This window comes from Flavobacterium aquicola (assembly GCF_003385115.1).
GTDB classification, from domain to species: Bacteria; Bacteroidota; Bacteroidia; order Flavobacteriales; family Flavobacteriaceae; genus Flavobacterium; species Flavobacterium aquicola.
Genome location: NZ_QUNI01000004.1, coordinates 252,130 through 309,800, shown reverse-complemented (window position 1 = coordinate 309,800; position 57,671 = coordinate 252,130). Strand labels below are relative to the sequence as shown.

The following is a 57,671-nucleotide window of genomic DNA, read 5'->3' as shown; positions in this document are numbered from 1 at the left end:
TTTTAAAGTGTCTGCCGGAATTTCGTCACCCACAAACTGTTTGATCGCTTCAAAAGCAATTTCCTCGTGTGATAAATTTTCGATATTCTCAAAAAAACTTGGTGCCAACGGCGTTAAGGTTTCCGGAAAATACAATCCTTTGTCGGTTGCCAATCCCTGAATTACCGCTTCCTGAAAAGAAACGTTTGGTGCATTATGGTTTAAGCTGTAATATTTCATTTTTTTATTTGCTTTAGGCTTTAGGCAGTAAGCTTTACGCTTTTTGCCTTTGTCAATAGTTTTTTGCTTTATGCTTTAGGCAATAAGCTTTACGCTTTTTTACCTTTGTCAATATTTTTTTGCTTTAGGCGATAGGCTTTACGCTTTTTAGTTAGCTTATTGCTTAAAGCTTACTGCCTACAGCGTCCTTAAAGGACACTAATTCCTTTGTCATTCACTTTAGAAACGTGAATTTCGTAAGGCAGATTCATTTCTTCGTATACGGCGCTCATGGCTTTGGCGATTTTATCGGCGTTTTCTTTTCCTTTGCTTAAAGCGAAAATAGAAGGACCAGAACCTGAAATTCCAGAACCCAAGGCTCCATTTTCATACGCTGTCTGCTTGATTAAATCGAATCCTGGAATTAGCATAGAGCGGATAGGTTCGATGATTTCGTCGTGTAGTGAACGTCCGATTAATTCGTAATCCTGAGTGTAAAGACCCGCAACCAATCCGCCTACATTTCCCCATTGGGTAATGGCGCTTTTTAGCGAAACGGTTTGTTTCAATACCGAACGAGCATCGGATGTTTTCAACTCGATTTGAGGATGAACAACCGTTGCATACAATTCAGAAGGGCTTTCGATTTTGATGATATCCAAAGGATTTGAACTTCTTACCAATGTAAAACCTCCCAAAAGGGCAGGGGCAACGTTATCGGCATGAGCGTTTCCGCTGGCTAATTTTTCTCCCTGCATTGCAAATTTTACCAATTCTTTTCGGGTGAAAGGTCTTCCCAATAATTCATTGATGCCAAAAACCGCACCGGCAGAACTGGCAGCACTGCTTCCGATGCCGCTTCCCGCTTTGATGTGTTTGTAGATTTCGATTTCGAAACCAAATTCGGTTTCGACTTCTTCAAGCATCGCCAAAGCTGCAACTCCGGAAACGTTGTTTTCGGTTTCCATTGGTAAATCAGCACCTACGATTTTGGTAATACGAACCCCCTTCACATCTGATTTACGGACAATCATTTCATCGCCTTGTGTAGCCAGACAAAGTCCGAGTACATCAAAACCGCACGAAAGATTCGCGATAGTAGCTGGGCAGAATATTTTTATTTCGTTCATTTTCTTTTAAGTTGCTAAGTTTCTAAGTCGCAAAGTTTCAAAGTTTCTAAAACGACTTAGCGACTTAGAAGCTTTGCAACTTTGAAACTCTTTTTACACATTTCCTATTCTAATCACATCGGCAAAAATTCCTGATGCTGTGACTGCTGCACCGGCACCGGCACCTTTTATCAATAATGGCTGATCCACGTAACGATCCGTGTAGAATAAAACGATATTGTCTTTTCCTTCCAGATTGTAAAACGGATGATCTTTTGGGATGAACTGTAAACCTACGCTTGCCTTTCCGTTTTCGAATTGAGCGACAAATTTCAGTCGGCTTTCTTTTGAATTCGCTTCTGCTAAAATCGATTCGAAGTGTCTTGCGTGTTCTTTTAACGAAGCGAAAAACGCGTCATTATTAGTTGTTCCCATGCATTCTTTTGGAAGGAAGGCTTTGTTTTCAATGTCTTCGATTTCCATTTGGTAACCGCTTTCGCGAATCAAAATCAGAATCTTTCTGGCAACGTCGATTCCGCTTAAATCAATCTTTGGGTCTGGTTCTGTAAATCCTTGAACACCAGCTTCTTTTACAACGTCATGAAAAGTGTTATTTTCATCAAAATTATTGAAAATGAAATTCAGACTTCCTGACAAAACGGCTTGAATTTTGTGTACTTTATCGCCAGAAGCGATTAGGTTTTTTACCGTATCGATGATTGGCAATCCAGCTCCAACATTCGTTTCAAAAAGGAAAGGCGCATTGAATTGGCGTGATAGACCTTTTAGTTTTTTGTAATTATCATAAGCCGATGAACAGGCAATTTTGTTGCAGGTTACAACAGCGACATTTTGTTTTAAATACTGCTCGTAAGTTTTAGAAACTTCTTCGTTAGCTGTAATATCTACAAAAATACTGTTACGCAAATTCAGTGCTTTTACTTTCGAAATAAATTCTTCTTTGTTGGCTGTTTCTCCTTTTTCTAAAAGTGACTGCCATTCTTTCAAAGAAATTCCGTCTTCGTCAAAATGCATTTTTCTGGAGTTGGAAACGGCAATAACTCTTAGGTTTATTTTTAAATTTTCTTTTAAGAATTTCTTCTGTTGGTGGATTTGTTCGATGAATTTTTCACCTACATTTCCAACACCCATTACGAACAAGTTTAACTGCTTAGTATTTTCTTCAAAGAAGTTTTCGTGTAGAGTATTCAGTGCTTTTTTAACATCTCTTTCATTGATAACTACTGATATGTTTCTTTCCGAAGCACCTTGAGCAATCGCACGGATATTTACATTGTTTTTTCCTAAAGTACTGAACATTCTACCGCTTAAACCTTGGTGATTTTTCATGTTTTCGCCAACCAAAGCAATGATGCAAAGGTTTTGTTCTACGATACAAGGATCAATTTTGTTTTGTGCGATTTCAATTTGGAATGCTTTATTGATTGCATTTTCAGCTGTTTCGGCATCCGAATTTGAAATACCAATACATATAGAATGCTCCGATGAAGCCTGAGTAATAAAAATTACGTTGATACCTTCATGTGATAAAACCTCGAACAATCTTTTAGAAGAACCGGCAACACCAATCATTCCGGAACCTTCCAGAGTAATCAAAGTGATATTGTCGATATGTGTAATTCCTTTTACCGGATTGCTGTGGTCAGTAACGTTGTTTGAAATCAAAGTTCCTTCGGCTTGCGGCTCGAAAGTATTTTTGATATAAATTGGAATATTTTTTCTTAAAACGGGCTGAATTGTTGGCGGATATAATACTTTGGCACCAAAATGAGACAATTCCATTGCTTCCTGGTATGAAATAGTTGCAATTGGCTGTGCCTGTTTTACAATTTTTGGATTGGCAGTAAACATTCCGTTTACATCTGTCCAGATTTCCAGATCACTTGCATTTAATGCTCCTGCAATAATTGCTGCAGTATAATCAGAACCGCCGCGTCCTAAAGTAGTATGTATTCCGTCTTCGGAAGTTGCAATAAAACCAGGCATTACAACAACCTGATTTTCGTTTGAAGCAAAAAAATCAGCTATTAGTTTGTTTGTAACTTCAAAATTCACGGCAGCTTTACCAAACTGATTATTTGTTTTAATCAATTCACGGCTGTCTTTGTAACTGCTGTTTTTTAGTTTTTGCTTTAAAGCTTCAGCAATTATGTATGATGATAATAATTCGCCGAAACTTAAGATGGTATCCAAAGTTCTCGGGGATAATTCACCCAAAAGAAAACAGCCGTCAAGCAGTGTTTCCAGATGGTTGATGATTCTTTTTATATGGCTTAATAAACCGCTTTGCTCGCTAACAGGAGTCAATTGTTTAAGCGCTTCTAAATGTTTTTTCTCGATTTCGGCAGCAATTTCTTTAAAGCTTTCATCGTTTGCAGCGGCTTTGGAAGCGGCTAACTGCAATAAATCGGTTACTTTGCTTAGAGCGGATACAACAACAACAAGCTTTTCATCTTGTGCTTTATTAAGAACTATGTCTAAAACTAATTTTATGTTTTCTGCATTGGCTACCGAAGTACCGCCAAATTTTAATACTCTCATAAGAAGTTTATTTGTTTTATGTAATTTTAAACCGCTGTTTTAATTGTTACTATTTGAAAATCAGCAATTTTGTGTTTTTATTTTTGATTGTAAAATGATTTCTATACACCCATGACTTTCTTTCTTTAAAGAAAAAAGTACAATAGCTGGATTATATGTAAAATGTATACCCCTAAGGGGTAGTAATTGTAGTAGATGTAGTTGTAACAGCAAGAGCAACCCAGATTTGAGTTGTTATCGAAGGATGATATGTGCTGTTAAATTTCTTCATTTTGATTTTCCAAAAGTACTGTTTTTTATGAAAAAAGAAAGCTATATTGTTCGTTTTTGCGAATAGTTTAATAATTAAAATTCAATGTTGGTACAAATTTAATATTGCGCAATTTATTCATTTGTTTATTGAGATTATCTTTGTTTTCTGCTGAAGTTTTTTGTGGTTTTGTACCGGATTTAATGATCGAACATTAGCAGTTTTACTTTAAAAACGATAATCTGGTCTTTGAAAATTTTTAAAATAATAAAAATTTATATGACTACCTGTAATTAACACCAAGCAGATAAATTAGCCACAGATTAAAAAGATTTACGCAGATTTTAAAAAAAAGTGTAATAAAATCTGTGAGAATCTTTGTAATCAGTGGCAAAACAAAACACACATGATACTCTTTGTGGACAGTCATAAAAAAAATTAAGTAGTAATCAGCATCTGTGGCGGTTTCTAGACTTTATTTCGTCTCAACTTTAAATTATTGTTATAAAACATTGTTTTTTAATAAGGTTTTGTGGAATTTTGAACACTTAAAATCAAATAAAATGGAGAATACACATTATATAAGTACCGAATTGCTTTCTTTTGAAACACTGCAGGAGATTATTTCCCATCATAAATCCATTGTGCTTTCCGAAAATGCCAAAACGAATATTCTAAAGTGCAGAAAATACCTTGATGCAAAAATGGCTTCGCATTCGGAACCTATTTACGGAATTAATACTGGTTTTGGTTCGCTTTGTAATGTGAAAATTTCAAATGAGAATTTGTCAAAACTCCAGGAAAACCTTGTGAAATCACACTCCTGCGGAACTGGTGAAGAAGTGCCGAATGAGATTGTAAAAATAATGTTACTGCTTAAAATACAATCGCTGAGTTATGGACATTCGGGCATACAATTGGAAACAGTACAGCGATTGGTTGATTTTTATAATAATGATATTTTGCCGGTAATTTACACGCAGGGATCTTTGGGCGCATCAGGGGATTTGGCTCCTTTGGCACATTTGTCACTGCCTTTATTAGGGGAAGGAGAAGTTTGGTTTGAAGGTAAAAAAGTAAATTCCGCAGAAGTTTTGAAACGTTTTGAGTGGAAACCAATTGTTTTAAAATCCAAAGAAGGTTTAGCATTGTTAAACGGAACGCAGTTTATGAGTGCTTATGGCGCTTATATTGTAATTAAAGCGAATAAGTTTTCGTTTTTGGCAGATTTAATCGGAACAATTTCATTGGAAGGTTTTGACGGGAGAATAGAGCCTTTTAATGAACTGATTCATTATATAAGACCGCATAACGGACAGATTGCTACTGCCAAAAGAGTAAAAGAGTTTCTAGATGGCAGTGAAATCATCGAACAGCCGAAAACTCATGTTCAGGATCCGTATTCGTTCCGCTGTATTCCGCAGGTTCATGGTGCTTCCAAAGATGCTTTTGATTATGTAAAGAAAGTATTTAAGACAGAAATCAATTCGGTAACCGATAATCCTAATATATTTATAGAAAGTGATCAGATTATTTCCGGCGGGAATTTTCACGGACAGCCATTAGCTTTGGCTTTGGATTTCATGGCAATAGCATTGGCAGAATTAGGAAGTATTTCGGAGCGCAGAACCTATCAGCTGATTTCGGGACTGCGAAATCTTCCTGCTTTCTTGGTAGATAATCCCGGTTTAAATTCCGGATTTATGATTCCGCAATATACAGCTGCAAGCATCGCAAGCCAGAATAAGCAGCTGGCAACTCCTTCCAGTGTTGATAGCATTGTGTCGAGCAACGGACAGGAAGATCATGTAAGTATGGGAGCGAATGGCTCGACAAAATGCTTAAAGGTTATGGAGAATCTGGAACGTATTTTGGCTATTGAACTGATGAATGCTTCTCAGGCAATTGAATACAGAAGACCTTTAAAATCAAGTGATTTTATAGAAATGTTTTTAAAATCTTACAGAAATGAAGTGCCTTTGGTTAAGGAAGACAGAATTTTACATTATGACATCGAGCAAACAGTGGGCTTCCTAAACAGTTTTCAAATTGAAGATGATTTGTTAACATTGGCTTAACATTAGCTTTAAATAATGAAGTAATTTTGCACTAATAAAAAATAAACAAATGTCATTAAATAGTATTTTTCAATTTCTGGTTCCAAAGGACAAAAAATTCTTCCCTCTTTTTGAAGAAGCATCAAGTAATTTAATTGAATTAGCTTCAAATCTGCACGAAGCTGTAAATCTTCCTTTAAAAGAAAGAGAAGCTTTATTTCATAAAATAGATGAATTAGAGCAAAAAGGTGAAGATATTACCCGTCAGACCAACTTAGAATTGAGCAGAAACTTTATCACTCCTTTTGATAGAGAAGATATTCACTCTTTAGTAACTTCTATTGATTATGTTGCGGATTACCTTCACGGAGCTGCTTCAAGAATGCGTTTGTATCAAGTGGATAAAATCACAAAATCAATCCGAAAAATGACAGAAATCAATCTTGAGGCTTGTCAGAATATCGATGTTGCTGTAAAAGAACTAAAAAACTTAAGCAACATGAAAACGATTACCAACGCTTGTGCTAAAATTAACAAGCTGGAGAATAAATCGGATATGGTTTACAATAAAGCAGTTTTTGAAATTTTTGAAAACGAAACTGATGCTAAAAATATCATTAAATATAAAGAAGTATTGTCGGTTTTAGAATCAGCAACTGATAAATGCAAGAGTGTTGCCAGTGTGTTAGAATCTATTACAGTAAAACATTCTTAATTTAATCTATTCATTCTGAAGATATTGATATGACTTTACTATTAATTATTATAGTTCTAGCATTAATTTTTGATTACATCAATGGTTTCCATGATGCTGCCAATGCTATTGCTACTGTTGTTGCAACCAAGGTTTTATCTCCTTTTCAGGCGGTGCTTTGGGCGGCTTTTTTTAACTTTTTAGCTTATTGGGTTTTTGGTTTAGGTGTTGCTAATACTGTTGCAAAAACTGCAAACACAAGCGAAATTGATTTGACAGTAATTCTTGCAGGTGTTGTTGCAGCTATTATTTGGAATTTAATTACTTGGTGGCAGGGAATTCCTTCCAGTTCCTCACATACTTTAATTGGTGGTTTTGCTGGAGCAGCGATTGCTCATGCAATTACAATACACGGATTTTCTGATTATACTGTTCTTGAAGATGGTGTACAGCATACTAAACACTGGTATGATATTGTAAGCTGGTACAAAGCTGGTAAAGACGGCGGTATGCCTTCCGGAGTTGTAATTATTATTGCATTTATTGTTCTTGCGCCTTTATTGGGAGCATTAATTTCGTATATAATCTCTATTTGGCTACTGAATGCTTCAAGAAAAAGTATTCTTCCAAAACTGTTTACTATTGGGTTAATGATAGTGTCAATTTGGTTTGTTTATGGCCAGATGGTTCCATTTGAAAAAATAGAAAAACCACGTTTTGAATCTCATTTTTGGAGTATTGTATTTGAATCGCATAATATTAAGTGGTTTTTGGTCGCTTTTATAATACTGTCAATTTCGACATTTGCTTTAATATTCAGTAGTTTAAATCTTCACAAGGCTGATGCGGTTTTGAAAAAAATGCAGTTGCTTTCTTCTGCGGCATTTAGTTTAGGTCACGGAGGAAATGATTCTCAAAAAGTAATGGGAATTATTGCTGCGGCAGTAGCAGTTTATATTAAAACCAGCGGTGTCGATATTATGAATCTTCCAGAATGGCTGCAGGTAGTTCTTCCAGATGATGATAAAGGTATAAAAGGTGCAATGCCAGAATGGATTCCATTGGCTTGTTATACTGCAATCGCTGTAGGAACATTGAGCGGAGGATGGAAAATTGTAAAAACAATGGGTTCCAAAATTACCAAAGTAACTTCTTTTGAAGGTGTTGCTGCGGAAACAGCAGGGGCTTTGACACTTTATTTCACAGAGCATTTTAAAGTACCAGTAAGTACAACTCACACTATTACAGGATCGATTATTGGAGTAGGTTTAACAAAACGTGTTTCGGCAGTACGCTGGGGAGTAACTGTAAGTCTGCTTTGGGCCTGGGTACTTACAATTCCGGTTTCTGCATTACTGGCTTCATTAGTATATTGGATTCTAAAAGTATTTTTGTAAAATCTATACTTAATAAATAACGAAAAAACCATTCAATTCGAATGGTTTTTTTATGCTGTAAAATGAATTATATTATTTTTAGGAGCAGAAGTTTTCGGTTAGAATCAGCAGTTGTCCCGCTCTTCGTTGCAATCTTGTGAGCCGAACCCCGGCTCACAAGGATTTTCACTTCGATCGGGGCTAGATTAGAAGTTTAGTATTTTATTTCAACTTCCTTAAAATGAATTCATTTAAATAATTTTAAAAAAAATGTGTAGTTCTTGGGTATAGTCCCAATGTCATTAAGTTAAGCTTTAATTCACTCTCGCAAAGGCGCTAAGACGCAAAGTTATGATCGGATTTCTTTGCGTCTTAGCGCCTTTGCGAGAACTATATTTAAATAAACACTAGTGAGAAATCTTTAACTTAATGACATTGAGTAGGGGGCTAATTGCCTCGAACTAGATTTTTATGATTTTTTCTTCGTTTGTAATGGGTTTGTTTTAAAGTCTGGTCACCAGTAATGATACTTATGTTTCCGTCAATTTCTAGCATGGCGAGTTTTACATCTTTAAAGTGCTGTACGCCGTGCTCTCTCATCGCTTCTTTCAGTTCATCCGAAGTAATGCCTAATTTGCTTAAGTTTTTAAAATCCAGAGTTCCGTTATGAATTAAAATCTCTGGTTTTTCGAGAAATAAATCACTGAATTTTTTATAACGGTATATTAATTTCTTCAATATAAAATTAATTACAAACAGAATTGTAGCTGCTGCCAAACCGCCCCAAAGCGTTGTGTTGTTGCCTACCATTGCATTTTGAACCGAATTGCTTATCAGGAGAATCAAAATCACATCAGAGGTGTTAAGCTGTGATAATTCTTTTTTGCCAAAAAGACGCAGTGCAACAACCATAAATAAATATACGGCTGCACTGCGGATGATGATATCTAAATACTGATTCATTTTTTTGATGGCATTAAGCTATAGGCAATATGCTATAAGCTGCTATTGTGTAAAGCCTATAGCTACTTAATCTTAAAGTTTTTTTCAATTGCTTTAATCATTTCTCCGGCAATATCTTTGTTGGTAGCACCTTCGATTCCTTCTAGCCCCGGAGACGAATTTACTTCCAGTAATAACGGTCCTTTTGAGGAACGAATAATGTCTACGCCGGCAACTTTTAAATCCATTGCTTTAGCAGCCTTTATGGCAATCTTTTTTTCTTCGGCGGTTACTTTTATTACAGATGCAGTTCCTCCTAAGTGAATATTAGCTCTAAATTCGCCTGGCATCGCTTCTCTTTGAATTGCAGCAACTACTTTGCCATCAATCACAAAACAGCGAATGTCTTTACCGTTTGCTTCTTTAATGAACTCCTGAACCAAGATGTTTGCATTAAGGCTTTTGAATGCATTGATTACACTTTCGGCTGCTTTTTTAGTTTCTGCCAATACGACACCTTTTCCCTGAGTTCCTTCCAGTAATTTTACAATAAGTGGTGGTCCGCCAACCATTTTGATTAAATTGTCTGTATCCAAAGGCGAATTAGCAAATCCTGTCGTTGGAATATCAACACCGTGATTCAGTAATAACTGCAGCGAAAACAGTTTGTCTCTCGATTGTGTGATGGCAGTTGATGAGTTTAGACAAAACACTTTTAAAGCTTCAAATTGTCTTGTTAAAGCACAGCCATAAAAGGTAATACTTGGACGGATTCTAGGGATAATAGCATCAAATTGATTTAATATTTTTCCGCCACGGTAATGTATTTCGGGAGTTTTGGCGTCCAGTTTCATGTAGCATTCTTTGATGTTTAAGAAATGCATTTCATGGCCTCTCATTTCACCGGCTTCCATTATTCTTTTGTTGCTGTATAGTTCAGGATTACTAGCCAAAAGCCCAATTCTAAGGCCAGAACTGGCTTTCTCTGAGTTTATATACAGTTCTTTCAGACTTTCAGCAGTTGGCTGTCCTAGTAGGTATTTTTGTTCAGGATCAACGAGGATTCTGCCACTCATAGCTTCTCTTCCTAAAAGCATTCGAAATCCCATTGAATCTCGATTGGTCAATGTCATTTCGATTGGCCATCTTGTTTCACCAATAGAAATGCTGGTTTGAATTACATAGCGATGTTCTCTAAAACCGCTGGAGCTTTTTACAATACGTTTCCCAACCAGCGGGGCTTCGCAATGAATAACCGTTTTGTTATTATTTTGAATTGGATTAATGTCAAACTTAACCCAATTGGCATCGTTTTTTATAAATGGTGCAATATTTATAGCATGCAAAGCAGATGTTTTGGCGCCAGAATCGACACGGGCTTTTATTGTAGGAATTCCTAATTCTGGAAATGAGCACCATTCTTCGCTGCCCAGTATGACTTTATTTTGTACCATAAATTAATTTTGGTTGATCTTTTATATGTGATATCAAATGTAAATATTTGTTTTTAAAAAATACGACATTATCCTATAAAGAATAAACCCGTTATGTTATTAAAACGTAACGGGTTTATTATGGATGTATTATTTTAAATTATTGATTTGTAGGTTCTTCTGCTTTGTGAACTTTTATAGTTAACTCTTGAGAACCATCCTCAATGTCCATGAATATTTCGTCACCGGAAGTGATTTTTGAAGTGATAATTTCTTCAGCTAGAGCATCTTCAACATACTTTTGAATTGCTCTTTTTAAAGGTCTCGCTCCAAATTGTTTGTCAAATCCTTTATCGGCAATAAATGCTTTTGCTTTTTCAGACAATTTCAATAGATATCCTAATTCATTAACTCGGCTGTATAGTTTTTTCAGCTCGATTTCGATAATAAGATTGATATCTTCTTTTTCCAAAGAATTGAATACAATTACATCATCAATTCTGTTCAAAAATTCAGGAGCAAAAGTTTTCTTCAAAGCATTTTCAATAATACTTTTAGAGTTATCGTCTGCCTGAGCAATTTTGGCAGCAGTGCCAAATCCGACACCTTGTCCAAAATCTTTCAACTGACGTGCTCCAACATTCGAAGTCATGATAATTATCGTATTCTTGAAATCAATTTTGCGTCCTAAACTATCAGTCAAATAACCGTCATCCAATACTTGAAGCATCATGTTGAAAACATCTGGGTGTGCTTTCTCAATTTCGTCAAGTAATACAACACAATACGGTTTTCTTCTTACTTTTTCAGTTAATTGCCCGCCTTCTTCGTATCCTACGTATCCTGGAGGCGCTCCAACCAATCTTGAAATTGCAAATTTCTCCATGTATTCGCTCATGTCAATTCGAACCAAAGCATCTTCAGAATCAAATAATTCTTTGGCAAGAACTTTGGCTAATTGTGTTTTACCAACACCAGTCTGACCTAAGAAAATAAACGAACCAATTGGTTTGTTAGGATCTTTTAATCCAGCACGGTTTCTTTGAATAGAACGCGCAATTTTTAAAACAGCGTCGTTTTGTCCAATTACTTTGTCCTGAATCAGCTCAGGCAATTTAGCCAGTTTGTTGCTTTCAGTCTGTGCAATTCTGTTTACAGGAATGCCAGTCATCATAGAGACTACATCAGCTACATTGTCTTCGGTAACAACAATTCTGTTGCTTTTAGAGTCTTCTTCCCATTGCTCTTGTGCTATGGCTAAGTCTTTCTCTATTTTTTTCTCATCGTCACGAAGTTTAGCCGCCTCCTCATATTTTTGTTTTTTAACAACCAGATTTTTCAATTCGCGAACTTCTTCCAATTGTCGTTCTAAGTCTAATATCTGCTTAGGAACATCAATATTGGTGATGTGAACTCGAGATCCGGCTTCATCCAGTGCATCGATAGCTTTGTCCGGTAAGAAACGTTCAGACATATATCTGTTTGTTAATTTGACACAGGCTTCGATAGCTTCAGGAGTGTAAATCACATTATGATGATCTTCATATTTGTTTTTGATGTTGTTCAAAATCGCAATAGTTTCCTCAACAGATGTTGGTTCTACGATTACTTTTTGGAAACGTCTTTCAAGTGCGCCGTCTTTCTCGATGTATTGTCTGTATTCATCTAGAGTAGTAGCTCCAATACATTGAATTTCTCCTCTTGATAAAGCAGGTTTGAACATATTTGAAGCATCAAGCGAACCAGTAGCACCGCCAGCACCAACAATAGTATGAATCTCGTCTATGAAAAGAATGATATCGTCATTTTTTTCTAATTCATTCATAACTGCTTTCATGCGTTCTTCAAACTGTCCTCTATATTTAGTGCCGGCAACTAAGCTGGCTAAATCTAGAGTTACCACTCGTTTGTTGAATAAAATACGCGAAACTTTCTTTTGAATAATTCGCAAAGCCAATCCTTCAGCAATTGCTGATTTACCCACACCAGGTTCACCTATTAGTAATGGGTTGTTTTTTTTGCGTCGGCTCAAAATCTGAGAAACACGTTCTATTTCTTTTTCACGTCCAACAACAGGATCTAGTTTTCCTTCCTCGGCCATTTCTGTTAAATCTCTTCCAAAATTATCAAGAACCGGAGTTTTTGATTTTTTATTTGATTTATTGGCGGGATTATTAAAACTGCCTTCTTTGAGACTGTCATCTTGTCCTGAATCATCATTATATGATTCGTTTTTTGGCAAGTTTTCTAAAAATTCTTCTTCGTTTGGAGTCATATTAATGTATTGTTCTTTTGCTACGTCATAATCTATTTTTAGTTTATTCAGCAGCTTGGTTGTAGGATCGTTTTCATTTCTTAAGATACACAACAGCAGATGTGCTGTGCTAATGGAGGAGCTCTGGAAAACTTTTGCTTCCAAAAAAGTTGTCTTCAAAGCTCGTTCAGCTTGACGCGTCAGATGTAAATTTTTCTTTTCTACACTGACATCAATGCTAGGGCTGGCGGGGCTTAGTATCTCAACCTTTCGTCTTAAATGATCAAGATCAATAGCGAGGTTGTTCAGGATGTGAATAGCTTTACCATTACCATCCCTCAGAATGCCAAGCATCAAATGTTCAGTACCTATAAAGTCATGTCCAAGACGTAAAGCCTCTTCCTTGCTATAAGTAATAACGTCTTTTACTCTAGGTGAAAAATTATCATCCATAATATTGATTGTTGTTTATGTAAATTTAGTAAACATGAAGTTTAAAAGCAAAAATCATACCTGATAAATCTATTAATGCTAATTGACAAAAAAAATGAAGAATAAACAGTTAAAAGGAACTTAATTTATCAACTAAAAGGCAATAATAATTTGTTAATAAATCAGATAAATTTATACATATTTTATGACCGAAAAAATATTGAGAAAGCTTATATTAGCGGGATTTTTTAATACAAAATAATTAATTTAAGAATATATTTATGTCTGAAGGAGAAAAGTTAATTCCTATTAACATTGAAGATGAAATGAAATCAGCTTACATCGATTATTCGATGTCAGTAATTGTCTCAAGAGCACTTCCTGATGTAAGAGATGGTTTGAAACCAGTACATCGAAGAGTACTTTACGGAATGTATGATTTAGGAGTAACTTCAAGATCTGCCCACAAAAAATCTGCAAGAATAGTCGGGGAAGTTTTAGGAAAGTATCACCCTCACGGAGATACCTCAGTTTATGATGCAATGGTACGTATGGCTCAAGAATGGAGTATGCGTTATTTATTAGTTGACGGACAAGGTAACTTTGGATCTGTAGATGGTGATAGTCCAGCAGCAATGCGTTATACTGAGGCTAGAATGAAAAAGATTTCGGAAGAAATCATGGCCGATATCGAAAAAGAAACAGTTGATTTTCAATTGAACTTTGATGATACTTTATATGAGCCAAAAGTAATGCCGACACGTGTTCCTACATTATTAATTAATGGTGCTACAGGAATCGCAGTAGGTATGGCAACAAATATGCCTCCTCATAATTTAACTGAAGTTATCAATGGTACATTGGCGTATCTTGATAATAATGATATTGAAGTTGATGAATTGATGAATTACATCAAAGCTCCTGATTTTCCAACTGGAGGTGTGATATATGGTTATGAAGGCGTTCGTGAAGCTTTTAAAACCGGTAGAGGACGTATTGTTATGCGTGCCAAAGTTGGTTTTGAAGAAGTGGACGGAAGAGAATCAATCATTGTTACCGAAATTCCGTATCAAGTCAATAAAGCTGATATGATTAAGCGTACAGCTGATTTGGTTAACGAAAAGAAAATAGAAGGAATTGCTAATATTCGTGACGAATCGGATAGAAACGGTATGCGTATCGTTTATATATTGAAACGCGATGCAACGCCAAACGTTGTTTTGAATACCTTATATAAATACACGCAATTACAATCTTCTTTCAGTGTAAATAATATTGCATTAGTAAACGGACGTCCGCAAATGCTGAATCTGAAAGATATGATTCATTATTTTATTGAGCACCGTCATGATGTAGTTGTCCGCAGAACACAATTTGAATTACGCAAAGCGGAAGAAAGAGCACATATTTTAGAAGGTTTAATTATTGCGTCAGATAATATTGATGAAGTTATTGCGTTAATAAGAGGGTCGAAAAACACTGAAGAAGCCCGCGATAAATTAATCGAGCGATTTAATCTGTCAGATATTCAGGCTAGAGCGATTGTAGAGATGCGTCTGCGTCAGCTGACTGGTCTGGAGCAGGATAAATTAAGAGCAGAATTCGAAGAATTGATGAAATTAATTGAGCATTTGAAGGCTTTATTAGCAGATATTAATTTAAGAACAGCATTAATTAAAGAAGAACTTGAAGAGATTCGTGAGAAATATGGTGATGAGCGCCGTTCGCAGATAGAATATTCTGGAGGAGATGTAAGTATTGAAGATTTAATTGCTGATGAAAATGTGGTTATTACTATTTCTCATGCAGGTTATATCAAACGTACAAACCTTACTGAATATAAAACACAGAATAGAGGAGGAGTAGGTCAGAAAAGTGCAGGAACAAGAGATCAGGATTTCTTGGAGCACATGTACGTGGCAACAAATCACCAGTATATGATGTTCTTTACTCAAAAAGGAAAATGTTTCTGGATGCGTGTTTATGAAATTCCTGAAGGAAGTAAAACTGCAAAAGGAAGAGCAATTCAGAATTTAGTAAATATTGAAAGTGACGATAAAGTGAAAGCTTTCATCTGTACGCAGGATCTAAAAGATAAAGATTACATCAATAGTCATAATCTTGTGATGGTAACTAAGCAAGGCCAAGTTAAGAAAACATCTCTTGAGAAGTATTCTAAACCAAGGGTAAATGGTGTTGCTGCTATTACTATTAAGGAAGGTGATGAACTTTTAGGAGCTCAGTTGACCAATGGCGAAAGTCAGATTATTTTGGCTGTTAAGTCAGGTAAATTAGTTCGTTTTGAAGAAACTAAAACGCGTCCGATGGGAAGAACAGCTTCTGGAGTCCGCGGTATTACATTAAAAGATGATACTGATGAAGTAATCGGTATGGTTACTGTCGATAAAAACGATATTAATGATTCTCAGATTTTAGTTGTAACTGAAAACGGTTATGGGAAACGTACCAAATTAGTTGACGAAGACGGTGAAGATGTTTACAGAATTACGAACCGTGGAGGTAAAGGTGTGAAAACACTTAATATTACTGAAAAAACTGGAAAACTGATTTCGATTAACGCTGTTACTGATGCTGATGATTTGATGATTATCAATAAATCTGGATTAACAATCAGAATGGCTATTGAAGATTTACGTGTAATGGGCCGTGCTACTCAGGGAGTTCGATTGATTAACTTAAAAGGTAAAGATTCAATCGCAGCTGTTACAAAAGTAATGAAAGATGATGTTGAAGAAGTTGTTGTTGATGAAGACGGTAATGTTATTGAATCTGCTATTGAAAGAGTTAAGCCGGATTTAGAAGTTCTTGAAGATGATGGTTCAGTAGAAGAAGATGAAGACGAGGATGATGAGGCAGCAGATGAAGAATTGGAAGAAAATGACGATGATGATTCTGATGAGGACAAATAAATAATTGAAGTAATTTTAAACATTGACGCTTTATGATAAAAGTCATTAAGTGTCAATGTTTTTCTTGATAATTTTGAATTTAAATTAAAAACTATAAATATGAAAAGTAGATATGTAATAATTGCGTCAGCATTATTTTTATCAGTAACGAGTTTCGCTCAAAAAAATGAAATAAAAGCTGCTGAAAAAGCACTTAAATCTGGGAATTCTGCCGAAGCTATAACAATTTTGACTGGAGCTGAGTATTTAACAGCAAATGCACCTGATGCTGAAAAAGCACAGTTTTTATTTGTAAAAGGGAATGCATATTTGGATTTGTCTAATAAGAATGTTGAAACGGATAAAAATTTAATTTTAGCTGCAAAAGCTTATCAAGATTTAATCGCTGCTGAAAAAGCATCGGGTAAATCAAAATATTCTGCACAAGCAGCAACTTCAATTGCTGAGATTAAAGGAAAATTAATTAATTCTGCTATTGATGATACTAAGGTTGATAAAAATGCAGAAGGAGCTCAAAAATTGTATCAGGCTTATTTATTGGAGAAAAAAGATACTATAAATCTTTATTATGCTGCGTCAACGTATGTTAATGCTAAAGATTATGACAATGCTTTAAAGCTTTATGAAGAATTAAAAGTGTTGAATTATTCTGGTAAAGCTACTTATTACTATGCTGTAAATAAGGTTAATAGTCAGGAAAATTCTTTTGCGACTGCTGCGGAGAGAGATAGAATGGTTAAGATGGGAACCCATGAAAAGCCGAGAACTGAAAACGTTCCTTCTAGAAGAGGCGAGATTTATAAAAATGTGGCTTTGATTTATGTGCAGCAGGGGAAAATGGATGAAGCTAAAAAAGCAGTTTCTGATGCTAGAAAAACAAATCCTGACGATACATCTTTGATCTTGACTGAAGCTAATTTGTATCTTGAAACTAAAGATATGGATATGTACAAGTCTTTGATATCTGAAGCATTAATAAAAAATCCAAATGATGTAGATTTAATTTTTAATTTAGGAGTGATAAGTGCTCAGGCAAAAAATTATACTGAAGCTGAAAAGTTTTATAATAAAGTTATTGAATTGAATCCAAAATACACTAATGCCTATATTAATATGGCGGCGATGAAATTGGAGGATGAAAAAAGTATCATTGATGCTATGAATAAATTAGGAACTTCTGCTGATGATATGAAAAAGTATAATGCTTTAAAAAAGAAAAGAGAAGACTTGTTTAGAAGTACAATACCATATTTAGGAAAAGCTGTTGAATTAGATCCTAAGAATGAAGATGTTGTTAAAACATTATTAAACGTGTATAGCGCATTAGAAATGACTGCAGAATATAAAGCATTGAAGGCTAAAATGTAATTTTTTATAAAAATAAAAAACCTGCCTGATTATTATAATCGTGGCAGGTTTTTTTTGTATTTGTATGTCTGTGTTTCAGAATTAATGGATTGTAATCGTCTCTAAAAATCTGTTCGAGAGAGATTAGGAATGCAATCTGCTTATCAGTTTGTAATGTGATTTAGAAAGTTTTTTAATCTGTTTACGAAATCGTTATAATTAAATTGAAAAATTGTTTGAAAATTATTTGTGTTATCAAATTTTAATTTTATTTTAGAGGCAAATTAAAATTTTTACAAAAAAAATGCAATAAAAAAAACAACTGTAAATTAAATATTGTTAATAAAATGCATTTTTGGTAAAATCAAATAAAATTATAATTAATTGAATATTGTCTAACCAAATTTAATAAAACATGGTATAAAATTACACTTCGTGATTAATCGTTACTGATTAATTAAAATTTTAGGATTTTTAAATAAAAATACATTTTGGCTATATTTCTTTAGTAAGCTGATTTAATTGTAATTATCATATCCTTTAAAAAACCAAAACCCTATAAAATAATCTTGTTTAATATCTAAACTTAACCTCATGAAAAGAAAATTTGTAATACTATCAATGGTGTTATTGATAAATGTCGTTGTTAATGCCCAAAAAACACAAATAAAAGAAGCTCAAACATTTTTCTCGAGCGGTAAATCTCAAGAAGCCTTAGCAATTCTTAAAAAAGCAGAATACCTTATTGTAAATGCAACTGATGAGGATAAATCTGATTTTTATTTTTTGAAAGGTAATGCGTTTAAGGATTTAGCAACAAAAAATATTGATGCAGCTAATAATTTTTCATTGGCTTCCGAAGCTTATCAAGAATTGCTTAAAGCGGAAAATGAAGTTGGGAAGTATAAATACACTTTGCAGGCAAATACTGCATTAAAAGATATGAAATCTAAGCTTGTGAATGGTGCGGTCGAAGATTATAAAGCAAATAAATTTAAAGAGAGTGCTGAAAAAAGCTACAAAGTTTATTTATTTGATAAAAGAGATACTTTGAATTTATTTAATGCGGCTTCCGCATCAATGGTGGCCAAAGATTTTGATTCTGCAATTAAATATTATGAAGAATTAAAAAAAATTAATTATTCTGGAAAAAGGATTGTATATTATGCTACAAATAAGAAAACAAAAGAAGAAGATAGTTTTGTTTCCGCTGGAGCTAGAGAATCGGGAATTCAAGTTGGTCTTTATGAAAAACCTAGAGATGAATTTTCATCTTCTAAAAGATTTGAGATTAATAAAAATTTAGCTTATATCTATTTAGAAAGAAATGATTTCGAAAAATCAGAGATCTGTTATAATAAAACTTTGGAATTAGATCCTAAATATATTGATGCGTATATTAATCTGGCTTATGTTAAGCTGGAAGCAAAAAAAGTATTAATGGACCAGATGTCTGCTTTGGGTAATACTCCAAAAGAAATGCAGCAATATGATGAATTGAAAATTAAAAAAGATAACTTGGTTAAAAGTGCTATTCCTTATCTAAAGAAAGCATTGGATATAGATCCGAAAAATCAAGACGTGATAAAATCATTAATGGGAGTTTATCGTTCTCTTGATATGACAAATGAATATAATGCGCTCAAAGCAACTATGTAATAGAAATAAAAAAGGCCAGAGTTTTTCTGGCCTTTTTCATATTGCATTCTTAGTTTGACTTATAGTGTCATCTCAAAGAATGTTTTTTCTTTTAAATTATTTTTTTAATTACTCTAAGTTTATGGGTATGTTTGTTGGTTTCGGCGTTATAAATTCCTAAGTGATCTAAACGATCGATTCTGACTTTGCCGCTAGCGTGAATAATATAATTATTTTCCATTATTATCCCTACGTGAATAATATTTCCTTCGTCGTTATCAAAAAAAGCTAAATCTCCGGCTTCACTTTCTTCAATAAAACTTAAGGCTTCACCTTGAGTTGCTTGCTGTGATGCATCTCTTAGCAGTTTGTATCCATTTAGTTTGTATGCCATTTGTGTAAAACCTGAACAATCTATTCCAAAAGGCGTTTTTCCTCCCCATAAATAAGGAGCATTCAAATACATAAAAGCAGAAGTAAGGATATTGTTTTTTGCTTTTATACCACTTGTTTTGGTGCCTTCAAAATCAAAAGGGCTTGTGTTTATTTCAGGATAATTCAAAAAAGATAAGGATGCTCCAAGAGGTATCGGGATCAATGAATTGGATGGTGCTAGAATATAATCTATCAAATCGGCATTCAAAATTATTGCATCTGAGGAAAGTTGGATGTAGTTTGATTCTGAAATGCTTTGAAACTGTTTCGTATCTATCCAGCCTTCGTATTGATCATATTGTATTTTAATGCGTGTCCATTGTTTATGTTGTTCTAAAACTTCAAAGTGCTCACCAAATAAAACTTGGGAAACAATCTCACTTTTATCACTGGCTTCTGCACGAAGTGGAATCATGGCTAGATTACAAATTCCAAACATTTATATAAATTAGATTAAAAATAAATACGAATCAAAAATTATCGTAAAAATAGTAATTTTCAATTCGTATTATTTAATTATTTCTTTTTTATTTAAAAGGGGATTTATGAAATATTCCTTTCTATAATTAAAGCTGATGCACCGCCGCCACCGTTACAAATAGCTGCTGCTCCATATTTGGCATTGTTTTGTTCTAATACATTTAATAAGGTAACAATAATGCGCGCACCCGAACAGCCAAGCGGATGTCCTAATGAAACAGCTCCGCCGTTTATGTTTACTTTACTATTGTCTAATTCAAGTATTTTTGAATTGGCTAATCCTACTACTGAAAAGGCTTCATTGAACTCAAAATAATCGATTTCATCTAATGTTAAATTTGCTTTTGCTAATGCTTTCGGAAGTGCTTTTGCAGGGCTTGTTGTAAACCATTTTGGTTCTTGGGCTGCATCGGCATATCCTTTTATAAATGCCAATGGTTTTAAACCTAATGCTATTGCTTTTTCTTCACTCATTAATATGATAGCAGCGGCACCGTCATTTATTGTTGATGCGTTTGCGGCTGTTACAGTTCCCTCTTTTGTAAATACAGCATTTAAAGTAGGGATTTTTTCGAGTGTTACATTGGTATATTCTTCATCTTTTAAGAAAATAATTGGATCTCCTTTTCTTTGCGGGACTGCTACGGGAACTATTTCATTATCAAATTTACCTTCATTCCATGATTTTGCAGAACGTTCGTATGATTGAATGGCAAATTTATCTTGTTCTTCTCTTGAGATTTTATATTCGGCTGCACACAGATCTGCAGAAACTCCCATGGCGTTGTTGTCGTAAGCATCGGTTAATCCATCTTTTTGTAATCCATCCAGCATTGTAGCAGGACCGAATTTAGTACTGTTTCTTAAATTTATATAATGAGGAATTAAACTCATGTTTTCCATTCCGCCAGCGACTACAATTTCAGCATCTCCGCATTGTATGGCTTGTGTGCCCAGCATTATGGCTTTCATTCCAGAAGCACAGACTTTATTAACTGTTGTGCATGCAGTTTCAATTGAAAGACCAGCGTAAATAGATGCTTGTCTGGCGGGAGCCTGTCCAATACCGGCTTGAATAACGTTGCCCATAAAAACTTCGTCAACCAAATTTGGGGCTAATTGTATTTTATCCAATGCTCCTTTTATGGCTGCTGCACCTAATCTTGGTGCTGTTATTGTAGATAATCCTCCCATGAAACTGCCTATAGGTGTTCTAACAGCAGAAACGATCGCAACTCTTTTGCTCATGTTTAATACGATATTGATTTGTATAGCAAATTTAAAATATTTTTATAATTTTAAAGCTTTTTGCAAAATTAAATTAGGATATATTTAATGAATTGATATTTTTACTGGTGTTTTTAAATGAATTATTAAAAGTTTTTTTTTTGTTCTTCAAAAAAGAATTGCTGATCTGTTGAGTTTTTTTTAAATTTAATATGCAATAAGATGCATTTTTTGAATTTTGGATTAATTAGTATTGTGTGATTTTGCTATCGTATATTTTAATTTTTGAGGTGATATTCTAGTAAAGCTTTTCTAACGGATGGCGTAAGGGTTTTATTTATTTTTTTAATGTCAGCTATATCTTTGATTGTGAAGTCATTTTGATAAAATGCTAAAAAATATTAAAAAAAAGTATTGAAATAGTTGTGAGAAACGTAAACATGTCTTAAGTTTGCAACCGCAAATCAGGACACGTTTCCTGAGGTTTTGGAGAGGTGCCAGAGCGGTAATGGAGCAGATTGCTAATCTGTCGACGGGTAACCGTCGCCAGGGTTCGAGTCCCTGTCTCTCCGCAATTTATTTGTGATTAAGAATCATAGCAAGATTCAATATTTTATTATATTTTCATAGGTAAATTTATAGATTGTTTTCGGGGTGTAGCGTAGCTCGGTTATCGCGCCTGCTTTGGGAGCAGGAGGCCGCAGGTTCGAATCCTGCCACCCCGACAAATAAAAATAATGGACGCATAGCTCAGCTGGATAGAGCACCTGCCTTCTAAGCAGGCGGTCGAAGGTTCGAATCCTTCTGCGTTCACAAAAATCCTCATTATCTTTTGATTTTGAGGATTTTTTGTTTTTAGTAAAATAGTTACTTTTGATCCATCCCCTTTATTTACAAAAGCAAGTCTAATTCAATTCAGAAGTAAAATGAATGAGTAGAATAAATCATATATTTAGGATCGCAATAATCTTCCTCATTTCTGTAAGCACTGTTTCCAGCCAGACTACTGATTTGGTCTTTTCTCCAATCAACGTTTCAGATGGACTAAGTGACAATCAAATACGTTTTATTCTACAGCTTTCTGATGGAAGAATGGTTTTTAAAACCAGTGGTAATATTAACCTTTATGATGGAGAACACTTTAAATATATTCATCATAATACACATCATATCTATCCTCTTAAAAGTTATAATGGCTTTTATCGTATTTATCAGGGAAAAGATTCTCTCCTGTGGATAAAAGATGCATACAAATTAATGTGCGTTGATCTCCGTACAGAAAAATATTTGCCAGACCTTGATATTTATTTTAAGAAAAAAGGATTCAAAAAATCTGTTGATGATCTTTTCCTAGATTCAGGCAAACAGCTGTGGTTTCTGTCTTCTGGCAGATTATGGAAATATAATTCTTCTGATTTTATAGATATAAAAGCAAATAAGGGGCAACTGCAGGATCTGGATTCTCATAACAACATCTTATATCTGTTTTTTAGCACTGGTGAGGTAGTTTGTCATGATTTAAAGACAGGAAGAAAATTATACAATAGTGCCGCTTACCCTGTCTCACAGCATGATTTTTTTAACTACACTTCGATGGTGGTAAAAGGGAAGCATGGCTTTTTTCAATTGCGAAACGGATCTAAAGGCGGTTTTTTCTATTTTGATATTCAGAAAAAAGTCTGGAAAAAAATACTTGAGACTTCCTATACTTTAAATACTCTGGCAGTTACTAAAGATGATATTGCCTACATCAGCTGTACCAATGGGATCTGGATAATTAACTCTCAAAGTGGGCAAAAACAATATCTTCCAATACTTAAAAAAGTAGATGGGAGTATTTTGAAAACAGAGGTAAGTACGCTTTTTTATGATAAACAAGGCGGCTTGTGGCTGGGTACTTTAAATCAGGGACTTTTATATTATCATCCTTCACGTTACAAGTTTAAATATATTGGGCGATCCGCTTTCGAGTCAGCCGAAAAGGGAGATGTTACAGTGCAGTCATTTGCAGAAGAGAAAAATGGTACTATTTACATTAAAGCAGGAGAAGTTATTTATCATTATTCTTCCATGCATGAAAATGAAAAGACATTGACTGTTGTAAAACCGTCGTCTGTACCATTAGAAATATTAAAAAAACTCCATAAGACAAGCACTTTTATTGGAAAAAATAATGAGACTGCATTTCTAAAGGATATACGCGGCTGGGAATGGAGAGGAACGCAGGACGGATTAAAGCTCTTTGATCCTCAAAAGAAAAAAAAGAGGATTTTTTATACAAAAGATGGTTTGTCTAATAATTTTGTGCATGCAATATTAGAAGACCATAATCATAATATTTGGATAACAACAAGTTATGGAATAACAAAAATGCAAATAGATTCTGTAAACAAAAAAATTAGTTTCACTACTTTCGGTTCAGATGAAGGAACGCTGCAGGGAGAGTATTCTGATGGAGCTGCATTTGAGGCAGTGGACGGAACATTATATTTTGGAGGTATTAACGGTTTTAATACATTAAAAACAAATCATGTATCACAGGAAAAATTACCTTTTAAGCCCGTTTTTACAAATTTATTCTTAAAAGGAGAAAAAATCGAGGCAGGTGTCCGATATGATGGGCGAGTTATTATGCCTGAAGCAGCGCCATACACAAAAGAAATAGAACTTTCATATGATCAGAATTTCTTAACCTTAGAGTTTTCAGCATTAAATTATCAAAACCCGTCTCAAACTTATTACAGGTATCAGCTGAAGGGTATAGATAATGACTGGCGGGAAACTTCAACTGGAGGAGGAAATGAAAACTGGAATAACGGTATTTTGACAGCTTCATACACTAACCTTCCGCATGGCAACTATACATTTCTGGTGATGGCGTCTGGTAATGACCGAAAATGGGATGGAGCGGTTTCTGAGTTAAGAATTAACATTAAAGCGCCATGGTGGAAAACTACTACCGCATATGTATTATTTATACTGCTTTTCACAGCATCAATTGCTGGAGGAATCTTTTTATATCTTTATTATAGCCGCAAAAAAATTGAACAAAATCATAAAGAGGATATTTTGTTACTCCGCATACGTAACCTAATTGACCAGTGCAGCTATCTGGAGACAGAAAAGGAGAATTATCTTGCGCAAACAAACTTACAATCGGTACAATCTGCGGAAACTAGAAATGAAAACAGGGTCGATGAAATGTTTTTAGCGAAAGCTTTAGAATTGGTAGAAAAAAACTTGAATGTACCGGACTATTCTGTTGAAAATCTAAGCCGTGATCTTTGTATGGACCGTACAGGACTTTATCGAAAATTGATCGCATTGCTGGACAAACCGCCATCTTTGTTTATCCGAAATATTCGGCTGCAGAAAGCAGCAGGATTACTTCTTGAAGGCGAACTCAGTATATCAGAAATAACAGAAAGAGTAGGTTTCAGCAGTTCCAGCTATCTCAGTAAATGCTTTCAGGAAATGTATGGCTGCCGTCCTTCTGAATATGCAGAAATGATTAAGAAATCAACATGATTGTTATTTATTTCAACATGACTGCTGTTTAAATATGGTGGTTCTGGGATACTTTTGATGTTCTAGATATCAAAATATAAACAACCATGAAATTTTCAAAAACAACCAGTTTTATGCTGACTATTGCAGTCTTCATAACAGTGAATTTAAATGCTCAGTCTATTGAAACAACAAGACAGGGAGTAAAATTTGCAACACAGAATATGGATATTCAGATCGAATTCTATTCGAACAATATTGTACGTGTGTACAAAACTCCGCAAGGCTTTCCATATAATAAAAAAAGTCTTTCGGTAGTTAAATCACCCGAAACCATATCTGTTAAGTCAGCACAAAAGGGAAATAAAACGGTATTAGAAAGCAGTTCCATACAAGTTGAAGTCAACCCTGAAACTGGAGGTATAATCTTTTACGACTCTAACGGGAAACTCCTGCTTAAAGATAAGGATTTCGGTACGCAGTTTTCAGCTGTAGATGATGCTGGAACGCCGTCTTATAATGTTCGTGAAGGTTTTTTGCTTGAAAGAGATGAAGCTATTTACGGTGTAGGGCAAATCATGGATAATAAATTCAGTCGCCGGAATTCAACCCATAATATGCAGAATGAAAACATGTCTACTTATTCACCGTATTTTATGTCTGTGAAAGGCTATGCTGTTTTTTGGGATAATTACTCTATTTCTAAATTTAACGATAATGCGCAGGAACTTTCTTTTGAAGGTTTAGGTCATTGTGCCGATTATTATTTTATGTATGGTAAAAGTGCAGACGGCGTTATAACTCAAGTCCGTGATCTTACTGGAAAAGCGCCTATGCTTCCATTATGGGCTTATGGTTTTTTTCAAAGTAAGGAACGTTATCATACAGAAAATGAAAGCCTTGATGTTTTAAAAAAATACCGCGCTCTCAAAATACCTATAGATGTCGTTATCCAGGACTGGAGATACTGGCCTGAATTCAACAAAACAGATAGTTTATGGAATTCGCAGAGTTTTGATAAGCAGAGGTTTCCAAATCCAAAGAAATGGGCAGACGAAATTCATAAGTTAAATGCAAAATTATTAATTGTCACTTGGCCTGGATTTGGTCCGAAAACAGAGCAGCGTAAGGAATTTGACAGCAAAAAAATGATTATCAATTTTGATACTTGGCCACCAAACAGCGGTGCAAGACCTTATGATGTATACAATCCGGAAGCTTTGGATATTTATTGGCGTTATTTAAACAAAGGTATATTCAGTTATATTGGAAACGATGGCTGGTGGCTGGATTCAACAGAACCTGACCACATTAATCGACAAGACTCTGATTATGATCTTCCAACCCATTTAGGCAGTTATCGAAGTGTAAAAAATGGATATAGTCTTATGCATAATAAAGGAATTGCGGTTAACCAGCGTAAAGCCAACGATACCAAGAGAGCTGTAATTCTAACACGTTCAGGATTTATAGGACAGCAGCTTTATGGCTCAAATACATGGAGTGGCGATGTGGTTTCTTCCTGGGAGATGCTGGAGAGGCAAATTCCTGCAGCGCTGAATTATACTTTGATGGGAATTCCTAATTGGAACAGTGATATTGGAGGCTTTTTTGCATATAGATGGATAAAAGATGGAGGAAATAAAAATCCTGAATTTCAGGAATTGTATGTCCGCTGGATGCAGTTTGGTGCTTTTTGTCCCATGATGCGTTCTCACGGAACTGACCTTCCACGTGAAATTTGGAATTTTGGTGAACGAGGAACATGGTGTTTTGATGCGCAGGAAAAATCAATTAATCTTAGGTACAGTCTGTTGCCTTATATTTACAGTACATCATGGGATGTAAGCAGCAATAATGGAACCTTTATGCGTCCGCTCATTATGGATTTTGTATCTGATAAAACTACTCACAGTATTGGCAATGAATATTTATTTGGGCGTTCGATTCTCGTGGCTCCAGTAACAAAATATAAATCAAGAGAATGGTCTGTTTACCTTCCTGATGGAATTGACTGGTACAATTTCTGGACTAATAAATATATCAAAGGCGGGCAAACTATTGTGTCCGAATCAGCTGTAGATGAAATTCCTCTTTTTATCAAAGCAGGTACAATTCTTCCTTTTGGACCTAAGGTTCAATATTCCACTGAAAAAAAATGGGACAATCTGGAAATACGTATCTACCCTGGCGCCGATGGTGAATTTACGCTGTATGAGGACGAAAATGATAATTACAATTATGAGAAAAAAATGTATTCGATTATCAAATTAAAATGGACTGATAAAACAAAAACACTTACTATTGAAAACAGAGAAGGTACTTTTCCAGGAATGTTAAAATCACGTAATTTTAAAATTACTGTTGCCGGTCCGAACACTGCAGTTGGTGACAGTTCCGGCGGGCAGGGAAAGAATATTTCTTATAACGGAAAAAAAATAGTGTTGAAACTTTAGAAATCTAAAGAAGACTGTATTAAATGAACTTCTTAACATTATAAATTTAAACAGCTCCTTCTGCGTTCACTCTTAAACCCTTTGATTTCAAAGGGTTTTTTGTTTTTGTGCCTTTTTTTATGTGGATAAAAGTCAGAGTATAAAATTAAAAATCCATTGTGTCTGCTGGCTTGAATGAAAATCTTTAATTTTTTTTTATGCAGCTTTACTGTTATAATATGCTATTTTCCTCAATCATTACTTTAAGGAAAAGTGATGGTATTTTTTTGTGCAATAGAATTTTACAAAATTTCATGCCTTGGTTTTTGATTCTTAGCTTTTTTTTGTAGATTCTCTAATTATTACTTCTGTATTTAAATATGTGATTTCTTTAATGTTTTCCTTTTTTGGTAATAGTAGGTGGTTTAAAATTTTTTCTGCAGAAATTTGTCCCATTTTAAATGCGGGATGCGATATTGTTGATAAACCGGGATCGATAATTGCTGAAATTGGATCATCATTGAATCCGATTATTGCAAGTTCTTCGGGTATTTTTACACCTCTTTTTTTTGCACATTGTATGGCGCTTATTGCGATGATATCAACTGATGAAAAAATTCCGTCAGGAGGGTTTTTGAGGTCTAATAGTTTATTGGTTGCTTTAATTCCCTCAGTAAAGACCAGCGATTCTAATTTGATTATTAAGTCTTCTTCAATAGGAAGATTGTGAGCTCTCAAAGCGTCTAAATAGCCTCTTTTTCTTTCACTAAATAATGTGCCAAATTCCATACCGGCATAAAAGTGCGCAATCCGGCTACAGCCTTGATCTATAAGATGTTTTGTAGCTTTATAGCCAGCTGCATAATTGTCAATTATAACTCTGTAAGTATCTATATCATGGGGAACCCTGTCTACAAAAACTAACGGAATTTTAGCATCAATAAAAGGCTGAAAATGTGATGTATCTCTTGTTCCCATACCTAAGGAACAAATTATACCGCTCACTCTGCTGGCATAGAGAGCCTGGGTCATATTAATTTCTTCTTGGTAAGAATCTCCTGATTGTGTAATGAGGATATTGTATCCCGATTTTTTAGCCGTAGTCTCAATTCCGCTAATTAATGATGATAGAAATGGCTGGTCAATTGTTGGTACTAAAACACCAATAGTTTGAGTTTTGTTGCTTCGTAACCCTGCTGCAAGACTATTCGGCCGATATCCTAATTCTGCACAAGCCTCTTTGACCTTTTTAATTGTTTTTGCACTGATGCTATGATGATCTTTTAAAGCTCTTGAGATTGTAGAAGTTGCAAGATTTAATTTTTTAGCAATGTCATAAATCGTGATATCTTTATTTTCTTCCATTTACACGTTAAATTTAAACAAATATACAGTTTTTAGATATTTAATATTAATCAAACACGATCAGTTGTTGTCTTTTGACTGATCATCACATTTATAATTTATCTATTCAAATTGTATATTGATATATTATAAAAAAAATATTTTTTTCAAACTCCAACGATGTTATATGAAATAAACAATATTTGTTTGAAATTTTATTACAAATAATAAATTTATTGTTATTTAAAATGAATATAACACACAACCGATTGCATAAATGCTTTTGTTTTTATAAATTTACTTTTTTATACAGCTTATTATTAAATAATTGGATTTAAACGAAAATTATTGATTTATGCTTAAATTAGTTTTAACAAAACAGAAAAAATGAAACATAATAAAATGAGTATTTTAAGATTGATGATTCTCCTCTTAGGTATATCATGGTCTGGATTCTCTCAAAAAGATTATAAATTATGGCTTCAATATAATACACTGACGAATCTGGATTTAAAAGCAAAATATTTATCACATATTAAGGGAATAACCCTGTTGGGTAATTCCGAAACAATTAGCATTGCTGGGAATGAATTACAATCAGCACTGGAAGATATGCTTGAAAAAAAAATCACTGTTAACACTAAATTAGAAGTTTTCCAAAGTATTGTAATAGGTTCTAAAACGCATTTAAATGCTGAAATTCAAAAAACGGTGGAATCTGATTTAAACTTAATAAACGATGAGGGTTTTATAATTAAATCGATTGTCATCAATAATAAAAGTCACATTGTTATAACTGGAAAAAAGGAAGTTGGTGTTTTGTATGGTGTTTACAGTTTTTTAAGATTGATTCAGACCAATAAAAGCATTGAAAAACTGAATATAGCTGATTCACCAAAAACGAATATCCGTATATTAAACCATTGGGATAATTTAGATCGCACAGTAGAACGCGGTTATGCTGGATTTTCATTATGGAATTGGCAAAAATTACCTGATTTCATTGAGCAGCGTTATATTGATTATGCCCGTGCAAATGCATCGATAGGAATTAATGGTACCGTTTTGACAAATGTTAATGCCAACGCTTTGATTTTGACTCCGCAATATTTAGAAAAAGTAGAGGCTCTTGCTAATGTTTTTAGACCGTACGGAATAAAAGTGTATTTAACGGCACGATTTTCTGCCCCAATAGAAATTGGAGGTTTAAAAACTGCCGACCCAAAAGATGCTGATGTGGCTAATTGGTGGAAAGCAAAAGCAAAAGAAATATATGTAAGGATTCCTGATTTTGGCGGATTTCTTGTCAAAGCGAATTCTGAAGGACAGCCAGGACCCCAAAATTACGGTAGAAATCACGTTGATGGCGCTAATATGCTGGCTGATGCAGTAGCTCCTTTTGGAGGTGTTATTATGTGGAGAGCATTTGTATATTCTGAGCATGATGCGAATGACCGCGCTAAGCAGGCGCATGCTGAATTCCAGCCTTGCGATGGAAAATTTAGAGAAAATGTTATTGTTCAGGTAAAAAATGGAGCCATCGATTTTCAGCCAAGAGAGCCATTTCATCCATTATTTGGTGCGATGACAAAAACGCCACTTATGATGGAATTTCAGATAACGCAGGAATACTTAGGTTTTAGTACTCATTTGGTATTTCTTCCTAAATTATTTCAGGAAGTATTGGAATCAGATACTTATCAAAAAGGCAAAGGTTCTACAGTGACAAAAGTAATTGATGGTTCGATTTATAAAAATAAAATTACAGGAATTGCCGGTGTGGCCAATATAGGAAATGATTTGAATTGGACTGGACATCCTTTTGCGCAAGCAAATTGGTATGGCTTTGGGAGATTGGCATGGAATCCCTATTTAGATTCAGAAACTATAGCAGATGAATGGTTAAGATGTACTTTTTCTAATGATAAAAAATTTATTGCTCCAATAAAAGAAATGTTAATTCAATCACGTGAGGCAGTTGTAAATTATATGACGCCCTTGGGACTGCATCATATTATGGATACAGGGCATCATTATGGACCAGGACCTTGGGTAAGTAATCTTTCAAGACCAGAATGGAATCCGGTTTATTACCATAAAGCAGATAAAAATGGAATTGGTTTTGATAGATCAAAATCTGGAACAAATGCTGTTTCGCAGTATGCACCTGAAGTGGCGGTTATTTTTGATAAATTAGAAACTTGTCCTGAAAAAGATTTACTTTGGTTTCACCATGTTTCTTGGGATTATAAACTAAAAGATGGTCACACTCTTTGGGATGGAATGGCTTTAAAATATCAGCAGGGAGTTAATCAGGTTGCAGCAATGCAGAAAACTTGGAATGCATCTGAAAAATATGTTGACAGCGAGCGTTTCAAAGAAGTACAAATGCTACTGAATATTCAATATAAAGAAGCAAAATGGTGGCGGGACGCCTGCTTGCTGTATTTTCAGCAGTTTTCGGGAAAGGAACTGCCAATAGGTGTTGAAAAACCTAGTCAGTCTTTAGAATATTTTGAATCTTTAAAGTTTCCTTTTGCACCAGGAAACTAATTATAGAAAAAAGAGATGAATACAAAAATAGTAATAGTTACTGGTGGAAACAGAATCGGGTTTTAATCTTTAAATTTAAAAGACTATGATAAAAATGCAGCAAACTATGCGATGGTTTGGACCTCAGGATACGGTAAATCTAATTGATATTAAACAAGCGGGCGCGACGGGAGTTGTAACTGCATTGCACCATATTCCTGTTGGCGAAATCTGGACGGTTCAAGAAATTAAAAATAGACAGGAAATCGTTAGGAATGCAGGTTTGGAATGGGTAGTAGTAGAAAGTCTGCCTGTTCATGAAGAGATAAAGAGAGCGTCCGGAGATTATCTTTTATACATTGAGAACTATAAAATTAGTATAAAAAATCTTGCTGAGTGCGGTATTAAGATTATCACTTATAATTTTATGCCCATTTTAGATTGGGTACGAACAGATCATGATTTTGTTAATCAGGATGGAAGCAGAGCACTTTTATACAATAAAGAAGCTTTTACTTATTTTGATGTTTTTTTATTAAAACGGCCAAATTCAGAAAACAGCTATTCTATAATTGAAAAAGAAAAAGCATTAGAGTTTGGAAACAAGCTGTCAGAATCTGATAAAAAATTGCTTTTCAGAAATGTTTTATTAGGGCTTCCGGGAAGCAAAATAGATTTTACAGCCAAGCAGATACTCGATTTACTGGATAATTATGCAACAATAGATGATGCAAAACTAAGAGAAAATTTAATTTTCTTTTTATCAGAAACAGCTCCAGTTGCTGAGCAATATGGTTCAAAATTAGCCATTCACCCGGATGATCCTCCATTTTCTGTTTTGGGACTGCCACGTATTCTTTCAGTAGAAAGTGATATCAAAGCCATTTTCGAAGCTGTGCCTTTAGCAGCAAATGGATTGTGTTATTGTACAGGTTCATTAGGCGCAAATCCTAATAATGATTTGGAAAAAATCATAGATAATTATGGAGATAGAATTCATTTTTTGCATTTGAGAAATACTATTAGAGAAAATGAAAGTATTTTTAGGGAATCTGAGCATTTAATTGGAGATACAAAAATGGAGGTCATTGTAGAAAAGCTAATCGCGCTGATGAATAGAAGAAAAGAAAGTTTACCAATGCGTCCTGACCATGGTTTTCTGCATGCAATAGAAGGTGCAAGGGAACAGTATCCGGGTTATTCTTTGATAGGAAGGCTGAAAGGTCTTGCTGAACTAAGAGGGCTGGAAATGGGAATTGCTTATAAATTAGGTAATCCAGTTTAGAGAAGCTTCTGAGTTTTAAAATTTTTAAAAATCTGATTATCTAAAATTATAAGTAATGAAAATAATAGATAGCTATTTAATATTTGTATTTCTTGTTTTATCTGGCAGTTGTAATTCACAAAATACAAGGTCGAGTTCGTCTTCTTTAAAAAATAGTTTTAAAGGTGATTTTTATATTGGAACTGCTTTAAATATTAATCAAATTGAAGAAAAAGATGCTAAAGCAGATGCGCTGATTCGAAAAGAATTTAATGCTATCACTGCCGAAAATTGTATGAAGTCTATGTTTGTTCATCCTTCAAAAGATAAATATGATTTTGCGATGACTGATAAGTTTGTTGCTTATGGCGAGAAAAATAAAATGTTCATTCATGGGCACACATTGATTTGGCACAGCCAGCTAGCACCTTGGATGGCTGAGATTAAAGACAATACCGAAATGAAAATATTTATGAAAGATCATATTACTACGATTGTTTCAAAATACAAAGGCCGGATTAATTCTTGGGATGTTGTCAATGAAGCATTAAATGAAGATGGAACTTTGAGGAAATCTGTTTTTTATAATACCCTTGGAGATAGTTATTTGGCAGATTCTTTTAGACTTGCTGCACTAGCTGATCCGAAGGTTGATTTGTATTATAATGATTATAATATCTGTGAGCCAAAAAAGAGAGAAGGCGTAATTGAATTGGTGAAGAACATTCAAGCACATGGAGGGAAAATTGATGGGGTCGGTATTCAAGGTCATTGGAGGTTGGAAAGTCCATCAATAGAGGAAATCGAAAAAAGTATTTTAGCCTATTCGGAACTTGGTTTAAAAGTTGCTTTTACTGAGCTGGATATTACAGTATTACCAAATCCATGGGATTTGAAAGGAGCAGATGTAAATCAGAATTTTGAGGGAAGTACCAAAATGAATCCTTATCCAGAAAAGCTTCCGGATTCTATCCAGGCCAAACTAGCCGATCGTTACGCTTCTATTTTTAAATTATTTTTAAAATATAAAGACAAAATCAGCCGGATTACATTTTGGGGGGTGCATGATGGGCAATCCTGGTTAAATGACTGGCCTATAAAAGAAAGGACTAATTATCCATTGTTATTTGATTCAAAGTTAAGACCTAAGAAAGCATATTATAAGGTAGTAGAATTAAAGGAAGTAAAAAAACAAAGAATTAACAATAAAGGTATTGATTTAAAAAATTAAACATCATTTTAAAATTTATTAGTAGAATAGATTTTGTGCAGATTGATTTTTTTTATTAGGTTTGCACAACCGATTGTCTAAATGAATTGTATTTGTTTTGAAAGAGTTACAAAGCAATACTTCATCAAACGGAAAAACAAAAGCAGTGAAAAAACATTTGATTTAAACCACCAATTAACCTTTACAATTAATGAATAACAATTCTCAAAAATTATCCATCAAAGAAAAAATAGGATACAGTTTAGGCGACTTAGCCGCAAATCTAGTTTTCCAGACTCTGATGACTTATTTGGCTTATTTCTATACCGACATTTATGGATTATCGCCAACACATTCTTCAATTATTATGCTGGTGGTCGGTTTGATAGCTGCGTTTATTTTTAATCCAATAATTGGTGTTTTAGCAGATAGAACAAATACAATATGGGGAAAGTTTAGGCCTTGGATTCTGTTAACAGCAGTTCCATTAGGATGCGTAGCATTGGCTGCTTTTACAACTCCAAGTTTTTCATACAATGGGAAAATGATTTATGCTGTTGTTACATATACATTATTGCTGCTTTTTTATGCAGGTAATAATTTACCTTATTCTGCTCTAAGTGGTGTAATTACTGGAGATATGTCTCAAAGAAACAGTTTGTCGTCCTATCGTTTTGTAGCAGTGATGTTTGCACAATTCTTTGTGCAGGTTTTTATGCTTGGTATTATCAAAAGTGCAGGAAATGGCGACAAAGCAATAGGTATTGAAAAAGTAATGACGGTATTGGCTATTATAGGTACTATTATGCTTTTAATAACTTTTTTGACGACCAAAGAACGTATAATTCCAAAACCAGAACAGAAATCAAGTGTTGAGGAAGATTTGACCGATTTGATGAAAAATAGACCTTGGGTGATTATGTTAAGCCTCACTACTTTGGTATTTATTACTTTGTCTTTGAAAGGCGGTTCTTATGTCTATTATTTTGAAAACTATGTAGATAAAAAACAATTGGCGCTTTTTATTCAGCCAATATTAGATTCATTAACAAGTATAGGATTAAATCACTTTGGGAATGATCCGGTTTCGGCAGGATTTGGATTGTTTAATGCTGGAGGGATTATTTTTATGATTATTGGAATTACGCTTTCGAAAAGTTTGGCTGATAAATATGGTAAGAGAAATATTTTTGGACTATTTTTATTTGTTTCGACTCTATTTATTCTTGCTTTTTATTTCTTTCCGTCTGATAATATTCTGTTTATATTTTTATCGCAGATTCTTCACGGATTTTTCTATGGAATAACAATTCCGATTCTTTGGGCAATGATAGCAGATGTTGCTGATTACTCAGAATGGCTGAATAATCGCCGTGCTACAGCAATTATATTTTCTGCAATGATGGTTGGTCTCAAAGCAGGATTGAGTATTGGGGGAGCTTTGACGACTTTATTCTTAGGCTATTTTCAATACGTTCCCAATTCCTTAACTCAAACAGATGTAACTATAAATGGTATAAAATTATTAGTCAGTGTATTTCCGGCACTCCCATTTTTAGTAGGATGTGTTTTGCTTTTTTTCTACAGAATAGACAAAAAAATGGAAATTCAGATTGAGAGTGAATTAAAACAAAGGAGAAGTTAAATAGTAAATATAAAAAAGAGTATGCCCGAAGATAGTATTGAACAGATTAATTTCGAGGAGATTAATAAAACAGCCATTTCACAGCCATTAGTATCACATATGTATACAGCTGATCCGTCGGCACATGTATTTAATGGAAAAATATATATTTATCCTTCGCATGATATTGATGCGGCAATTCCATTTAATGATAATGGAGACCATTTTGGTATGGTAGATTACCATGTATTTTCAATGGAAAATATGACATCTGAGGTGGTAGATAACGGTGTTGCCCTGCATGTAGATGATGTAGCCTGGGCAGAAAAACAAATGTGGGCTCCTGATGCTGCTCATAAAAACGGTAAGTACTATTTGTACTTTCCAGCAAAGCGATACGATGGAATTTTTCAGATTGGCGTTGCTCTCAGTGGCTCTCCATCAGGACCTTTTACTGCAGAGAAGGAAGCAATAAAAGGAAGCTACAGCATTGACCCAGCTGTTTTTGAGGATGAGAAAGGGATACATTATATGTATTTTGGCGGAATTTGGGGCGGACAGCTTCAAAAATACAGAAACAATGTATACAGTCATGATCACAAAGAACCTATTGGAAAAGAGAAGGCATTAGGTCCAATAGTTGCCAGGCTTAGAGATGATATGCTGGAGTTTGACGAAGAGCCGAGAGAAATCCAGATCCTCGATGAAAAAGGGGAGTTACTGCTTGCATCAGACAATGAGCGCCGCTTTTTTGAAGGACCTTGGGTTCATAAATACAACGGAAAATATTATTTCTCGTACTCGACAGGCGATACGCATTTTATCTGCTACGCTGTTGGGGACAGCCCTTACGGACCTTTTGTGTACCAAGGGAGAATTCTTAATCCTGTTGTAGGCTGGACTACTCACCATTCTATATGCGAGATTAATAATGAGTGGTACCTGTTTTATCATGATTCGAGCTTGTCAAAGGGGGTGACCCATCTGCGAAGCATGAAAATGACCAAAATAGATTATTTAGAAGATGGTTCTATCATTACTATAGGTCCTTATAATAATGAAGATAAGGCATAACGCCGTTGTGATAAATGAAATAAAAAAAAATAAAAAATAATTGTTGAGATAAATTCCGACTGATTTGAAGCGATACCCTATTTAACCTCTAATATATAATTTTCACAGATATGAAAAACAGCGACAAAAATGAGATAAATGGAATCAAGTATTATAGTCCAAAGAGATTAGAAATTGACTGTGTAATTTTTAACCTTGATAATAACAGTCTTAAAATTTTACTTGTAAAACAAACAGATAACGAGGGAATAGTTAAGTGGAGGTTTGCTAATGATTGTTTAAAGAAAGGTGAAACCATTGCAGGCGTAGCTGATACTATTTTAAAAAAGCATACTGGTTCTAATCGTTATTTTATAGATCAGCTAAAGGCTTTTGGATATTCTCCTGTTCCATCGGTGCAGGAAAATATTTCAATTGCTTATTACGGACTGATAAAAAGTGATCAGAATGTTTTAGACAGAGAACCTACAAACATTGATATGAAGTGGATTGATATTAATGAAATTGAAGGTCTAAATGATAAGGACAAAATAATATTAGATTTTAGCTTAAAAGAACTTCGTAAAAATATCTGTCAAAGTACAATTGGTTTTAATTTATTACCAGAAAAATTTACGTTGTTACAAGTTGTACATTTATATGAGAAAATTTTAGGAATTGAAATCAATAAATCTAATTTCAGAAGAAAGATACTTCAGTTAGGATTAGTTCAGGATTTGAATGAGAAAGAGGAGAATGTTTCTCATCGGGCAGCAAGGTTTTATTCGCTAAGATTACAATGTCATGAAATATTTCCTAACAATGATTTTAATTTTGTTTTTGATAAAAAAATAGCATAAAGCAAAAAAGAGTAATTTGGTTACAGCTAATAAAAATCTTTGTATTTGATAAGTTTTCCAAAAATATAAAAAATCAGCATTATACAATGCTCAAAAAAGATTGTAAATTATGTATTATATAGGGTATGATATTGGAAGTTCATCGGTCAAAGTGGCTTTGGTGGAAGAAGCAACAGGAAAAAAAATAATTGTTTTGAATGAACCTCAAAACGAAATGGAGATTATTTCCATACATCCTGATTGGGCAGAGCAAGATCCTGAAATTTGGTGGGAACATATTTGTACAGCAACAAAAAGAGCAATCCGCGAGTCAAATATTGACGCTTCAAAAATAAGCGGAATAGGTATTTCATATCAAATGCACGGTCTGGTTGTTGTGGATCAAAATGGAAATTCTTTACGAAATTCCATTATTTGGTGTGATAGCAGAGCAGTAGACATAGGAAACAAAGCATTTGCAGAATTAGGCGAAGCCAAATGCATGGCGCGTTTATTGAATTCACCTGGGAATTTTACAGCTTCAAAACTAAAATGGGTAAAAGAAAATGAACCAGAGCTCTATACTAAAATTTATAAGTATATGCTTCCAGGAGACTATATCGCTTATAAATTAACAGGTGATATTACCACAACCAAAAACGGTTTATCGGAAGGAATGCTTTGGGATTATAAAGAGAATAAAACTGCTGACTGGCTACTGGAGTATTATGGAATAGAAACTTCTATGACACCAACTATTGTTGAGAATTTTACCAGTCAAGGAGTTGTAAACGAAAAAGGTTCTCGGGAAGCAGGTCTTCCATTTGGAATTCCTATTGTGTATAGAGCGGGAGATCAGCCAAATAATGCATTATCTTTGAATGTTTTAAATCCTGGTGAAGTGGCAGCAACGGGTGGAACTTCGGGTGTTTTTTATGCAGTAACCGATGCTGTTAGCGGAAAAAGCACTAGAGTAAATAATTTTGTGCATGTAAATTTTGGAGAGAATAATCCTCGAATTGGAAAATTATTAAATATCAATGGTGCAGGAATTCAGTACAGATGGCTTCGCAACAACATGTGCGGCGAAACTTATGAATCTATGAATCACAAGGCAGCTAAAATTGCAATTGGTTCAGAAGGTTTGATAGTACTTCCGTTTGGAAATGGCGCAGAGCGTATGTTTAACAATAAGAATATCGGAACTCATTTTTTAAATATGAATTTAAATATTCACAGTAGTTCTCATTTATTCAGAGCAGCCTTGGAAGGAATTGCTTTTGCATTTGTATACGGGATGGAATTTCTGAAAGATGATAGCGCGGCTATTGGAGTTATACGTGCAGGAAACGATAATTTATTCCGTTCAGAAATATTCTCGAATACAGTTGCATCTTTAATTGGGCATGAAATTGAAATTTATAATACAACAGGAGCAGTAGGAGCAGCAAGAGCTGTAGGATTAACCGATGGGGATTTTGAAAAGTTTGGTTCGAATATTTCAAAAAATGATCATGTAATGACGTTTTTGCCACTGCAGAATAGTGAACAATATCGAAACGCTTATAAAAAATGGAAACAGGAATTAGAATTAATATTAACAAATAAATAGTAGAGAAATGATAGTTTTAGGGAATAAAGAGTACTATAAAGGTATAGGACAAATTAAATTTGAAGGAAAAGAATCAGATAATCCTTTGGCTTTTAAATATTACAATCCAGATCAGATAGTAGCTGGGAAAACAATGCGCGAGCATTTTAAATTTGCGATTGCTTACTGGCATACTTTCTGCGGACAAGGCAGCGATCCATTTGGACCAGGAACACAGCATTTTGCTTGGGATGAGCCAGCGGATGCTATTGAAGCAGCAAAACAAAAAGCAGATGCCGCTTTCGAATTTGTGACTAAAATGGGGTTTGATTACTACTGTTTTCATGATTATGACTTGGTTAGAGAAGGAGCTACTTTTGCAGAATCGGAAAGCAGATTGGCTGCTATCACAGATTATTTGAAAGAAAAACAAGCAGCTTCTGGAGTAAAACTCCTGTGGGGAACGGCAAACTGTTTTTCCAATCCGCGTTATATGAATGGTGCTTCAACTAATCCAGATTTTAATGTATTAGCAAGAGCTGGAGGACAAATAAAATTAGCTATAGATGCTACTATTGCTTTGGGCGGTGAAAATTATGTGTTTTGGGGAGGACGTGAAGGTTATATGACTTTGCTCAATACTGATATGGGCAGAGAATTGGATCACATGGGACAATTTTTGGCGAAAGCTAGAGATTATGCGAGAGCACAGGGATTCAGAGGGAATTTCCTTATAGAACCTAAACCTATGGAACCATCAAAACATCAATATGATTTTGATTGTGCTACCGCTATTGGCTTTTTGCGTGAATATGGCTTAGAGAAAGATTTCAAAATGAATATAGAGGTAAATCATGCTACTTTGGCTCAGCACACTTTTCAGCATGAGATTGAAGTGGCTGCCAAAGCTGGGATGTTAGGAAGCTTAGATGCTAATAGAGGTGATTATCAAAACGGCTGGGATACAGATCAATTTCCAAACAATATCCAAGAAACTACCGAGGCCATGCTGGTATTCTTAAAAGCTGGCGGTTTACAGGGTGGGGGAGTAAATTTTGATGCTAAAATCAGAAGAAATTCTACCGATATGGAAGATGTTTTCCATGCTCACATTGGAGGAGCCGATACTTTTGCAAGAGCTTTATTGACAGCTGATAAAATTATTACTTCGTCTCCTTATGAAAGACTAAGAACTGAAAGATACAGTTCTTTTGATTCAGGGAACGGAAAAGCGTTCGAAGAAGGAAAATTAGATCTGCAGGCTTTATATAAAATTGCTCAAGAAAATGGTGAATTAAATCTGCAGAGTGGTAAACAGGAATTATTCGAAAATATTATTAATCAATATATTTAAAAACAATATTGATTGGTTGCGTTTAGAAAACAGGGCTGAATTTTAAATTTTTCAGCCCTATTTTTTTGATTTATGCTAGTTTGGCAAATGACAAGAAATTAAATACTGCACTATTTAATATTTGGATTTGTAAATTTTCATTTTCGTTCAATATAAAGAATGTATTTCAAAACGGCGTACTTGGTCAATTATTTAAGAAAAGAGTGGTATTACTATAATTTTTGTTCCAAATTTTAATTACTTATTTTTATGAAAATTTATTTTGATATGATATCCTATTTGAAACCACTGTTTATTTTAATTTGTTTTGTGTCTTTTGTGAACTGCAGCTCTCAAACTCTAAATAGCAGAGTCTTACCTGCTGAACCAATCAATGATACTGTTTTTGTCAATTTAAAGGATTACAGTCAGGATTTTGTATATGATATGAAATACGCTTCTGATGACAATTTTTTGAAATCAAAAGTTTATGATTGTGCTGAATGTTATTTGCGTTATAAGACCGTAAAAGCGCTGATTTTGGCCAATAAAAGATTTATGAAAAAAGGGTTCAAAATTAAATTATTTGACTGTTATCGGCCACTGGATATCCAAAAGAGAATGTGGGCGATTGTTTCAAATCCTCAATATGTTGCAAATCCCGCTAAAGGCTCAATTCACAATAGAGGAGGAGCCGTGGATTTAACACTAGTTAACTTTGATGGCAAAGAATTGGATATGGGAACTTCTTTTGACTTTTTTGGAAAAGAGGCCGGTCATAATTTTGCTGGTTTTTCAAATGAAATTTTGAATAACAGAAATTTGCTAAAAAAAAATATGATTAAAGAACATTTTAATTCTTTTGATTCGGAGTGGTGGCATTACAATTTGAAAGCCGGTTTAAATGATAAAGTATCTAATTTTAAATGGGAATGTGAATAAAATTCACTTATGATTTGTTAATTCTTTTTTATGAATGATTTTGATTTTTTATACTATTCATTGTTAAAAGAGTTGCGTATAATACAAATCGATGTTAATTTTCTGTGTTAGTATGGAATTTTATAAGTGTTTTACAGCGTGGGTTTTATGCTTTTCTGTATGATTTTATTTTCAAAATAGACAAAATTGTGCATTTTATCGATTATATTGTTGTTTTAATGTATTGTATGTTTACTTTCGCGTCGCAAATCATTTAAAAACAATGATTTGAAGTAATAGTTTATTGGATTTGTAAATATTTTGAATTCAATTTTATTGCTATAAATGAAAAAGACCTAACTTTTTCATTTATCAAAGAAATAACATATAGAAATTGTTAGATGAAAAGAATATTAGAAAAATGCATCGCGCCAGAGAATGAATCTGGAATTACATTTGTTGAAGTTATGGTTGTTGGAGTATTAGTTCCTAAGGTGGTACGAAATGTAAAAAAATATGTAATCAATATTGATAAACATAATAAGGACCAGCAAACTTTTAAAGTATAAAAAAATCATCTTTAAATGAAAAATACTCATTTTAAAGATGATTTTTTTTGTTGTAATATTTACTCAATACAACGTATATTGTCCATGAAATAAGTTTCTGGTTTGTAGATTTTTCCGTCTAGTTCGGCAGTAATTTCGTTTTTGTATATATAATCTTCAGTATCTGTCAGGTATTTTATACGCATTAAAATTACAGGTGATTTTTTAAGTTCTTCATAGTTCTCTTTGCCGAACATAAAAATTCCGGATTTAACTCTATTGTCAAAACCTTTGTCGTCTCGAAGTAAACTGCCACAGCTTTCTTGGTCAATATGTATAAGTGTTACGATTTTGCCGTTTTGCAATTGCAGAAATACTTTTGAATTTTTATCAAAGCAATTTGCTTTTACAAAATCTTTGCTTTTTTGAATAAACTGTAAAGTTAATGTTGGTAATCCATCTGTTAATGCTAGAGATCCAAAAATATAGTTCGAATTTCCTCCAAACACTTTTTCGTACAGTAAATATTCTTTTGTGGATTTGTATGTGCCAATAGAATCAGTAACGTTTGCGGAGTATTCGCAAGGTTTTTGGGCGAAAATAGAAAAACTTAAAAGGGAGCATGCCAGAATCAGTATGTATTTCATCTTTATTTTATTTTGGTGCAAATTAAAACAATTTTACTGTTATTTTCATCAATGGTAAAAAAACAATATAAATTTCCGCCTTCTTTTATTTTCCATTTTTTCCTTATGTTTTCTACCGAATCTGTAAAATTTCGTGTAGTAATATTTGCTTTCTGGTTTTCCAGATGGTTCTTCATTTCATTTTTTCTGTATGGAATGCACTTTTCAATTTCGAAAATTCTGCCAGGAAATGGTATCAAATCATCGGATGTATAAAGGTGTGAATGTTTCTGTAGTTTATTCAGTTTATAAAACAGTCCAATTTGGTCAAAACCTCCAGATTTCATTATGGCACTATTCGGTTCGTAAAGATATTTTTGCGGTAAATTAAAACTTGGCTGAAGCTGATTTTCATCCAAAACAAATTCAAAAGTATCGGTTTTTTCTTTTGCCAGATTAACCGTTTTAATAGTAATTGTTCCGCTATAATCTTTGTTTAATTCCCAGAGCAGTTCTTTTACTTCATTGTCAACAGCAATTATATGTATGCTTTTGATGTGTTTTAATTCACTGATTCCTGCTGAAATATCAAGTATCGGTGCGGTTTTTATTAAAATTGAATTGGTTTTTTCAAAATAAAAATCAAGGTTTTCGGGTACATTAGGGAGGCAGTCTTTTAGCATAAAGACTTTTCCTTTAGTATCATTTCTTCTTGAAGGGTCAATATATATCCAGTCCCATTTTGTGTTTAATCGTGATAATGTTTCATTACTGTCTCCAGCATGGCAGGTGATGTTGTTTTTGTTTAAATGATTAAAGTTATGCTGTACAATTTCAGATAATTCAGTATTAATTTCGCAATGCACAACATTTTTTATTTTTTTAGAAAAATAATAATCATCAATACCAAAACCTCCGGTTAAATCAATTAAATTTTCGCCTGAAATAATCGATGATTTATACAATGCGGTTATTTCCGAAGAAGTCTGCTCAACCGAAATTTTACTTGGATAAATAATATTTGGAGTTGAGAACCATGTTGGCAGTTTGTCTTTTGCTTTTGATTTTGCTGCAATCTGATTTAAAATTAAAATCCATTCGACAGTTGGAAACGGATTTTTTTGAAGTGCCAATTTTGAAACAGAAACTCCAATGTTTAAATTTATAAATTCCTGTATTTTAGGATTTAAAATGTCTAAGTTCAATTTATATATTTTTTGTGATGTTTTGTATAAACTCATTGTCGGGGAAAAATTCTTTGCAGATTACTTTCAAAATGGTGTATAAAGGGACGGCTATAATCATTCCTAAAATTCCAAATGAGAAACCAGCAATCAGTATGACAAGAAATATTTCGAGGGGATGGGAACTTACACTTTTGGAGAAAATAATTGGCTGAGAAAAATTATTATCGATTAACTGCACAATCCAAAAACCTATTAATACATAAATAGTTGTAGGCAGAATTTCGGATTGAAAATCAGAACCTAAATTGCTAAGCATCGTCAAAACTGCTGCAAATACAGAAGCGATTAATGGTCCCAAATAAGGAATGATATTTAAGACAGCGCATAAAAATGCAATTACTAAAGCATTTGGTATACCAAATATAAATAAAACGATGGTATATAATATAAAAACAATAAAGAGCTGTACTAATAATCCAATGAAATATCGGGAAAGTAATAGGTTTATTTTTTCTGCTGAGTTTAATATTTTCTCTTCATGCGAATCAGGTATTAATAATTTTGCGCCTTCTAAAAAAACGGATCTGTCTTTTAAAAAGAAAAACGTGATAAATAAAACAGAACCAAATCCCATTCCAAAACCGCTGATTGTTCCGATAACCGAATTTAAAAAATTGGGTACAGTATTAAAATTAATGAAGGATTTAAAACTATTAGGATTAAAAACTTTGGCAGCATCAATATGATGCTGTTCAAGGAAAATATTTATCTTTTGAATCAGTTCTAAGCTGTTTCTCTCTATTTCGGCGGTGTTTAAGAGAGATAAATTCTGGCCTTGTGAAATTATCAGAGGAATAAACATCATTATAAAACCCAATATCAATAGGAAATAAATAGATAAAACCGTTATTGTTGCTATTGTGTGCTTGAATTTTAATTTTTTCTTTAAAAAATCTAGAATTGGAGTGCCAATTAAAGTTAATATTAATGATACCAAAAGATAAATTAATATATTCTGAATTTGAAACAGAAAATAAAGTACTAAAGCCACTAAGATTAAAACTGCAACAGCTCTTATAATACCATTTGATATAATTTTTGATGTAATCATATAGTTGTATTTAGTTATATATCTGAGCTTTATTTCAAAAGAAAAAGTGCGCTTTATTTTCTGGACCTGTTGCGTACTTATTAAATTGCTCAGGTTATAAAGATAAAAAAACTCGCTAACAAGCAGCGAGTTTTTAAAACTAAAATAAATTAAGGGATTATATTCCAAAAGCTGATCTTGCTCCGCCAGAAACGAATAAAGCTGTCATTCTTGATTTTTGACCATTAGTAAACATACACATTCCTCTATCATCGGTATAATCCATGTAGTTCATAGTCATTTCATTATGCGCCGGAAGGCAAGTGCTCACGTATGGATAAACTGGTACTCCAAAGTTTGAAGTTTTTGCCACAGGCGTATCAGCTACCAAATCATTTCCACAAGATGCATCACCCCAAATATGTCTGAGGTTCATCCAGTGTCCTACTTCATGAGTTGCAGTTCTTCCCAAATTATATGGATAATTTTCCGTTCCCGACAATCCAAAGTAATGGGAATCAATTACAACTCCATCTGTTGCAGAAGATCCTCCAGGGAATTGAGCATAGCCTAATATGCCTCCTCCAATAGTGCAGACCCATAAATTTAAATTCGTTGTAGGAGACGTAGGATTAAGTCCTCCTTGTTTGGTCTTTTTCATGGCATCTCTCGTGCCCCATGAAGTTTTTGTAGTAGATTTTCTGATGATCTGTACTAATTCAAATGTTATTCCAACATTTGCTGCAACTGGTGCAAATTCTGATGGTGTACTTGAAAAATCTGAGTTAGTCGCGGTAAAATCTTTGTTTAAAACATCAATTTGCGATTGTATCTGCGCATCGGATATATTTTCGGCAGCAGTTTTATACAATACATTTACAATTACTGGAATTACTACTTTTCCATTAACTAGTCGTTTTGTCAGCAATGCATTTTTTGTAAAAGCTTCGATTTGGTTCATTCGGATTGCTAATATCGGATCTGCCTTTAATTGTTCATCAAAAACATCTTGTGTCGCACATTTTCGCTGTACAACAGCATTTTTTTCAGTTGAAATTTCGCTCTGATCATTTTGACAAGAAAACATTAGGAATATAGTTGTGGCTGATAAAATTAATTTTTTCATAAGTGGTTTTTTTTGTTATAAAAATGTTTGTTTGATTAATTATTTTACAATTTTATAACAATTCAATGTTGTTTGCAATTATTTTTTAACATTATTAGTGTCAATTTTTCAGGAAGTATCGTATTTACTAGGTTTAATTATAGTGATTTAGGGATAAATACGTAGGTTTATTTATGTTAAATTTATATTTTAGTTATCACACAGTGGTTTAAAAAGTTTTGTATGTAATATATTATTTGTTAAAATTAATTTTAATATATAGGCTTTTACAAATTATTTTAAAATTGCATCAATAAAAATATAAAATAAGGAAATTACTGTGTATACAAGTTTAATATGCAAAACGGAAAGAGATCAATTCGTAAAGATGTAGTTTATGATATTTGCTCCCATTTTTAAGGCTTTTTCACGCACTTCCAATGGGTCGTTGTGAACTTCAGGATCTTCCCAGCCGTCACCAAGATCACACTCGTATGTATAAAGCAATACAAGTTTGTTTTCTATAAAAATTCCATAGGCTTGAGGCCTTTTGCCATCATGTTCATGAATTTTTGGTAATCCGTTAGCAAAAACAAATGGTTTTTGAAATATAGGATGGCTTGATGGAATTTCGATTAAGTTTACATTTGGAAATATTTTTTTGATTTCCTTGCGGATATATTGGTCCATTCCGTAATTATCATCAATATGAAGAAATCCACCAGCAGTTAGATATTTTCGAAGATTGCTTACATCATTTTCGTTAAATACAACATTTCCATGTCCGGTCATATGTACAAAAGGATACGAAAGTAAATCAGGACTGCTTGGCTCAACTGTTCTGGGCTTTGGTTTTATTTGTGTATGAATATTGGCATTGCAAAATTTTATTAAATTAGTCAAAGAGGTTGGATTTGAGTACCAATCACCGCCGCCATTGTACTTTAGCAAAGCAATTTCCTGAGAAAAACAAGGGAGGGAAATAAATAATAAAACAGCCAGTATTTTTTTCATACCTAAAATCTAAAAATCTAATCTTCATTTGTAAAAACAACACTATGACAAGCTACTACAGCAGCAGTTTCTGTTCTTAATCTGGTTTCACCTAAAGATACAGGAATATAATTATTTTCAAGAGCTAATTCAATTTCTTTGCTGGAGAAATCACCTTCTGGTCCAATTAGTATTGTATAATCCGTGTTTGGAATAACTACAGATTTTAATGATTTTTTATTGGTTTCTTCACAATGCGCAATCAATAATGTTCCGGTTTGTTCAATCTTTAAAAATTCCTTCAGTGAAATGGCAGGATTTAATTTTGGAAGAAACATTTGATTACATTGTTTCATTGCCGAAAGAATAATTTTTTCAAATCGTTCTATATTAATTACTTTTCTTTCAGAGCGGTCACAAAAAATAGGCGTGATTTCATGTATGCCAATTTCGGCAGCTTTTTCAAGAAACCATTCATATCGGTCGTTCATTTTTGTTGGAGCAACCGCAAGATGCAGTTTGTATTTGGGAACTTCTGTTTTTTCAAAAGATAGAATTTGAACAGTACATTTATTATCTGATGCTAAAGTAATTTCAGTTTTAAATAACAATCCTAATCCATTAGTAACATGAAGAATATCGCTGTCTTTTTTGCGTAATACTTTAATTATATGTTTGCTTTCCTCTTTATCAAAAGAAAAAGATGTTGTAGCTTCATCGATGGTAGGATTATAAAATAACTGCATAATTAAAATTGTATTCTTGCTTTAGAAACGACATCAGCTGTTTCAAATTTTTGTGATAAAAACTTTTGGTAACCTACAATTCCAATCATTGCAGCGTTATCTGTTGTGTATTCGAACTTAGGAATAAATGTTTTCCATCCGTACTTATTTTCTGTGGCTTTTAGAGTATTACGAATTCCAGAATTGGCAGAAACACCACCGCCAATTGCAATTTGCCTGATGCCGGTTTCTTTAACGGCTATTTTTAACTTATCCATTAAAATTTCAATAATAGTATGCTGAATGGATGCACAGATGTCATTTAAATTATCTTCGACAAAAGCAGGATTTTCAATTTTTTTCTTCTGAATAAAATATAAAATAGCTGTTTTAAGTCCAGAAAAGCTGAAATCTAATCCTGGAACTTTTGGTTTGGTAAAGGGAAACGCTTTTGGATTTCCTAACTGAGCGTATTTATCAACTAAAGGTCCGCCAGGGTAGGGAAGTCCTAATATTTTGGCACTTTTGTCAAAAGCTTCTCCCACAGCATCATCAGTAGTTTCGCCAATGATTGTTAAATCAAAAAAGTCATCAACTCTAACAATTTGTGTGTGGCCTCCGCTAATGGTTAATGCTAAAAAAGGGAATTCAGGTTTATCAAAACCTTCTTCATCTATAAAGTGAGCCAAAATATGAGCATGCATATGATTTACCGCTATCAGAGGTATTCCTAATGCTAAAGCCATTGATTTTGCAAAAGAACTCCCTACTAAAAGTGAACCCATAAGTCCAGGACCTTGTGTAAATGCTATAGCTGTTAACTGTTCTTTTTTGATATTTGCTTTTTTTAATGCAGCTTCGATGACTGGAACAATATTTTGCTGATGAGCACGAGAAGCCAATTCAGGAACGACACCTCCATATTGATTATGAATTAACTGATTGGCAACAACATTTGATAATACTTTGTCGTTACACAATACAGCAGCGGCAGTATCATCACAGGAACTTTCTATGGCAAGTATAAAAACCTCAGGAATTTGCATATAAACAGATGAATTTTTGAAGTATATTTGATGAATTACTATAAAAATAGTATTTTTACAGCTGTGCCAAAATTAAAGTTTTTAGTTAAGATATTACCATTTCTAAAGGCAAATTATTTATTTCTGCAAAAAATACAAAAACAAAATACGTATCAAAAAGATTAGAAAAATAGTATTCCGTACTTTCGTTGGATTAATATTACTTCTGTTAGTACTTTTTATAGCACTTACTACGCCTTTTGTTCAAACACAGCTGGCACAGTATTTCATGAAAAGTATGAATAAAGACTTTGGTATTCATATGAATGTTGACGAAGTTCAGATAACCATCTTTGGAGGCGTAAAGCTCAAAAAAGTTTTAATTATTGATCATCACAAAGATACTTTAATTTATACCAAAAGAATAAATACTACAATTCTTGGATTTAAAAAAATGCTGGATGCAGATTTGGTTTTTGGAGACATTGCTCTCGACGGCGTTCTTTTTAATTTAAAGACCTACAAAAAAGAAAAAAAAACGAATCTGGATCATTTTATTGATGCTTTCGGCACAAGTAAAACGCCATCGAAGAAAAAGTTTTTATTGACTGCTTCAAGTGTTGATCTATCAAATGGCAGATTTATATTGTCTGATGAAAATCATGAAACTCCAAAATCTGTTGATTTTACCAGACTAAAAATTTCAGTTACTAATTTCAAAGTCTACGGTCCAGAAATTTATGCTAATATCCAAAGAATGTCTTTTTTGGATCACCGAGGTGTGTACATAAAAAATTTAAAAGGCAATTACAGCTTTACGCAGCAACACATGATACTTGATAAAATGGAGCTGAAAACCGAAGAGTCAAGTATTAAAGGATATGCAGCCTTGAATTATGAAATTGAAGATTTTTCAGATTTCGTGAACAAAGTAGAATTTGATTTTAAATTTAAATCAGCAAAAATAGCTTCGAATGATATTCGTTGTTTTTATAATGAATTAGGAAAAAACAAAATTTTTAAGATTAGAAGCCATATCACTGGCCCTTTGAATAATCTAAAGTTTTTGGATTTAAGTCTTAAAGATAACAGAGGTACACGATTGAGAGGCTTTATAAATTTCAAAAACCTTTTGGGAAATAAAGATCAAAAATTTTACATGAATGGTAAGTTTGATCAATTGAACTCTAATTATGATGATTTAGTGAGTATTTTGCCAAATGTTTTAGGTAAAAAGCTTCCTGTTATTATAAAGAAATTCGGAAACGTGTCATTGGTTGGAAATACACAGCTTACTACCACTTCAATTCATGCAAACCTTAAAGCAAAAACTGATTTAGGAGCTGTAACTTCCAAATTTACAATTTTAGATATGGATCAAAGCGACAAAGCTGCCTATGACGGCTATGTTGTTTTGAATGACTTTAATATTGGCAATCTTTTAGATAATAAAGATTTATCCTTAGTAAGTTTAAATTTAGATATTGATGGAAAAGGATTTTCAGAGAAATATTTGGATACTTCTCTAAAAGGGGATGTGTCTAAATTTGCTTATAATGGCTATAATTATAAAAATATAAAAGTGAATGGCAATTTTAAACTGCCGTTATATAAAGGATCAATTATTGTAAATGATCCTAATTTGAAAATGAATTTTGACGGATTGGTTAATTTGAGTAAAAAAGAAAGCCAATATGATTTTCAGATAAAAGTTGATAATGCCGAACTTCACAAATTAAATTTTGTTAGCGATACACTTTCTAAATTTAATGGTGACGCTATCGTTGATGTACAGGGAAATTCGATTGAGAATCTTCATGGTAATATTTACATTAATAATGCTACGTATATTAATTCAAAAAATATATATCAATTTAATGATTTTAATTTAAACTCAAGTTTTGATGAAAAAAGGATTCGGACAATAAAAATTACGGCTCCTGATATTACTAACGGAACAATTGTAGGGAATTTTAAATTTGCAGAATTGAGAGGTCTGATTGCAAATTCTTTAGGAAGTCTTTATACAAACTACAGGCCTGTAAAAGTTAGAAAAGGACAATTTCTAAAATTTAATTTCGAAGTTTATAATAAAATTGTTGAACTATTTTTTCCTGAAATGAAAATTAGTGAAAATACAGTCGTTAAAGGAATTATTAATTCAGATAATAATGAATTTAAGTTTAATTTTAATTCTCCAACGATAACTGCCTCTGATAATTCTTTTGATAATATTAGGGTGTCTATTGATAATAAAAATCCGTTGTATAACGCCTATATTGAATTAGACAGTATTAAAACTAAAATGTATAAAATAAGAGATTTTAGTTTGATTAATGTTACTTCAAAAGATACTTTGTTTTTCCGTACTGAGTTTAAAGGAGGTACAAAAGGGAAAGACTATTTTAATTTGGACTTATATCATACTATTGATAAAGAGAATAGAAATATTATAGGTTTCAGTAAATCAGAAATTAAACTAAAAAACAATTTATGGTTCTTAAATGAGTCAAACTCTACAAATAATAGATTGGTTTTTGATAAAAAATTAAGTGATTTTAAACTTGATGATTTTATATTTAGTAATAAAGAGCAGGAAATAAAACTTAATGGGGAATTTAAAGGAAGTTCCTATAAGGATGTAAATCTTGAGTTTAAAGACTTTGATATAAATGCATTAACATCGGCTCAGGAAAGTTTTGATGTCAATGGAAATTTAAATGGTAAAATTAATTTCAATCAAAATAAGCTCGTCTATAAACCAACAGCCTCATTAGTAATTGATAGTTTGAAAGTTAATAATTATGATCTTGGAGTTTTAAAATTTGATATAAAGGGAGATGAAAATTTAAAAAAATTCACCTTATATTCTACCATTGAGAACAAAGATTTTGAATCTTTTAGTGCAGATGGAAATTTTGAAATTGTAAATAAAGAAACGTTATTCGACTTAAATTTTAAATTTGACCGATTTAATTTAGCTACCTTAAGCTCTTTAGGAGGCGATGTAATTTCTAATATAAGAGGATTGGTATCGGGAAATGCGACTATTGGAGGATCTGTGAAAAAACCTGATATCAATGGACGGCTTTTTGTGAATGACGGAGGTTTGAGCATACCATATCTAAATGTTGATTATGCCTTAAAAGACAGAACAATAATTGATTTAACTGACGAGAAATTCCTTTTTAGAAATAATACGCTTACCGATACAAAATACAAGACAAATGGTACTTTGAATGGGGTAGTGGAGCACAAGAATTTTTCAGATTGGAAGTTAGATTTGGCCGTTAATACTAAAAGATTTCTTGTGCTAGATACTCAAGATACGGAAGACGCTGCTTATTTTGGTACGGCTTTTATTAACGGAAATGCAACAATTAAAGGCCCTACAAATGCTTTGGTTATAAAGGTTGATGCTAAATCCGAAAAAGGAACAATTCTAAAAATACCAATAAACAATGCTGAGAGTGTCAGTGAAAATAGTTTTATTCACTTTATTACTCCAAAGGAAAAATTCAATCTGCAAAAAGGAATAGTAGAAAAAACTAGGAATTATAATGGACTTGAACTAGATTTCGATTTAGAAATTACGCCAAATGCAGAGGTTGAAGTTATTTTGGATAGGAATTCAGGACATGGAATGAAAGGCAGGGGCAATGGAAATCTGTTATTTAAAATAAACACTTTGGGTAATTTTGGAATGTGGGGAGATTTCCTGCCTTATGATGGAACTTATAATTTTAAATACGGCGGACTTATTGATAAAAAGTTTAACGTTAAAAAAGGGGGCTCCATCATCTGGGAAGGCAATCCTATGAGGGCACAATTGAATCTTGAAGCAGTTTATAAAACATCTGCAAATCCTGCCGTACTGCTAGAAAATTCAAGTGTCAATAAAAAAATTGATGTTGAAGTTGTAATTGGGATTCATGGCGATTTAGCACATCCGGAACCTGATTTTATGATTGAGTTTCCAACGATTAAAAGCGTAATGAAATCAGAACTTGAAGCAGAATTGTCAGATAAGGATGTGAGGCAGACACAAGCTTTGTATCTATTGTCAACAGGGAGTTTTTTAAGCAAAGACGGATCCAGTCAGGCAGTGTCGTCAAGTTTGTATGAAACGGCTTCTAGTATGCTGGGTGATATTGTGCATTCATCAGATGAAAAGTTTGAAATGAATTTTAATTTTGTCTCTCCGGATAATAGGCCAAGTTCGCAGACCGATGGCAGATTTGAGGCAATTGTTTCTTCAAAAGTAAATGAAAGAATTACTATAAATGGAAAAATTGGTGTTCCATTTGGAGGCGTTCATGAATCTTCTGTAGTAGGAGATATAGATATCAAATATAGAATGAATGAAGATGGTTCATTTAATCTGCATTTTTTTAACAAAGAAAACGATATCAATTATATAGGGCAGGATATTGGATATACCCAAGGTGTTGGTATTTCTTATGAAGTGGATTTTGATACTTTTAGCGAGTTAGTAGATAAAATGTTTAATAGTAATAATTTAAACAGACTTAATAAGCAGAACGAAAAAGAAATAGATTCTGATTCTAATTTGAATCCAGATTTTATAAATTTCAAAAAACCAACTACTCCGGAAGCTGATAAACCAAAAGTTAATCAGGATGCAACTCTTCCTGAAGAGGACTAATTTTGTATGCTATTTTCAGTTTTGCAACTGTAAAATGTTTACGATATCGATTTCAATCTGTTTAATTTTTTTATATAGAAAGTTAATCCTACAGCCGATATTTTGGATTTAAAAAGGGAAATAATTACTAGCATTTTTACGCGTAAAAAACTTATCAACGAAAACGTTTGAATTTCAAATTATTTATTAAAATGTTAGAAAGCACCCCAAAAATATCTTGGATATTTGCTAATTTTACACTTTAATACTTAAAAAAATGTCAAAAACAATAAAAAAGATAGGTGTACTTACCTCTGGAGGAGACTCTCCAGGAATGAATGCCGCTATTCGTTCTGTTGTACGAACATGTGCTTTTCATAACATTGGATGTGTTGGTATTTATAGAGGCTATCAAGGAATGATTGAAGGGGATTTTAAAGAAATGGGACCCCGAAGTGTAAATAACATTGTTAATAAAGGAGGTACTATTTTAAAATCAGCACGATCGATGGATTTTAAAACTCCTGAAGGTCGTGAGAAAGCTCATAAAAATCTTGTAAAGGCAGGTATTGATGCTTTAGTTGTGATAGGCGGGGATGGTTCTTTTACAGGAGCCCTGTTATTTAATTCTGAATATGATTTTCCAGTAATGGGAATCCCTGGAACGATAGATAATGATATTTACGGCACAAGCTATACTTTAGGTTACGATACTGCTTTAAATACGGTTGTTGAAGTAATTGATAAAATTCGTGATACAGCAAGTTCTCACAACAGATTATTTCTTATTGAAGTTATGGGACGTGATGCTGGTCATATAGCATTGAATGCAGGAATAGGCGCTGGTGCCGAAGAAATTCTTATACCTGAAGAAGATTTAGGATTAGACCGTTTGTTAGACTCTTTAAGAAAAAGTAAAGCAGCAGGTAAATCATCCAGTATAGTAGTAATTTCTGAAGGAGATAAAATTGGTAAAACAGTTTTCGAATTAAAAGATTACGTTGAATCTAATTTCCCTGAGTACGATGTGCGCGTATCTGTATTAGGTCATATGCAGCGTGGAGGCGCACCATCATGTTTTGATAGAGTTTTGGCTAGCCGTTTGGGAGTAAAAGCTGTTGAATCATTACTGGAAGGTGAATCTAATTATATGGTTGGTATATTAGCCGACAAAATTGTTCTTACTCCTCTAGAACAAGCTATCAAGGGAGACTCTGAAATTGATACGGAATTACTGCGGGTTTCAGATATAATGTCGATTTAAAACAAAAATTAAAAAGAATAAAATAAATAATTTAAATTAAATACAATGTCAAAAGTAAAATTAGGAATAAACGGATTTGGTAGAATTGGAAGAATTGTTTTCAGAGAGTCTTTTAATAGAGATAATATTGAAGTAGTTGCAATCAACGATTTATTAGATGTAGATCATTTAGCTTACTTGTTAAAATATGATTCAGTTCACGGACGTTTCGACGGAACTGTAGAAGTAAAAGAAGGAAAACTTTATGTAAACGGAAAAAACATCCGTATTACTGCAGAAAGAAATCCAGCAGATTTAAAATGGAACGAAGTTGGTGTTGATGTAGTAGCTGAATGTACTGGTATCTTCACAACTATCGAAACTGCAAACGAGCACATCAAAGGTGGTGCTAAAAAAGTAATTATTTCTGCTCCTTCTGCAGATGCTCCAATGTTTGTAATGGGAGTAAACCATGAAACTGCAAAAGCTTCTGATTTAGTTGTTTCTAATGCTTCATGTACAACAAACTGTTTAGCTCCTTTAGCTAAAGTTATCCACGATAATTTCGGAATTGTTGAAGCTTTAATGACAACTGTTCACGCTACAACTTCAACTCAAATGACAGCTGACGGACCTTCTAGAAAAGACTGGAGAGGTGGACGTGCTGCTGCTATCAACATCATTCCTTCTTCAACAGGTGCTGCAAAAGCAGTTGGAAAAGTTATCCCAGAATTGAACGGAAAATTAACTGGTATGGCTTTCCGTGTTCCTACTGCTGACGTTTCTACAGTAGATTTAACTGTAAAAGTTGCTAAAGAAACTTCTTACGAAGAAATCATGGCAGTATTGAAAAATGCTTCTGAAACTTCATTAAAAGGTATCTTAGGTTATACTGAAGATGCTGTTGTATCTCAAGATTTTATTTCTGACAAAAGAACTTCAATCATTGATGCTACTGCAGGTATTGGATTGAATTCTACTTTCTTCAAATTGGTATCTTGGTATGATAATGAGTATGGATATTCAAGTAAATTAATTGATTTGGCTGTTCATATCACTTCATTAAAATAAAAATTAAAATTTTGCAAGATCCCATTAATTTGATTTAATGGGATTTTGTTATTTTGTTTCTTTAAGTAACCAAATAGCTTTGAAACAAATAATCACACCAAATAAACCAAATAAACCAAATAATAACATGAAATTAATAGTTGATAGTGGTTCTACTAAAGCAGATTGGATTGCAATAGATGAAAATGGAAAAGTTTTGTTTACCACACAAACATTAGGTCTGAATCCAGAAATTCTTAACGGTGATGAAATCGTTGAACGTCTAAATGACCGTTTTGATATATTACAAAATAAAAGTACAGCCACCCATTTGTTTTTCTATGGTGCAGGCTGCGGAACAGATCGAATGAAAAGTATGCTTTCTGAAATTTTTAGAGATTATTTTTCAAATGCTATAGTGGTTGTTGAGGAAGATACTTATGCAGCAGTTTTTGCGACAACTCCAAAAGGAGAAAGTGCAATTGTTGGAATATTAGGTACTGGTTCAAATTGCAGCTATTTTGATGGTAAAGTTTTAGAGCAAAAAGTACAGTCATTAGGTTACATTGCAATGGACGACTGCAGCGGTAACGTTTTTGGAAAAGAGTTAATCAGGAAATATTACTTTAATAAAATGCCAAAAGAACTGGCTGAAGTATTTGAAAAAGAATATGATTTGAGTCCGGATTATATTAAAAACAAATTATACAAAGAGCCAAATCCAAATGCATATCTTGCAACTTTTGCTAAATTCTTAATTCAGCACAAAGAACATGAATTCTGCCGTAAGATAATTTTTAAAGCAATGAAATCATTTATTAAAAATTATATTAAACAATTTGAAAATTGCAAAGAAGTGCCTGTTCATTTTGTGGGTTCAATTGCTTTTTACTTAAAAGAGGAATTAGCTGAAATTTTCGAAAAATATGAATTACAGCTGGGTAATGTATTAAGAAGGCCTATTGACGGCTTAATTGCTTATCACGTAGCTAATAGTTAAGGTATGGAAATTGCAATAATTGCTCATGACGGTAAAAAAGAAGACATTGTCAAATTTTTGATTAAAAACCGTGATATATTACAGCAGGAAAAAATACAATTTATAGCAACAGGAACTACAGGAGGCAGGGCAGAACAAGCTGGTTTCAAAACCAGAAGAATGCTTTCCGGTCCATTAGGAGGTGATGCGCAAATTGCGGGTAGAGTTGCTGAGGGAAAAACCCAAATGGTTTTATTTTTCAAAGATCCGCTTTCTAGCCATCCGCATGAAGCGGATGTTAATATGTTAATTCGCGTTTGCGATGTGCATAATGTACCGTTAGCAACAAATGAAGCTACGGCACAATTATTAATCAATGCTATAGGACAGCTATCATAGATATCTCTATATTTACATTTTTTGGCAAACCAGCCACTTGAACCGTTTCACGAGCTGGAGCGGTTTTTTCATTAAAATATGATCCGTAAACAGTGTTAATCGCTCCAAAATCACTCATGTTCATAATGAATATAGTTGATTTTACAACATTTTCAAAAGTCATTCCAGCAGCTTCAAGAACTGCTTTCATGTTTTCCATAACCTGTTTAGTTTCGGATTCGATATTTTCTACTACCAATTCCATTGTTTCAGGGTTTAAAGCAATTTGGCCGGATGTATATAGAATATTTCCGCTTAAAACGGCTTGATTATATGGTCCGATTGGAGCAGGAGCTTTTTCGGTATAGATTATTGTTTTCATATATGTTATGTTTTTAGAATACTTTTGATTTAAAAGCAGTTGTATAAATTAGTTTAGACTAGAAGTTTTGATTTCTTTTCTCCCATTTAATATCACTAAGAATACCAGATTTGATACCAATATAGAAATTCCAAGTTGCATTTGGACCAAACGGTGTCCAGTTAAAATCCATTCTCCAGCTCATTAAATCTCTTTCAAAACGCAGCTGAGTGAAAGTAACACCTTTTTGAACAAAATCATATCCTGTTGAGACACCGGCTTTCCATTTTGGAGTTAAATCAGTATTAGCCGAAATCATGATGGAATTTCCAGTTATTTTCTTTTCTCTATTGTTATTTCCATACGTTAAGGAGTACGCAAAAGTCATATCCCATGGTAATTTTGATTTGAAAAATTCAGCAACAGCATCTTCCTTTTCCTCGTCATCATCAGTAAATTGACTGTTTTTTCGGTAGCTGCCTGTGTCAATATCTGACCCAAATAAATCATCTTCGCGTCCGCCATTTCTCGCAGCCTGTGAATCTGGCTTGTCCTTTTTCTCTGATCCTTTGCTGCTGAGAGAATAATTCATGGTCAAATTTGCACTTGTCATTCTGAAAAGGCTGCCACCATTGTCAATATTGAAAGTGTTTATTCTAGTTCCAGAATTGTCAATAGCATAAGGGTCTAACGTAGTTC

At 33.6% G+C, this 57,671-nt stretch carries 41 protein-coding genes and 3 tRNA genes (2 of these 44 only partly in view); 26 read left to right on the top strand and 18 right to left on the bottom strand.

Going from position 1 to position 57,671, the window contains the following annotated elements:
* The 3 genes from thrC to thrA all read right to left on the bottom strand — a co-directional run.
* Window positions 1–219: the 5' end (the start) of a threonine synthase gene (gene thrC, locus C8P67_RS08830; RefSeq protein WP_115812449.1), read on the bottom strand. 1,071 nt of this gene lie to the left of the window's left edge; the window shows 219 of its 1,290 coding nt (coding positions 1–219); its start codon is at window positions 217–219; its stop codon lies beyond the left edge, outside the window.
* Window positions 220–407: 188 nt separating this feature from the next.
* Window positions 408–1,328 carry a homoserine kinase gene (locus tag C8P67_RS08825; RefSeq protein WP_115812447.1) on the bottom strand — a complete coding sequence of 307 codons (921 nt, stop codon included), beginning with the start codon at window positions 1,326–1,328 and terminating at the stop codon, window positions 408–410.
* A 93-nt stretch (window positions 1,329–1,421) separates the two neighbouring features.
* Window positions 1,422–3,869 (bottom strand): bifunctional aspartate kinase/homoserine dehydrogenase I, encoded by a 2,448-nt coding sequence (gene thrA / locus C8P67_RS08820; RefSeq protein WP_115812445.1) that lies wholly within the window; start codon window positions 3,867–3,869, stop codon window positions 1,422–1,424.
* A gap of 813 nt (window positions 3,870–4,682) precedes the next feature.
* On the opposite strand from thrA, the gene hutH reads away from it, so the two are divergent.
* From hutH to C8P67_RS08805, 3 genes are read left to right on the top strand one after another with little or no spacing between them, the layout of a single operon-like run.
* Window positions 4,683–6,197, top strand: a complete 1,515-nt coding sequence (gene hutH / locus C8P67_RS08815) for a histidine ammonia-lyase (protein WP_115812443.1) — start codon at window positions 4,683–4,685, stop codon at window positions 6,195–6,197.
* A gap of 49 nt (window positions 6,198–6,246) precedes the next feature.
* Window positions 6,247–6,891, top strand: coding sequence for a DUF47 domain-containing protein (locus C8P67_RS08810; RefSeq protein ID WP_115812441.1), 645 nt, complete (start codon window positions 6,247–6,249; stop codon window positions 6,889–6,891).
* Between the two features lie 29 nt (window positions 6,892–6,920).
* Window positions 6,921–8,267, top strand: a complete 1,347-nt coding sequence (locus tag C8P67_RS08805) for an inorganic phosphate transporter (protein ID WP_115812439.1) — start codon at window positions 6,921–6,923, stop codon at window positions 8,265–8,267.
* A gap of 426 nt (window positions 8,268–8,693) precedes the next feature.
* Here C8P67_RS08805 and C8P67_RS08800 read toward each other — a convergent pair whose 3' ends face one another.
* From C8P67_RS08800 to C8P67_RS08790, 3 genes are all read right to left on the bottom strand, one after another.
* Window positions 8,694–9,209 (bottom strand): DUF421 domain-containing protein, encoded by a 516-nt coding sequence (locus tag C8P67_RS08800; RefSeq protein WP_115812437.1) that lies wholly within the window; start codon window positions 9,207–9,209, stop codon window positions 8,694–8,696.
* Window positions 9,210–9,271: 62 nt separating this feature from the next.
* Window positions 9,272–10,642, bottom strand: a complete 1,371-nt coding sequence (rimK, locus tag C8P67_RS08795; protein WP_115812435.1) for a 30S ribosomal protein S6--L-glutamate ligase — start codon at window positions 10,640–10,642, stop codon at window positions 9,272–9,274.
* Window positions 10,643–10,781: 139 nt separating this feature from the next.
* A complete protein-coding gene (locus C8P67_RS08790; RefSeq protein WP_115812433.1) occupies window positions 10,782–13,328 on the bottom strand; it encodes an ATP-dependent Clp protease ATP-binding subunit in 2,547 nt (848 codons plus the stop codon).
* 260 nt (window positions 13,329–13,588) lie between these two features.
* On the opposite strand from C8P67_RS08790, the gene gyrA reads away from it, so the two are divergent.
* The 3 genes from gyrA to C8P67_RS08775 all read left to right on the top strand — a co-directional run bounded on the left by gyrA (window position 13,589) and on the right by C8P67_RS08775 (window position 19,243).
* The gene (gene gyrA, locus C8P67_RS08785) at window positions 13,589–16,237 is read left to right on the top strand and encodes a DNA gyrase subunit A (protein ID WP_115812431.1); all 2,649 of its coding nucleotides are present in this window, start codon (window positions 13,589–13,591) and stop codon (window positions 16,235–16,237) included.
* A 99-nt stretch (window positions 16,238–16,336) separates the two neighbouring features.
* On the top strand, window positions 16,337–17,605 hold the full coding sequence (locus tag C8P67_RS08780; protein WP_115812430.1) for a tetratricopeptide repeat protein: 1,269 nt from the start codon (window positions 16,337–16,339) through the stop codon (window positions 17,603–17,605).
* A gap of 573 nt (window positions 17,606–18,178) precedes the next feature.
* Window positions 18,179–19,243, top strand: coding sequence for a tetratricopeptide repeat protein (locus C8P67_RS08775; protein ID WP_115812428.1), 1,065 nt, complete (start codon window positions 18,179–18,181; stop codon window positions 19,241–19,243).
* A 91-nt stretch (window positions 19,244–19,334) separates the two neighbouring features.
* Here C8P67_RS08775 and C8P67_RS08770 read toward each other — a convergent pair whose 3' ends face one another.
* Window positions 19,335–20,096, bottom strand: a complete 762-nt coding sequence (locus C8P67_RS08770; RefSeq protein WP_115812426.1) for a C40 family peptidase — start codon at window positions 20,094–20,096, stop codon at window positions 19,335–19,337.
* A 104-nt stretch (window positions 20,097–20,200) separates the two neighbouring features.
* The gene (locus C8P67_RS08765; protein WP_115812424.1) at window positions 20,201–21,385 is read right to left on the bottom strand and encodes an acetyl-CoA C-acyltransferase; all 1,185 of its coding nucleotides are present in this window, start codon (window positions 21,383–21,385) and stop codon (window positions 20,201–20,203) included.
* Window positions 21,386–21,852: 467 nt separating this feature from the next.
* Between C8P67_RS08765 and C8P67_RS08760 the strand changes: the two genes are divergently transcribed.
* The 5 genes from C8P67_RS08760 (at window position 21,853) to C8P67_RS08740 (ending at window position 27,327) form a co-directional block, all read left to right on the top strand.
* Window positions 21,853–21,936, top strand: a tRNA-Ser gene (locus C8P67_RS08760).
* Window positions 21,937–22,014: 78 nt separating this feature from the next.
* A tRNA-Pro gene (locus C8P67_RS08755) sits at window positions 22,015–22,089 on the top strand.
* A 14-nt stretch (window positions 22,090–22,103) separates the two neighbouring features.
* Window positions 22,104–22,177 (top strand) — tRNA-Arg (locus C8P67_RS08750).
* A 117-nt stretch (window positions 22,178–22,294) separates the two neighbouring features.
* Window positions 22,295–24,892, top strand: coding sequence for a helix-turn-helix domain-containing protein (locus C8P67_RS08745; protein WP_115812422.1), 2,598 nt, complete (start codon window positions 22,295–22,297; stop codon window positions 24,890–24,892).
* Between the two features lie 86 nt (window positions 24,893–24,978).
* A complete protein-coding gene (locus C8P67_RS08740; protein WP_115812420.1) occupies window positions 24,979–27,327 on the top strand; it encodes a glycoside hydrolase family 31 protein in 2,349 nt (782 codons plus the stop codon).
* Window positions 27,328–27,639: 312 nt separating this feature from the next.
* Here C8P67_RS08740 and C8P67_RS08735 read toward each other — a convergent pair whose 3' ends face one another.
* Window positions 27,640–28,671: a LacI family DNA-binding transcriptional regulator gene (locus tag C8P67_RS08735; protein ID WP_115812418.1), complete on the bottom strand. Its 1,032-nt coding sequence runs from the start codon at window positions 28,669–28,671 to the stop codon at window positions 27,640–27,642.
* A 366-nt stretch (window positions 28,672–29,037) separates the two neighbouring features.
* Between C8P67_RS08735 and C8P67_RS08730 the strand changes: the two genes are divergently transcribed.
* The 10 genes from C8P67_RS08730 to C8P67_RS22100 all read left to right on the top strand — a co-directional run bounded on the left by C8P67_RS08730 (window position 29,038) and on the right by C8P67_RS22100 (window position 41,586).
* Complete coding sequence (locus C8P67_RS08730; protein ID WP_245980406.1) at window positions 29,038–31,203, top strand: alpha-glucuronidase family glycosyl hydrolase; 2,166 nt, start codon at window positions 29,038–29,040, stop codon at window positions 31,201–31,203.
* An 85-nt stretch (window positions 31,204–31,288) separates the two neighbouring features.
* Window positions 31,289–32,467: a mannonate dehydratase gene (gene uxuA / locus C8P67_RS08725; RefSeq protein ID WP_170141436.1), complete on the top strand. Its 1,179-nt coding sequence runs from the start codon at window positions 31,289–31,291 to the stop codon at window positions 32,465–32,467.
* Between the two features lie 55 nt (window positions 32,468–32,522).
* Window positions 32,523–33,677 (top strand): endo-1,4-beta-xylanase, encoded by a 1,155-nt coding sequence (locus C8P67_RS08720; protein WP_115812414.1) that lies wholly within the window; start codon window positions 32,523–32,525, stop codon window positions 33,675–33,677.
* A gap of 190 nt (window positions 33,678–33,867) precedes the next feature.
* Window positions 33,868–35,301, top strand: coding sequence for an MFS transporter (locus C8P67_RS08715; RefSeq protein WP_115812412.1), 1,434 nt, complete (start codon window positions 33,868–33,870; stop codon window positions 35,299–35,301).
* 21 nt (window positions 35,302–35,322) lie between these two features.
* Window positions 35,323–36,354, top strand: a complete 1,032-nt coding sequence (locus C8P67_RS08710) for a glycoside hydrolase family 43 protein (protein ID WP_115812410.1) — start codon at window positions 35,323–35,325, stop codon at window positions 36,352–36,354.
* 110 nt (window positions 36,355–36,464) lie between these two features.
* The gene (locus C8P67_RS08705; RefSeq protein WP_211319899.1) at window positions 36,465–37,193 is read left to right on the top strand and encodes an NUDIX hydrolase; all 729 of its coding nucleotides are present in this window, start codon (window positions 36,465–36,467) and stop codon (window positions 37,191–37,193) included.
* 109 nt (window positions 37,194–37,302) lie between these two features.
* On the top strand, window positions 37,303–38,784 hold the full coding sequence (locus tag C8P67_RS08700; protein ID WP_115812408.1) for a xylulokinase: 1,482 nt from the start codon (window positions 37,303–37,305) through the stop codon (window positions 38,782–38,784).
* A gap of 7 nt (window positions 38,785–38,791) precedes the next feature.
* On the top strand, window positions 38,792–40,117 hold the full coding sequence (gene xylA, locus C8P67_RS08695) for a xylose isomerase (protein ID WP_115812407.1): 1,326 nt from the start codon (window positions 38,792–38,794) through the stop codon (window positions 40,115–40,117).
* Window positions 40,118–40,366: 249 nt separating this feature from the next.
* The gene (locus tag C8P67_RS08690) at window positions 40,367–41,038 is read left to right on the top strand and encodes a M15 family metallopeptidase (RefSeq protein ID WP_245980405.1); all 672 of its coding nucleotides are present in this window, start codon (window positions 40,367–40,369) and stop codon (window positions 41,036–41,038) included.
* A gap of 380 nt (window positions 41,039–41,418) precedes the next feature.
* Window positions 41,419–41,586 carry a hypothetical protein gene (locus tag C8P67_RS22100; protein WP_170141435.1) on the top strand — a complete coding sequence of 56 codons (168 nt, stop codon included), beginning with the start codon at window positions 41,419–41,421 and terminating at the stop codon, window positions 41,584–41,586.
* A 59-nt stretch (window positions 41,587–41,645) separates the two neighbouring features.
* On the opposite strand, the gene C8P67_RS08685 is transcribed toward C8P67_RS22100, so the two are convergent.
* The 7 genes from C8P67_RS08685 to tsaD form a co-directional block, all read right to left on the bottom strand.
* Window positions 41,646–42,212 (bottom strand): hypothetical protein, encoded by a 567-nt coding sequence (locus C8P67_RS08685; RefSeq protein WP_115812405.1) that lies wholly within the window; start codon window positions 42,210–42,212, stop codon window positions 41,646–41,648.
* Window positions 42,213–42,214: 2 nt separating this feature from the next.
* Entirely contained in the window at window positions 42,215–43,396 is a 1,182-nt protein-coding gene (locus C8P67_RS08680) for a THUMP-like domain-containing protein (protein WP_115812776.1), read from the bottom strand.
* A gap of 1 nt (window position 43,397) precedes the next feature.
* A complete protein-coding gene (locus tag C8P67_RS08675) occupies window positions 43,398–44,489 on the bottom strand; it encodes an AI-2E family transporter (protein WP_115812403.1) in 1,092 nt (363 codons plus the stop codon).
* A 157-nt stretch (window positions 44,490–44,646) separates the two neighbouring features.
* Window positions 44,647–45,594: a zinc metalloprotease gene (locus tag C8P67_RS08670; RefSeq protein WP_115812401.1), complete on the bottom strand. Its 948-nt coding sequence runs from the start codon at window positions 45,592–45,594 to the stop codon at window positions 44,647–44,649.
* A 354-nt stretch (window positions 45,595–45,948) separates the two neighbouring features.
* Entirely contained in the window at window positions 45,949–46,587 is a 639-nt protein-coding gene (locus C8P67_RS08665) for a DUF4159 domain-containing protein (RefSeq protein ID WP_115812399.1), read from the bottom strand.
* Between the two features lie 17 nt (window positions 46,588–46,604).
* On the bottom strand, window positions 46,605–47,312 hold the full coding sequence (locus C8P67_RS08660; protein ID WP_115812398.1) for a 16S rRNA (uracil(1498)-N(3))-methyltransferase: 708 nt from the start codon (window positions 47,310–47,312) through the stop codon (window positions 46,605–46,607).
* 2 nt (window positions 47,313–47,314) lie between these two features.
* Entirely contained in the window at window positions 47,315–48,337 is a 1,023-nt protein-coding gene (gene tsaD / locus C8P67_RS08655; protein ID WP_115812396.1) for a tRNA (adenosine(37)-N6)-threonylcarbamoyltransferase complex transferase subunit TsaD, read from the bottom strand.
* 277 nt (window positions 48,338–48,614) lie between these two features.
* Here tsaD and C8P67_RS08650 point away from each other — a divergent pair, with 277 nt between their 5' ends.
* The 5 genes from C8P67_RS08650 to C8P67_RS08630 all read left to right on the top strand — a co-directional run bounded on the left by C8P67_RS08650 (window position 48,615) and on the right by C8P67_RS08630 (window position 56,632).
* Window positions 48,615–52,982 carry a translocation/assembly module TamB domain-containing protein gene (locus tag C8P67_RS08650; RefSeq protein WP_245980404.1) on the top strand — a complete coding sequence of 1,456 codons (4,368 nt, stop codon included), beginning with the start codon at window positions 48,615–48,617 and terminating at the stop codon, window positions 52,980–52,982.
* Window positions 52,983–53,238: 256 nt separating this feature from the next.
* Window positions 53,239–54,225 (top strand): 6-phosphofructokinase, encoded by a 987-nt coding sequence (pfkA, locus tag C8P67_RS08645; RefSeq protein ID WP_115812393.1) that lies wholly within the window; start codon window positions 53,239–53,241, stop codon window positions 54,223–54,225.
* Between the two features lie 45 nt (window positions 54,226–54,270).
* On the top strand, window positions 54,271–55,275 hold the full coding sequence (gap, locus tag C8P67_RS08640; protein WP_115812392.1) for a type I glyceraldehyde-3-phosphate dehydrogenase: 1,005 nt from the start codon (window positions 54,271–54,273) through the stop codon (window positions 55,273–55,275).
* Window positions 55,276–55,402: 127 nt separating this feature from the next.
* The gene (locus C8P67_RS08635) at window positions 55,403–56,254 is read left to right on the top strand and encodes an N-acetylglucosamine kinase (RefSeq protein WP_115812774.1); all 852 of its coding nucleotides are present in this window, start codon (window positions 55,403–55,405) and stop codon (window positions 56,252–56,254) included.
* A gap of 3 nt (window positions 56,255–56,257) precedes the next feature.
* On the top strand, window positions 56,258–56,632 hold the full coding sequence (locus C8P67_RS08630) for a methylglyoxal synthase (RefSeq protein ID WP_115812391.1): 375 nt from the start codon (window positions 56,258–56,260) through the stop codon (window positions 56,630–56,632).
* Here C8P67_RS08630 and C8P67_RS08625 read toward each other — a convergent pair.
* Window positions 56,613–56,993: a RidA family protein gene (locus C8P67_RS08625; protein WP_115812389.1), complete on the bottom strand. Its 381-nt coding sequence runs from the start codon at window positions 56,991–56,993 to the stop codon at window positions 56,613–56,615. The two genes, C8P67_RS08630 and C8P67_RS08625, sit on opposite strands and share 20 nt — an antisense overlap.
* 58 nt (window positions 56,994–57,051) lie before the next feature.
* Window positions 57,052–57,671, bottom strand: the 3' portion of a protein-coding gene (locus tag C8P67_RS08620; RefSeq protein ID WP_245980403.1) for a putative LPS assembly protein LptD. Its footprint extends 2,065 nt past the window's final position; 620 of the gene's 2,685 nt are visible here — the last part of the coding sequence; its start codon lies beyond the right edge, outside the window; the stop codon is at window positions 57,052–57,054.

What these genes read in the sequence shown, in the direction of transcription:
- C8P67_RS08825 (WP_115812447.1), bottom strand. Translation starts at nt 1,328, where the DNA reads ATGAACGAAATAAAAATATTCTGCCCAGCTACTATCGCGAATCTTTCG.
- thrA (WP_115812445.1), bottom strand. Translation starts at nt 3,869, where the DNA reads ATGAGAGTATTAAAATTTGGCGGTACTTCGGTAGCCAATGCAGAAAAC.
- hutH (WP_115812443.1), top strand. Translation starts at nt 4,683, where the DNA reads ATGGAGAATACACATTATATAAGTACCGAATTGCTTTCTTTTGAAACA.
- C8P67_RS08810 (WP_115812441.1), top strand. Translation starts at nt 6,247, where the DNA reads ATGTCATTAAATAGTATTTTTCAATTTCTGGTTCCAAAGGACAAAAAA.
- C8P67_RS08805 (WP_115812439.1), top strand. Translation starts at nt 6,921, where the DNA reads ATGACTTTACTATTAATTATTATAGTTCTAGCATTAATTTTTGATTAC.
- C8P67_RS08800 (WP_115812437.1), bottom strand. Translation starts at nt 9,209, where the DNA reads ATGAATCAGTATTTAGATATCATCATCCGCAGTGCAGCCGTATATTTA.
- rimK (WP_115812435.1), bottom strand. Translation starts at nt 10,642, where the DNA reads ATGGTACAAAATAAAGTCATACTGGGCAGCGAAGAATGGTGCTCATTT.
- C8P67_RS08790 (WP_115812433.1), bottom strand. Translation starts at nt 13,328, where the DNA reads ATGGATGATAATTTTTCACCTAGAGTAAAAGACGTTATTACTTATAGC.
- gyrA (WP_115812431.1), top strand. Translation starts at nt 13,589, where the DNA reads ATGTCTGAAGGAGAAAAGTTAATTCCTATTAACATTGAAGATGAAATG.
- C8P67_RS08780 (WP_115812430.1), top strand. Translation starts at nt 16,337, where the DNA reads ATGAAAAGTAGATATGTAATAATTGCGTCAGCATTATTTTTATCAGTA.
- C8P67_RS08775 (WP_115812428.1), top strand. Translation starts at nt 18,179, where the DNA reads ATGAAAAGAAAATTTGTAATACTATCAATGGTGTTATTGATAAATGTC.
- C8P67_RS08770 (WP_115812426.1), bottom strand. Translation starts at nt 20,096, where the DNA reads ATGTTTGGAATTTGTAATCTAGCCATGATTCCACTTCGTGCAGAAGCC.
- C8P67_RS08765 (WP_115812424.1), bottom strand. Translation starts at nt 21,385, where the DNA reads ATGAGCAAAAGAGTTGCGATCGTTTCTGCTGTTAGAACACCTATAGGC.
- C8P67_RS08745 (WP_115812422.1), top strand. Translation starts at nt 22,295, where the DNA reads ATGAGTAGAATAAATCATATATTTAGGATCGCAATAATCTTCCTCATT.
- C8P67_RS08740 (WP_115812420.1), top strand. Translation starts at nt 24,979, where the DNA reads ATGAAATTTTCAAAAACAACCAGTTTTATGCTGACTATTGCAGTCTTC.
- C8P67_RS08735 (WP_115812418.1), bottom strand. Translation starts at nt 28,671, where the DNA reads ATGGAAGAAAATAAAGATATCACGATTTATGACATTGCTAAAAAATTA.
- C8P67_RS08730 (WP_245980406.1), top strand. Translation starts at nt 29,038, where the DNA reads ATGAAACATAATAAAATGAGTATTTTAAGATTGATGATTCTCCTCTTA.
- uxuA (WP_170141436.1), top strand. Translation starts at nt 31,289, where the DNA reads ATGATAAAAATGCAGCAAACTATGCGATGGTTTGGACCTCAGGATACG.
- C8P67_RS08720 (WP_115812414.1), top strand. Translation starts at nt 32,523, where the DNA reads ATGAAAATAATAGATAGCTATTTAATATTTGTATTTCTTGTTTTATCT.
- C8P67_RS08715 (WP_115812412.1), top strand. Translation starts at nt 33,868, where the DNA reads ATGAATAACAATTCTCAAAAATTATCCATCAAAGAAAAAATAGGATAC.
- C8P67_RS08710 (WP_115812410.1), top strand. Translation starts at nt 35,323, where the DNA reads ATGCCCGAAGATAGTATTGAACAGATTAATTTCGAGGAGATTAATAAA.
- C8P67_RS08705 (WP_211319899.1), top strand. Translation starts at nt 36,465, where the DNA reads ATGAAAAACAGCGACAAAAATGAGATAAATGGAATCAAGTATTATAGT.
- C8P67_RS08700 (WP_115812408.1), top strand. Translation starts at nt 37,303, where the DNA reads ATGTATTATATAGGGTATGATATTGGAAGTTCATCGGTCAAAGTGGCT.
- xylA (WP_115812407.1), top strand. Translation starts at nt 38,792, where the DNA reads ATGATAGTTTTAGGGAATAAAGAGTACTATAAAGGTATAGGACAAATT.
- C8P67_RS08690 (WP_245980405.1), top strand. Translation starts at nt 40,367, where the DNA reads ATGAAAATTTATTTTGATATGATATCCTATTTGAAACCACTGTTTATT.
- C8P67_RS22100 (WP_170141435.1), top strand. Translation starts at nt 41,419, where the DNA reads ATGAAAAGAATATTAGAAAAATGCATCGCGCCAGAGAATGAATCTGGA.
- C8P67_RS08685 (WP_115812405.1), bottom strand. Translation starts at nt 42,212, where the DNA reads ATGAAATACATACTGATTCTGGCATGCTCCCTTTTAAGTTTTTCTATT.
- C8P67_RS08675 (WP_115812403.1), bottom strand. Translation starts at nt 44,489, where the DNA reads ATGATTACATCAAAAATTATATCAAATGGTATTATAAGAGCTGTTGCA.
- C8P67_RS08670 (WP_115812401.1), bottom strand. Translation starts at nt 45,594, where the DNA reads ATGAAAAAATTAATTTTATCAGCCACAACTATATTCCTAATGTTTTCT.
- C8P67_RS08665 (WP_115812399.1), bottom strand. Translation starts at nt 46,587, where the DNA reads ATGAAAAAAATACTGGCTGTTTTATTATTTATTTCCCTCCCTTGTTTT.
- C8P67_RS08660 (WP_115812398.1), bottom strand. Translation starts at nt 47,312, where the DNA reads ATGCAGTTATTTTATAATCCTACCATCGATGAAGCTACAACATCTTTT.
- tsaD (WP_115812396.1), bottom strand. Translation starts at nt 48,337, where the DNA reads ATGCAAATTCCTGAGGTTTTTATACTTGCCATAGAAAGTTCCTGTGAT.
- C8P67_RS08650 (WP_245980404.1), top strand. Translation starts at nt 48,615, where the DNA reads ATGAATAAAGACTTTGGTATTCATATGAATGTTGACGAAGTTCAGATA.
- pfkA (WP_115812393.1), top strand. Translation starts at nt 53,239, where the DNA reads ATGTCAAAAACAATAAAAAAGATAGGTGTACTTACCTCTGGAGGAGAC.
- gap (WP_115812392.1), top strand. Translation starts at nt 54,271, where the DNA reads ATGTCAAAAGTAAAATTAGGAATAAACGGATTTGGTAGAATTGGAAGA.
- C8P67_RS08635 (WP_115812774.1), top strand. Translation starts at nt 55,403, where the DNA reads ATGAAATTAATAGTTGATAGTGGTTCTACTAAAGCAGATTGGATTGCA.
- C8P67_RS08630 (WP_115812391.1), top strand. Translation starts at nt 56,258, where the DNA reads ATGGAAATTGCAATAATTGCTCATGACGGTAAAAAAGAAGACATTGTC.
- C8P67_RS08625 (WP_115812389.1), bottom strand. Translation starts at nt 56,993, where the DNA reads ATGAAAACAATAATCTATACCGAAAAAGCTCCTGCTCCAATCGGACCA.